Origin of the sequence: Arthrobacter sp. 131MFCol6.1 (assembly GCF_000374925.1) — a bacterium.
Lineage (GTDB): Bacteria > Actinomycetota > Actinomycetes > Actinomycetales > Micrococcaceae > Arthrobacter.
The window spans coordinates 114,026-170,353 of record NZ_KB895548.1 but is presented as its reverse complement, the minus strand read 5'-3'; the positions used below and the strand labels follow the sequence as shown (position 1 = coordinate 170,353).

Below are 56,328 nucleotides of genomic sequence, written 5' to 3'. Positions count from 1 at the left end.
CCCGCTGCTGCATGAGCTGTATGTCAGCTTCGGCAGCGTATTCCACAATGACCTGCTCCGCCAGCAGCGGCGGGGAGGCTTCAACGGCCTGCCGCAGGAGGGCCACGACGAACTCGTGGCCGCGATTTCCGACCGCGACGAGGCGGCCGCCGTCGAGAGCGTCACCCGGAACCTGAATTCCTGCGCGGAATGGCTCCAGGAGTAGCCCAAGGGATTCCCAAGGTGAACGGAAGATGCTCTGTCTCAGTGGCGGCCGCCACCCGCGCACCGGCCTCGCGGCCGGGCGGGTTCCCGCCATCATCGGCGTCAGCGCCGAGTCCAGACGGCCGGCCCCTGCGCCCAGCAGCAGGGGCCGGCTCGACTGGGACACCCGGTTCCGCGGACGCCCATTAGGGTCTTAGTGCCGTAGACCGGACCCCAGCCGCGGTCAACACTAAGAATGGCAGGACGCCGCACGAGGGTGCCCGCGACAAATGCAGTTGCGCCCTGGTCCCCGGGCCGGGGTGCCGGTCTCGTTGGATGAACGTCTCGCCGGTGTCGCAGCGTGTGGTTTACCTCAGCAAGTACGTCGCGAGGAGGTCGATGGTGGGCAAGAAGAAGAAAAAGACCAAGGGCTCCGACGCAGAGGACGAGCGCGCCGGGAAGAAGATGTCGCGCAAGGAGTACGAAGCGGAGATGGCCGTCCTGCAGGGTGAACTGGTCGCCATGCAGGAGTGGGTGAAGTCCACCGGAGCCAAGATCTGCATCGTCTTCGAAGGCCGCGACACGGCCGGCAAGGGCGGCACGATCAAGCGCATCGTCGAGCGGGTGAGCCCCCGGGTGTTCCGCGTGGTGGCGCTCCCCACACCGACCGAGCGGGAGAAGTCGCAGATGTACCTCCAGCGGTACATGTCGCACTTCCCGGCGGCGGGCGAGGTGGTCATCTTCGATCGCAGCTGGTACAACCGTGCGGGCGTGGAGCGGGTGATGGGTTTCTGCACCCCGGAGCAGACCCAGAGGTTCCTCGACATGACTCCGATGGTGGAGAAGGCGATGGTCGACTCCGGCATCATCCTGCTCAAGTACTGGCTCGAGGTCAGCGCGGACGAGCAGACCAGGCGGCTCGAGAGCCGCATGGACGATCCCCGCAAGACCTGGAAACTCTCTCCGATGGACCTGAAGTCCTACAAACGGTGGTACGACTACTCCCGGGCCCGGGACGCCATGTTCGAGGCGACCGACACCGCCTGGGCGCCGTGGTACGTCGCGCACAATGACATCAAGAAGCGCGGCCGGCTCAACGTCATCAGCCATATCCTCAGCCAGGTGCCCTACGAGCCGTACCCGGGGCTCGACGTCGAACTCCCCAAGCGCCAGAAGGCTGGCGATTACACCGAGCCGGCACTGGCCGTTCGGCACATCCCCACCCCGTTCTAGCACCGCACCCGGCGATGAGGAGGAAGTCATGAGCGACGATCCCGGAGCAGTAGCTGGGGTGGCCCCGGCGGAGGCGGACGCGAGCTGGTACGCGCTGGCGCCGGCGGAAGTGGCGGCCGAGCTGAAGGTGGATCCGGTTGGCGGGTTGAGCACGGGAGAGGCGCAGCAGCGGCTGCAGGAGTACGGCCCGAACGCCCTGGCCGCCGCAAAGCAGGAGCCGGTGTGGAAACGGTTCTTCAAGCACTATCAGGACTACATGCAGATCGTCCTTGTGGTCGCCGCCCTGGTCAGCTTGCTGATCGCGGAATACGGAACCGCTATTGGTCTGGCCCTGCTGACGCTGTTCAACGCGTGGCTGGGCTACCACCAGGAGGGCAAGGCCGAGGAAGCCGCCGCCTCCCTGGGGCAGATGATGAAGGCTATGGCCAAGGTGCGCCGCGACGGTGACGTTGTGGAGCTCCCCGCCGAGCAGATCGTCCCCGGCGACATCGTGGTGGTCGACGCCGGTGACCGCGTCCCCGCGGACGGCCGGATCATCCTGGCGGCAACCCTCCAGATCGAGGAGGGCGCCCTGACCGGGGAGAGCGTCGCCGTCGAGAAGGACACCGCGACCATCGGCCGGCACGACGTCGGCATCGGCGACCGCCTGAACATGGCGTTCATGAACACGAACGTGACGCGGGGCCATGGCGAAATCCTCGTCACCACCACCGGCATGGGGTCGGAGGTCGGCCACATCGCCCACATGCTGTCCGGACAGAAGGCGGAGAAGACTCCGCTGACCAAGCAGGTGGACCGGCTCACCATCTTCATCATTGTCGCGGCCCTCTTCGCGTTTATCGCCATCGTCGTAATGGGCCTGGCCTCGGGCGAGTCCTTCGCGGTGCTCTTCGGAATCGGTGTGGCGCTGGCCGTCGGCTCCATCCCGGACGCGCTGCCCGCCGTCGTCACCACCATCCTCTCCGTCGGGTCGGTCAATATGGCCAAAAAGAACGCCATCATGAAGGTTCTCCCTGCGGTCGAGACCCTGGGCTCCACGTCGGCCATCAATTCGGACAAGACCGGCACCCTGACCCTGAACCAGATGACGGTGCGCGAGATCACGACCGTGCAGCACCACTACACCGTCAGCGGTGAGGGCTACAGCTTCGACGGTCAGATTCAACGGACCACCGGCGACGCCGAGCGGGACCTGGACTACGTGATGTACTCCTGCGCCCTGTGCAACGACTCCGATATCAACGACGGCGAGGTGGTCGGGGACCCCACCGAGGCGGCACTGTACGTGCTCGCACAGAAGGGCGGCGTGGACGTCAGGGAATTCCGCCGGAACAACCCGCGTGTGGCGTCGGTACCGTTCGATTCCGATTACAAGTTCATGGCCACGTTCCACCGGATGCCGGGGGCCGATGGCAGGCCCGTGATCCGGGCCTACGTGAAGGGGGCACCCGACGTCCTCCTGAGCAGGTCCTCTTTCGGCCGGATGCCGGGCGGTCGCTCCGAGCGTCTCACCGACGAAATGCGGGGCAAGGTGCTTGCCGAGAACGATCGCATTGCCAGCCAGGGCAGGCGGGTGCTCGCCCTGGCGCAGCGCGAGTTCGACCCGGCGACGTTCCAGCCTTCGGGTGACCTGATGGCGCTGATGCAGGACCTGGAGATTTCGGCGCTGATCGGCGAGGTGGACCCGCCGCGCGCCGAGGCGGTGGCCGCCATCGCCAGGGCAAAGCACGCCGGCATCCGGGTCCGGATGATCACGGGCGACCACGCCGTCACGGCTGCGGCAATCGCCGAGGAACTGGGCATCAGGGGCCGCGCGGTGACCGGGGCCGAGTTCGCGGCCATGAGCGACGCGGAGGCCGACAGCCAGGTGGACGGGATCGGCGTGATTGCCCGTGTCGCCCCCGAACACAAGGTCAGGCTGGTCGAGGTGCTCAAGCGCAAGGGCAACATCGTCGCCATGACCGGCGACGGCGTGAACGACGCACCGGCCATTGCAGCTGCCGACATCGGGATCGCGATGGGGATCACCGGCACCGACGTCGCCAAGGGCGCGGCCAAAATGATCCTGGCTGACGACAACTTTGCCACCATCGTCGCGGCGGTCGAAGAGGGCCGGCTCGTGTACGACAACCTGCAGAAGTTCATCCGGATCCAGGTCGCCAACCTGTTCATGTTCATTCTGGCGTTCATCGGATCCTCGGCGTTCGCCATCGCAGGCACGGCCCTGCTCAGTCCGGCCCAGGTGCTGTGGATCCACATGGCGATCGTCGCCCCGATCGGGGCGGTGATGGGCCTGGATCTCGCGACGCCGGGCATCATGGACCGCAAGCCCCGGCCCTTCAATCAGCCGATCCTCGTCCGGTCGATGATGGTGCGCCTGTTCGTCGTCGGGCTTTTCATGGCGGCCGCGACGCTGATCCTCGTGCAGATCGGCAAGACCACCTACGGTTCCCTGGAGGTCGGCCAGACCATGGCCGTGGTGGGGCTGGGGCTGATGAACATCTTCGTGGCGCTCAATCTGCGTTACCCGACCGAGAGCGCCTTCGGGCCCGCCACGGTGTCCAACCCGAAGCTGCTTTGGGCGTTCGCGTGGGCCGTCCTCGGCTCGATGCTGATCACCCAGATGAGGGTGATGCAGGACCTGTTCGGCACCGAGCCGCTCACCGGCCAGCAGTGGCTGCTCTGCCTGGTGCCGGGCGTGGTGCTGCTGTTCCTCGGTGAACTGTTCAAGATCATCCTGCGGGCCCGGGAATCGAAGAACCGGGCCGCAGTCTCGGCTCCCCCTGTTCCGGCGTGAGTGCCCCGTTCCAGCGTGAGCGGACCTGCCACTGGAGGGGCCGGAACGCGATGTTCCGGCCCCTCCAGTGGCATTTACCGGGTTGTGCCGGGGCTAGCGGACCAGGCCCTTCAGGACGTTCTTGGGGCGCTGCATCTCGCCGTGCTTGGCGCCGAGAACAATCACCCAGCCGGCGAACACGGGGATGGCCCACTGAAGCATCTTCAGCTGCTGCTGCGCGGAACGGAGTTCCTCGGAGGCGCCAGGCTTGGGCTCGGTGGCACCCTTGGCGCCCTCGGCGGCCAGTTTTTCGACCTTGGCTCCCTGCAGGCCCGCGTACAGGGTCACAGCGGCGCCGGCGAGGGTGACGACGGACTTGTAGACGCTCAGCCGCGTGACGCCGTCCTGCTTGGCCATGCGGCCCTTGTTCTCCCACATGACGGCGAGGCCCGAAAGGAAATGCGCCCCAAACGCCGCCGTCTGGTACGGCGCCCACTTCTTCCAGCCCAGGCTTGAGAGGCGGGTACGTTCCGCCGGGTCCTTGGCAACAGCCGTTGCACCGTTGAGCCCAATGGCGCCCATCAGGGAACCGCCGAACCAGGCGGCTGCCGTCAGGTCGTGAATGGATCGGGCAACAAGATTACCTGCCATGTTGAGCTTCCTATCGTCTGTCTTCGAATCCGAATCGCAGGGGCAGCAAGGCTGCCGGTCCGCGGCATGTCCACGAGCGGGGCCATGACCCGGCCATGGTAAGCACACTTACCAAAAACGCGGTAGTCCACGCGGCTGCCGCTTCGCCGCGCGTAGAATCGGCGGGTAGACACACCACCGCAGGCACACCAGCACACCACCGGCACGCCGCCGGGGCACGACATTGGTCCACCGGACCAGATGAGGTTTGGCAGCATCAACGTGGCAGAAGAAAAGTCCGGGATCGAAGCCGCCATCGGCGACGCCGTCGACTCTGCGGAAGCGGCGTCGAACAGTAGCGTGCTCGACGTCGTCGCACGTTCGGGGTTCGCCGTCATGGCAGTGCTTCATATCGTGATCGGGGCCATCGCCGTCGCCCTGGTCCTGGGCGCGCCGGGCCAGGCCGAACCCACCGGCGCCATCGAACAACTCGCCGCCAACCCCTGGGGGCCGGCCGTGATGTGGGCGGCCTGCATCGCCTGCGCGGGCCTCGCGCTCTGGCAGCTGAGCGAGGCGACGCTCCGGGGCCGCCACCTGCCGCGCCGGGAACAGCTGGGCAAACTCATTTCCTCCGGCTTCCTTGCCATTGCGTACGGGAGCGTCGGGCTGAGCTTCGCGGGCTTCGGGCTCGGCCAGCGCGGCGATTCGGGCGACTCGACGCGGGATTTCAGCACCGCACTGGTCCAGTCACCGTTCGGGGTCCCGGCCCTGGTCGGCCTCGGGCTCACCATCATGGGAATCGGCGTGTATTTCATCGTCAAGGGCTTCGGGAAGAAGTTCAAGGAGGAACTGCAGCATTTCGAAGGGACCCGCCGCGGCAAGCTGATCAGCGTGCTCGGCGTCACCGGCCACGTGTCGAAAGGGCTGGCGCTGATCCTGACCGGGCTGCTCTTCGTCATCGCCGCGGCGACCAACAACCCCGGTTCCTCCACCGGCCTGGACGGCAGCCTCAAGGCGCTCAGGGACCACCCCTTCGGCCCATACCTGCTCCTGGCGATCGGGGCGGGGTTCATTGCCTACGGCGTGTTCGCGCTGGTCCGGGCGCGCTTCGGCCGGATGTAGCCGCGCCGGCCGAACCAAGCCGGCGCGATGCTACTAGCCCGCGGCCTTCCGCAGCGGCACCACGTCGCCTTCCTGGTACAGCAGGGCGCGGATCTCGGACTCGGCGGAATCCAGCCGCCTCGGGTCGATCGTCTCCCCCGCCGCGAAGTGGTCCAGCAGCCGTGGATCCACGTAGCTTTTCCGGGCGATCGACGGCGTGTTGCCCAGGACCGCGGCCGCGTCCTGCATGGCCTGGCTCACCGCGCTCTTCCGGGCCGAGACTTTCGCCTGCGGGCCGCTTAGAGCCAGGCTGACCGCTGCCGCCGCCGTCCCACGAAGGGTGCGGAAATCCTTCGCGGTGAAGTCCTCCCCTGTGCGCTCCTTGACGTACTCGTTGATGTCCGTGCTCGACACCGGATGCCAATTGCGGCCGTCCTTGTAGGCCAGCAGCCGGGCGTTGCCGCCGCGGCGCTTGAGCTGGCGCACGACGGCGGCGAGGTCGGCGTCGTCGATCCGTGACTCCCACGTCTTGCCGCTCTTGGCCGGGAAGCTGAGCCGGAGTTCGTTCTTGCGCACCTTGACGTGGGCGCAGAGCAGGGTGGCGAGGCCGTGGCTGCCGTTTTCGTTGGTGTAGCGCTCCGAGCCGACGCGCAGCGATCCGCTGTCGAGCATCCGAAAGGCGGCCGCCAGCACGCGTTCCCGGGTCAGGCCTTCCGAGCGCAGGTCCATGGTCACCAGGCGGCGTGCGGTCGGCAGGGTCTCGGCCAGCTGGAGCGAACGGTCGAACTTCAGCCGGTCCTTCCGTTCCCGCCAGCTCGGATGGTAGATGTACTGCCGCCGGCCCACCGCGTCGACGCCCGTGGCTTGGATGTGCCCGTTGTCGTACGGGGCGATCCAGACGTCGGTCCATGCCGGCGGGATCCCGATGCCCTCGAGCCGTTCCCGCACGGGGCCCGGCGGCAGAGTGGAGCCGTCCAGGTCCTTGTAACTGAACCCGGTCCCGGCGGGAACCCTGCGGTATCCGCGGCCGGACGCGTTGCTGTGGCGGAGCCTCACTGGCCCGATCCTGCGCCGGGGGTCTGCATGCGCTGCTCATTCATGACGGTAAGCCTACTGACTACCCGGCGGGATTGCTCCGTTAACACACAACGCGGGGTCATTTCGCGCCCGTCCCGGAGGGGATTATGGGCGCGAAGTGACCCCGCGTTGCAGTTGCGAGGCGGGCGTTTAGACCTCTGCGGCCACTCCGCCGCGGGAAATTTCCACCATGTCCTCGCGCGGGACCACCTTGATGCGCTCGCGCTGGACGGCGACGCCGTGCGACCCGCCGGCGGCGGTGGCCTTCTCACCCAGGGCGCGCTCGTGCTCGTCCAGGGCCAGCCAGCCTTCCCAGCTGGTGTACTCGACGCCGCGCCCCGCCAGGAGATCGACGATCGCCTCGGGGGCGGGCGACGCGGCCACCGGCAGGTTCTCGCGGTCCTCGAGCAGGTAGGTCACAGTTTCGAGGGCGTCACCCTTGGTGTGGCCGATCAGTCCCACCGGCCCGCGCTTGATCCAGCCGGTCGCGTAGAGCCCCGGCACGTGGCTGCCGGCGGCGTCCAGGACGCGGCCGCCGTCGTTCGGAACAACGCCCTTGCTGTGGTCGAACTCGACCTCGGGGAGGGCGGAGCCGAAGTAGCCGATGGCGCGGTACACGGCCTGGACCGGGTAGTCGACAAACTCGCCGGTGCCGCGGGCGTTGCCGGTACCGTCCAGTTCGGTGCGCTCGAACTTGATCCCGGCGACGCGGCCGGGGGTCCCGGCGTCGTCTGTTTTTTCTCCGTAGATCTCGACGGGGCTGTGCAGGAAGTGCAGGTGCAGCCGGCGGGACGCGGTGAGCTCGGAGAGGTCCTCGGGCTGTTCGGCGATCCAGTTGGTGAGCGTGCCCACCATGGTCTTGGTCTGGTTGTTGCTCTGGATCTGCCGGTCCGATTCGGCGTCGAACTCGAAGTCCTCGGCGTAGAGGATGATGTCCACGTCCTTGGAGTGGGAGAGTTCGCGCAGTTCCAGGGGCGTGAACTTAACCTGGGCCGGCCCGCGCCGGCCGAACACGTGCACGTCCGTGACGGGCGAGGACTTCAGGCCGGCGTAGACGTTGTCCGGGATTTCGGAGACCAGGAGGTCGTCGGCGTGCTTGGAGAGCATGCGGGCCACGTCGAGGGCCACGTTGCCGTTGCCGATCACGGCGATTTCCTTGGCCTCCAGCGGCCAGTCGCGGGACACATCGGGGTGGCCGTCGTACCAGGACACGAAGTCGGCGCCGCCGTACGAGCCCTCGAGCTCGATGCCGGGGATGTTGAGGTCCGCATCCTTGATGGCGCCGGTGGCGAAGATGATGGCGTCGTAGTGGGTGCGGAGGTCATCGATGGACAAGTCCGTGCCGTAGTCCACGTTGCCGAAGAACCGGATGTCGCCGCGGTCCAGGACCTTGTGCAGGGCGTTGACGATGCCCTTGATGCGGGGGTGGTCGGGGGCCACGCCGTAGCGGATCAGGCCGTAGGGTGCCGGGTAGCGGTCGAAGAGGTCGATGCTGACGGTGAGCTCGCCGCTCTTGACGGCCTCGCTCTTGGTCAGGATGTCCGCGGCGTAGACGCCGGCGGGACCGGAGCCGACGACGGCGACGCGCAGCGGGCGGGCGGCGGTTCCTACGGGGGTGCTAGTTGACACGGCTGTGTTCCTTTGTTCTTCTGCATCCGTTGCTCCACAAACGCCCTTTTGGGGCTTGATAACGGCAGTTATGGAGCAATCGACGGGTTTAGGGGGTCAGTACGCGGGTCTTGGTGGTGCGGGGAGCGTTCGGGGAGGTGGTGCTGTAGTCCGCGGTCTTGAAGTGCGACGGCGCGAACGGGCTGACGCGGACCACGTCGCCGATCACGATCACGGCGGGGTTCGCTACGCCTGCGGCCTCCGCCTGGTCCGCGATGGTCCCGAGGGTTCCGATGGTCACCCGCTGGTTTGGCAGGTATCCATTCTCTACGATGCCAACAGGCGTCTGAAGAGGCAAACCGGCGCGGGCCAGGGAGGCTGCGGAATCGCGCAGCTGGCCCACACCCATGAGCAGGATCACAGTGTGGTCGGCACGGGCCGGAACTTCTGCGAGTTCCTCGTGGCCGGTGACCACACTGAAGCCTTTGGCGAGCCCGCGGTGCGTGACCGGGATGCCGGCGGCGGCTGGTACGGAAATGGCCGACGTGACGCCGGAAACCACTTCAACCTCGACGCCGTGCTGCCGGCAGAATTCGGCTTCCTCGCCGCCGCGGCCCAGCACATAGGGGTCGCCGCCCTTGAGCCGGACCACGCGGTGGCCCTGCAGGGCTTCCTCGACCAGGATCCGGTTGATCTCGGACTGCGGCACCGGATGGTGGCCGGGGGTCTTGCCGACCTCCACCACGCGGACGTCGGGGGCCAGTTCGGCCAGGAGTTCACGCGGGCCGAGCCGGTCCGCCACCACGACGTCGGCCTGGCCAAGGAGCCGGCGGCCGCGGACGGTGATGAGTCCGGTGTCGCCGGGGCCGCCGCCCACGAGGGCCACGGATCCGGGAGTTGCCCCCGTCCCGGAAAGACGGTGCCGGCGCAGCGGCAGGTCTCCGGTGGCCAGGGCGGTGGCGACGGCGTCCCGCAGGGCCATGGCGCGGCGGGGGTCTCCACCGGCGTTGACGGCGATCTTGACGTCGTCCACCACGGCGACGGCGGGCGTCCAGGCGGCGGACGCTTCGTGGTCGGAGGCGTTGACGCACCAGATGCGCTGCGCCTCGGCGTCCGCAGAGACCCGGGCGTCCACGGCGGCGTCGCCGGTGGCGGTCTGGACAAACCAGACGCCGTCGACGTCGGCGGGGCGGTACGGGCGGGGCTCCCAGTTCAGGAGGCCGGCGTCGGCGAGTTCAGTCAGCGCCGGGCAGGCGACCGGTGCCACGACGGTGACGCGGGCTCCGGCGTCGAGCAGGCCCTTGGTGCGCCGGGCGGCCACCGGTCCGGCGCCGACCACCAGCACGGGACGGCCGAGGAGACGCAGCGCCGTGGGGTAAATGTCCTGAATTGCCATGCATCGACGATAGGGCGGCGTCACATAGCGGAACAACGGTGCGGCAACACCAGTTCACGCAAGGTAACGCCGCGTCACATAATTGCGGTCTCGTGTGGGCTCATCCGGGCTTAACTGGGCAGGCTGGGAGCGGTCCGGGGGCACTTTGACGTCCGGAGCAGTCATCTCGGGCCAGAATGACGGCGTGTTTGTGTCAATGTGCCCCCGCCCCGCAGGGGCGCGGGCCACGGCCTACTTCACGGCGATGAGCTCGATGAGTTTGATGTCCGGATCCTTGGCGAGCAGGGCGGGACCGTGTTCGCCGAGTGCGGCGGGGATGGCGCCGCCCAGGTGGGCCTGCCGGTCCTCCTCGGTATCGAAGGTGTCGAAGATGCCGAAGGTGTTCTCGTTGACCCGGAAGGCATACCAGGTGCGCGTTCCGGGCTCGTTCAGCACGATCTCCCGCCCTCCGTTCAGGAAGTCCCAGACGTCCTGTTCCTTCCCCGCTTTGGCTTCGACCAGGGCCAGCACGCCAAATTTTGCTGCCACAGCGACCTCCTAGGAATCGGGCTTTGCATCAGCCGTGGAAGGGGCCGCAACCCGGCCTCTAGGCGCGAGTGTAGGCCCGTGCCCGGGCCCGGGCAAGGAGTCATCGCAAAAGCAACGCGGGGTCACTTACGGCCGATAAACCCAACGGATATCGGCCGTAAGTGACCCCGCGTTGCTTTGGTGGGGCTGGGTGGTGGGTCTAGCGGGTGCTGCCGACCAGGAGGCCCCGGCGGCGGAGCAACCGCTTTTCAATCGGGGCGAACACGAGCAGTTCGATCAGGATTCCGACGGCGAGGATCAGCAGGATCGCGGACATGACGATGGTCATGTCGGACAGGACGCGGCCCTGGTCCAGCATGGAGCCCAGACCGAAGCCGATGGTGCCGCCGACGGCGATGATTTCCGCCGCCATGAGCGAGCGCCACGAGAACGCCCAGCCCTGCTTGAGGCCACCGAGGTACCCGGGCAGGGCCGCCGGCAGGATGATCTGCAGGGCCAGCTGGAGCCGGGACGCACCCAGGACCTTTCCGACGCTGCGGTACTGCGGCGGAATCTGGTCCACACCGGAGATCAGGCCGTTGATGATCGAGGGAATGGCACCCATGAACACCACGAAATACACGGTGGCGTCCGTGATCCCAAACCAGAGAATGGCGGCCGGCACCCAGGCCACCGACGGCAGCACCTGCAGCCCGGAGATCAGCGGCCCGAACGCGCGGCGCAGCGGTGCCACCTGGGCCAGCACGAGACCCACCGGCGTCGCGATCACCACGCTGATCAAGAAGCCCACGACGCCGCGCTGCAGCGAGGTCCAGACGGCCTCTTGAAGCTTGCCCTCGCTCCACAAGGTTCCGACCTGGCCGACGACATCCAGGGGGCCGGGCACGACGTCGCGCCGCTTGAAGCCGAGGGAGACGTACAACTGCCACAGGATAATCAGCACCGCGAGCGCAGCCACCGGCAGCAGGATCCGGCTCCAGTCGATGCGGACCTTGCGGATGGAGTCTGACTGCAGGGAATCGAGGCCCGCTTCGAGCTCGCGAAGATCTTCCTTGCCGGTGGAGGACCGGGTCAGCGCGGCATGGACTTTGCGGGTCTCGGCCGGGGCTTCCGCCACGGGTAGCTGGTTACTTGGCATGGCGGCGGATCTCCTCGCGTAGCCGGGCGGTGATTTCGCCGGTGAGCTGGCCGGCCAGTCCGGCGTCGGTGCGGTGCTCTTCGCTGACGTGCCATTCCCGCACCACGCGGCCGGGCCGGGATGACAGCAGCAGCACGCGCTGGCCAAGCCGGACGGCCTCGCGGACGTTGTGGGTGACGAAGACGATGGTCCGGCCGGTTTCCTTCCAGATGCGTTCCAGCTCGTCATGGAGCAGGTCCCGCGTGATGGCGTCCAGGGCCGCGAAGGGCTCGTCCATGAGGAGCAGCTGGCGGTCCTGGGCCAGCGACCGGGCCAGGGACACGCGCTGGCGCATCCCGCCGGAGAGTTCGTGGGGCCGTTTGTCGCCCGCGCCGCCCAGGTGCACCAGGTCCAGCAACTCCCCCGCCCTGACCCGGCGATCAGCTTTCCCGACGCCGCGGAGCTTCAGGGCCAGCTCGATGTTTTCCCGCGCGGTCAGCCAGGGAAACAGTGCCGCGTCCTGGAACATGAAGGCGGCGCCGTCGCTGGGCACTTCCAGGGCCCCCGACGTCGGGGCCTCCAGTCCCGCCATGATGTTGAGCAGGGTGGACTTGCCGCAGCCGGAGGCACCGAGCAGGGCGACGAACTCGCCCTGCCCGATGGTGGCGTTGACGTCGTCCAGCACCGGGGCGCCGGCGCCGAAGCGCTTGCCCAGGTGTTCCAGTACGACTGGCATGGTCTGGTCCTTACTGTTGTGGCGGGTGGTTGGAGGCCGGGGAGCTACTCTTTGCCGAGCCCTTCGGCGGAGATCTTCTTGCCGGCGGCACTCTCGCTCAGAACACTGTTGAGCGCCGTGAGGTCGAAGATTCCGTTGATGTCGGCCTGCTTGGTGGTGCCGGCGTCGATGCCGTCCTGGAGCAGTTTCTTGTACGTCCCTGCGAGCGGGTCGGTGGTGAAGACGATGTTCTTCAGGGACCTGTCGATGACGTCGGCCGGCAGCGCCTTGCCGGCGGCTGCCTTGAGTCCGTCATTGAGGACGGTGGCTTTCTCGGCGGCGGGCGCCGCGTTGAGCCAGTCCACGGATTCGACATGTCCCTTCAGCAGCGCCTGCACGGTGGCAGGGTGCTCGGCCGCGAACGTCTTGTTGACGATCAGGACGGTGGTGACGAACTCGCCCTTCTCCCACAGGTCCTTCTCGTCGACCAGGACCTTCGCGCCGGCCTGGAGCACCAGGCGGGAGGCCCAGGGCTCGGGCAACCACGCGCCGTCGAGCTTGCCGTCCTGGAACAGCTTGAGGGTCTGCGCGTTCTCGGTCGGGTTGATTGAGACGTCGCCGCTGCCGTCCGTGGAGGTCTTGAACCCCTGCTTGCCGAGCCAGGCGCGGAGGGCCACGTCCTGGGTGCCGCCGAGCTGCGGCGACGCGAGCGTTTTGCCCTTGAGGTCGGCGGCCGAGTTGATGCCGGGCTTGACCACCAGCTGCGCTCCGCCGGACGTTGCGCCGGCAATGATGCTGATGGATTGGCCGTTGCTCTTGACGTAGGAGTTGATGGCGGGGTTGGGCCCGATGTAGGTGGCGTCGATGGCGCCGGCGTTGAGGGCCTCGATCGCGGCCGGGCCGGCGTTGAACACCTGTGTACTGAGCCTGGTCGCCCCGAGGTCCTTGGCGATGAACCCCTTATTGACGCCCACCAGGGCCGGGGCGTGGGTGATGTTGCCAAAGTAGCCGAGCTTGAGCTCGGTGGCCGGGCCGGCGTCCGCCGCGGCCGCTGCCGGGGCGGTTTCCGGGCTGCGGGACAGCGAGGATGCCACGGCGGCGCCGGCGCCGATCAGGAGCACGAGCCCCGCGACGAGGGCGATCTCCAGGGTGCGCTTGCGTTTGGGTTTGCCGGTCTCGCCGGCGACGATCCGGGTGGTGCCGGGCTGCGTGCCGGGCCCGGGGTTTTCGGGGGTGTGTGACATGGGTGAAGTCCTGTTCTGGGGTGTGTGCGGAAGGGCCGGGCGGATGGTCAGCGCCGGCGACATCGCCCCTGGAAGTCCCTGCGGGGGAGGCCGGGGAACCGTTCCTGTGTCTTCATTCATTCACCATAGGGAGTGTCATATTAGGGGTTCAACGGCCCGGAAACCGGGGGTCACGCGGGTTCACGCAGCGTCACATTCGGCCCCAAAAGAGGGCAGCTTGTTTCCCGGACCACCGCCAATGGCGGCCGACCGGGAAACAAGCTGCGCCCGTGTGACACGTGGCCTAGATCGAGTAGCGCTCGTCCTCGTGGTCGCCGGGGTGGTCGTTGACCAGGCCTGCGGCGAGGGTGTTGCCGTCGAGCGGGTCGATCACGAGGAACGCCCCGGTGCGGCGGTGGTGCAGGTAGTTCTCCAGCGGAAGCGGGGCGGCGAGCCGAAGCTGGGCGTGGCCGATGTCGTTCAGCTCCAGGGTGGTGGTCGGCTCCAGGCCGAAGCTGGCGAGGTCCAGCTTGCCCGTCACGTTCCGGACCAGCGCCTGGACGGTGCGGGTGCCGTGCTTGACCAGGACCTTGGCGCCCTCCCGGAGCGGTTTGGGCGAGAGCCAGCACACCGCGGCGTAGAGGTCTGCCGATGCTTCGCGCACGGTCCCGGCGGCCGCGATGGTGTCGCCGCGGGCGACGTCGAATTCATCCGCCAGGCGAAGGGCCACGGACTGCGGTGCTGCCGCCTCGGCGAGCTCGCGGCCAGCGAAGTCGATCCCGGTGACTGTGGTGGTGCGCGGCTCCTGGCCCGGGGTCAGGATGCTGACCTGGTCCCCCACCTTGACCGAGCCTTCGGTGATCTGGCCGGCGTAGGCACGGTAGTCGCGGTACGCCTCCGGATCGAGGCCGCCGGCGATGGCATCCGGAGCCAGCGCGCCCTGCGGCCGGACCACCAGCTGGACCGGGAAACGGAAGCTCTCGAGGTGGCTTTCGAGTTCGTCCGCGGCCGGCAGCGTCTCGAGGACTTCCAGCAGCGCCGGGCCCTCGTACCAGGGCGTGCGGTCCGAGGCATCGACCACGTTGTCGCCGTCGAGCGCGGACACGGGGATGACCCGGAGATCCGCCACGCCATCGGAACCGAGCCCGAGTTCGCGCCCGACCTGCTGGACATCCGCCTCGATCTCGCGGAACACGTCCTCGCTGAAGTCCACGAGGTCGATCTTGTTCACGGCGACGATCACGTGCGCCACCCGCAGCAGCTGCAGCACGGACAGGTGCCGGCGGGTCTGCTCCAGGACACCCTTGCGGGCATCGATGAGCACGACGACGGCGTCCGCGGTGGACGCGCCAGTTACCGTGTTTTTGGTGTACTGCACGTGGCCGGGGCAGTCCGCGAGGATGAAGCTGCGGCGGTCCGTGGCGAAGTAGCGGTAGGCGACGTCGATGGTGATGCCCTGCTCGCGTTCCGCGCGCAGGCCGTCGGTCAGCAGGGCGAGGTCGATCGCTTTTGTGCCGGTGGCCCCTTCGCCGCCGAAGCCGCGGTCCGCGGAGGTGCGGGCGACGGCGTCGAGCTGGTCGGCGAGGATCGCCTTCGAGTCGTGCAGGAGCCGGCCCACCAGGGTGGACTTGCCGTCGTCGACGGAGCCTGCGGTGGCGAAGCGGAACAGCGTGGTGGGCAGCGCCGCGGAGACCAGGTCCGGGCCCGGGCCCGGGAGAAACGTTTCCGTGCTCATTAGAAATAGCCGTCCTTCTTGCGGTCTTCCATGGCGGCCTCGGAGATGCGGTCATCGGCCCGGGTGGCGCCACGTTCGGTGATGGTGGAGGCGGCAACCTCAATGACGACGTCGCGCACCGTGGCGGCGTCCGATTCCACGGCGCCGGTGCAGGACATGTCGCCGACGGTCCGGTAGCGGACGGTCTTGGTGATGACTTCCTCGTGTTCGCGCGGCTGGGAGACTTCGCCGACGGCGCGCCACATGCCGTCGCGGGCAAAGACTTCGCGGCGGTGGGCGTAGTACAGTCCCGGCAGCTCGATGTTCTCGCGCTCGATGTAGCGCCACACATCCAGTTCGGTCCAGTTGCTGATCGGGAACGCGCGGACGTGCTGGCCCACGGTGTGCCGGCCGTTATAAAGGTTCCACAGCTCGGGCCGCTGGTTGCGGGGGTCCCACTGGCCGAACTCGTCGCGCAGGCTCAGGATCCGTTCCTTGGCCCGGGCCTTGTCCTCGTCCCGGCGGCCGCCGCCGAAGACGGCGTCGAACTTGTTGCGCTGGATCGCATCCAGCAGCGGCACGGTCTGCAGCGGGTTCCTGGTGCCGTCGGCACGCTCTGCCAGCTCACCGGAGTCGATGAAGTCCTGGACGGAGCCGACGACGAGCTTCAGGCCCAGCCGCTCCACGGTGCGGTCGCGGAAGTCGATGACCTCAGGAAAGTTGTGCCCGGTGTCCACATGCAGCACCGGGAACGGCACTTTACCCGGCCAGAAGGCCTTCGTGGCCAGGTGCAGCATCACCACGGAATCCTTACCGCCGGAGAACAAGAGGGCAGGCCTCTCGAACTCGGCGACGACCTCGCGGATGATGTGGATGGCCTCGGACTCAAGGGTGTCCAGGCTGGAGAGTCGTGTGGAAACGGGAGCGTCGGTCACCTGCGTGGGCTCCTCAGTCAGGAAAGTGCTCATACGTGTAGTCCGCATTCTGTCTTGTCGGTTCCTGCCCAGCGTCCGGCGCGGGGGTCGTCGCCGGGCGCCACCTTGCGGGTGCAAGGCTGGCAGCCAATGGACGGGTAGCCCTGTGAAAGCAGCGGGTTGACGGGAAGAAGATTGTCGTCGGAGTACTGCACCAGCTGGTCGAAAGACCACGCCGCCACCGGGTTGACCTTGACCAGGCCGTTGGCCTCGTCCCAGGTGACCAGCGGCGTGTTGGTGCGGGTGGGGGCCTCGTCGCGGCGGACCCCGGTGAACCAGAGCTCGTAGCCGGCCAGGGTGCGGCGCAGCGGCGCCACCTTACGCAGGGCGCAGCACTGAGCGGGGTCGCGGGCGAAGAGGTCCTTGCCCAGGAGCCGGTCCTGCTGCTCCACGGTGTTCTCCGGCAGCACGTCCACGACGTTGACGCGCAGGTTGGCTGCCACCTCGTCGCGTGTCGAGTGCGTCTCCGGGAAGTGGTAGCCGGTCTCCAGGAACAGGACGTCGACGCCGGGAAGCTGGTCCGCGACCAGCGCCGGGAGGACCGCATCCGCCATGGAGCAGGCGACGGCGACCGTCGGCAGCTCGAAATTGCGGGCCACCCAGGCAATGACGTCGCGGGCCGGGGCGTCCCAGCCGAGCTCGGCGGCACCGGCCTCGGCGAGGGCCTTGAGCTCGTCGTGGGTGCGGAGGACTGCGGTCACTGAAGGTCACCTTCCTCCGCGGCGAAGGCCCACTCGGCGAAGCTTTGGCCCTCGGAGCGGTCGGCGACGAACTTGCGGACCACGCGTTCAACGTAGTCGGGCAGTTCCCCGGCCGTGACCTTGAGGCCCCGGACGGTGCGGCCCAGGCCTGCCTCCTCGCGGCTGTCGGACGCGAGCCCGCCGCCGAGGTGGACCTGGAAGCCCGGGGTGGGGTCGCCGTCGGGCGTTGGCAGCATCATGCCCTTGAGGCCGATGTCCGCCGTCTGGATCCGGGCGCAGGAGTTGGGGCAGCCGTTGATGTGCAGGGACAGCGCCTGGGGCAGCTGCTTGCTCTCGGCGAGGTCGGCCAGACGGCGCTCCAGTTCGGCAACCGCCGTCGCCGCGGTCACCTTCGTTTCCACGATGGCGAGCTTGCAGAACTCGATGCCGGTGCAGGCGATGGTGCCGCGCCGGAACACGGACGGGCGGGCGGACAGGCCCAGCGCGTCGAGCTCGGCCACGAGCGGGTCCACCTCGTCCTTGGGCACGTCGAGGACCACGAGCTTCTGGTGCGGGGTGGTGCGCAGGCGCTGCGAGCCGCGGGCCTCCAGGGTGTCCGCGAGCTTGACCAGCTGGCTGCCGGAGAGGCGGCCGGCCAGCGGGGTGGCGCCGATGAAGAACTTGCCGTCCTTTTGTTCGTGCACGCCGATGTGGTCGCCGGGCGTGGAGGGCTTCGGAGCGGCCGGGCCGTCGGCGAGCTTGTAGCCGAGGTATTCGTCCTCGAGGACCTGGCGGAACTTCACCGGTCCCCAGTCGGCCAGCAGGAACTTCAGGCGGGCCTTGGTGCGCATGCGCCGGTAGCCGTAGTCGCGGAAGATGCTGGTGACGCCGAGCCACACGTCGGCGGCCTGGTCCGGCCGGACGAAGGCGCCGAGGCGCTTGCCCAGCATGGGGTTGGTGGAGAGCGCGCCGCCCACCCAGAGGTCGTAGCCGATGCCGAGTTCGGGGTGGACCAGGCCAACCAGGGCGACGTCGTTGATCTCGTGCACCACGTCCTGGCTGGGGTGGCCGGTGATGGCGGTCTTGAATTTGCGCGGCAGGTTGGCCAGTTCCGGGTCGCCGATGAATCGCTCGGCGAGTTCCTGGATCAGCGGCGTGGGGTCGATGATCTCGTCCTTGGCGATGCCCGCCACCGGGGAGCCGAGGATCACGCGGGGCACGTCGCCGCAGGCTTCCGTGGTGGACAGCCCCACGCCCTCGAGTCGGCGCCAGATCTCGGGCATGTCTTCGACCCGGATCCAGTGCAGCTGGATGTTCTGGCGGTCCGTGAGGTCGGCCGAGTCGCGGGCGAAGTCCACGGAGATCTGGCCGATGACGCGCAGCTGCTCGGTGGTGAGCGCACCGCCGTCGATCCTGACCCGGAGCATGAAGTATTTGTCTTCGAGCTCGTGCGGCTCAAGCGTGGCAGTCTTGCCGCCGTCGATCCCGGGTTTGCGCTGGGTATAGAGCCCCCACCAGCGGAAGCGGCCGTGCAGGTCGGTGCCGTCGATCGAGTCGAAGCCGTGCTTGGAGTAGACGGACTCGATACGCTCGCGGACGTTGAGGCCGTTGTCTTCCTGTTTCCAGGTCTCGTTGGCGTTCAGCGGGGCGGTGCCGTCCACTTTCCACTGCCCGTGCGGCTTTGCGGCCGGGCGGGAAGGGCGCTTGGTGCGGCCGGAGGCAGCCTCGTCCGTGGACGCTCCGGCTAGAGCTGTATCAGTCATGCATCGACTGTAGGGGCGGCCGTAATCCCGTCACAAAGGGTCAGAAACGGGGAGTCACCTAGGGCAACATTTCGTCACGAACCGCCGGAAACCCTTGAAGTCGCCCACCGGCTGTGCATCTGCGCGGACTGTCAGGGCAGGGGTTGCGATGACCCGGCCAGCGCCGCGTCGAAGCGTTCCAGGGCAATTTCGGCGAGGACGGGCGAGGGCAGCAGGGGCGCCGTCACAAGGTCCGCGCCGGCCTTGGCCAGTTGGTCGTGGAAGAATCCGGGCGCCAGAAGATACGAGGCGATGACCACCCGTCCGCCAAGGTCCACCGCTCCTGCCGACTCCCCCGCACCGGCACCGCCGGCGGCTTCCTCGCGGAGCATGGCGACTGCGTCGGGAACCGAGGGTTTGGCGGAGGCGCCGTAGGCGGCCACGACCCGGTTGGAACGCAGGGCGCGGAGCTGTTCCGTGAGTTCCTCGACACTCTGTGCGGCTCTGGGATCGGAGGAACCGGCGGCGGCGAGGACCACGGCGTCGTTGTCCGTTACCCCGGCCTCGCGCAACCGCTGGTCCAGCAGCGCTGCGAGCCGCGGATCCGGCCCGAGCGGCGCCGCGGCCAGGGAGTTGGGCCGGCTCTTCACGGCGCGGGCGATGTCCACCTTGACGTGGTACCCGACGCTGAGCAGCAGCGGAACCACGACGGCGGTCTCCCCCGCCGGGAGCCCCGCCACGACGGCCGGCAGGTCCGGGTCCTGCACGTCGACGTAGGCCTCGCGGACATCCAGCCCGGGACGGAGCCCGGCGATGCCGTCCCGGAGCGCGTTGACCTCCGCTGCCCCCTGCGGGCTCGACGTGCCGTGGGCGCAGGCGATCAGGATGGGGGTATTCATAGCCGTTAGCGTAACCTTGGAGCCGCCCTATCCGCCCCCTTGCAATCGACCGGGACGCTTCATGACCTTCTCCTTCAGCCTTGTCCTGGTCTGGCTTGACCTCGCCGGCGTGTTCTTCTTTGCGGTCTCCGGCTCGCTGCTCGCGGCGCGGAAGCAGTTCGACATCATCGGCTCGTTGCTCCTGGCCTCGGTGGTGAGCCTGGGCGGCGGCGTCATCCGCGACATCATCATCAACGCAGGCCCGCCCGCCGCGTTCACCAACCCGGCGTATCTGGCGCCGCCCCTGTTTGCCACGGTGTTGGTGTATTTCCTGTTCTCCAGCGTCCAGCGCTTCACGTCGCTGCTGGTCCTGTTCGACGCCGGCGGGCTGGCCCTGTTCTGCATTACCGGCACACTGAAGGCCCTGGCCGCGGGGATGAATCCTGTGGCCGCCGTCCTGCTGGGTGTCACGACGGCGGTGGGTGGCGGCCTGCTGCGGGACATCACCGCCAACGAAGTGCCTCAGCTCTTCGACCCCAAGGATCTGTACGCGCTGCCGGCGTTCGCCGGGTCGGCGTCGACCGTGCTCCTGTCCCTCACGGGGACCTTCACCGCAGTGACCGCGTGCGCCGTCGCCGGGATTGTCTTCGCCTTCCGGGTCACGGCCTGGCGGCGCCACTGGTACGTTCCGCTGGCGGTGCGCGGCTGGCACCGTCTGGGCCTGGACACCGCGGAAAACGACCGCTGAGGATTAGCTAGGATAAGACCATGACTGACATGTTCCTCGAGAAATTCCGCGCGCTTGTCCCGAAGTATCTCGAAGACGAATGGCAGGAAGAAGATGGCCTCCCGGCCGAGGAGCTCGATGCCGCCCTCGCTGAACACCAATTCCAGGTCCCGCTGGTCCTGCGCGAGTTCTACCTGGCCGTCGGCGGCTGCGAGGACATCATGGAGGCCTACCACTACTTCTGGGACCCCGAAGAGCTCGAAGTAGATGACGAGGGTTTCCTCATGTTCCTCGAGGACGAGGAAGAGCAGTTCACCTGGGGCTTCCGCGTCGGGGACCTCAGCATCCCGGATCCCATCGTGTACCGCCGCAACAACGCCCGCGGCCAGTGGAAGAGCGAGGAAGGGACCTTCTCCGAATTCGTCTTCGACATGTTCGAATGGGCCTTCAACGACGAGGACGAAGACTAGGCCTTCAAGGCTTCCCCCCTGGCCGGGCCCGGCGGTCTGGGGGCACTTTGACACTGACACGCCGTAATCCGGCCCGGGGATCCCCGGCTCAGGCGCCAATGTAGCCCCGGACGGCCGCCGCGACCTGCCCGTCACGGCCTGAAAGCCCCACTGCGCCACAACTCCAGCACCGCCAGCACCTCCGCAACCATCCGCTCCGGGTGATGGACGACGTCGTCGTAACCGAACCTGAGCACCAGGTAGCCGCCGATGAGGCTTGCGTTGTTCCGCCGCCGGTCCTTCTTGACTTGCAGCGGCTCCAGGTGCGAGGCACCATCAGTCTCCACGACGATGCAGTCCTCGACGAGGAAGTCCACCTCCCCTACCCCGGGAATCTCCACATGTCGGCGCACGTGCAGCCCGGCCCTTTGGAAAGCGGTGTTGGCGAGGACTTCCAGCAGCGAATCGGCCCGGGCAATGACGAGGGCCAGCACCGACCTGGCGCGGCCGTTGCGGTTGCCCCCGAGTTTGCTGCGGAGGAAGGCCAGGCTGATGTCCCCGCGGCCCACAGCAAACTGGACCATGACAAGGGCCTCCAATGCAGGCAGACAATGGAGTGCATGGATCAGGACGTCCGCGAGTCCGGCCATGGGCAGCCACGGGTGCCGGACGTGCCTGCAGTTGCCGTGGGCCACGGTGCCCGGCGGTGCCGCCCGGTGCCCAAGAGACAAATGCATGGACTGGGCCGGCGCCAAAGTCCACAAGGCGTAGCCCGGAGCGGCCGAGAGGCACGTCAGCAACCCCTTCAGTTCGCGCGCCGCCCGGTAGACGCCGGAATCCTGCGGAAGCCCATATTGCCCGCGGCGGATCCTCACCACGGTGCCCTGGGCCACGGCCTTGGCAAGTCGGTGGCGGCTGAATCCAGCTCGGCCAAGGTCCGCCGTGGTGGCCGTCCCTCCCCGTGAAGCAAGATAAGTGGCAACGTCCATTCTGCCAATGTGCCCTGTCGGGGATCTTTAGGGCCCGGCCCGGTTGTGCCATGTGGAAAACCTCGGACCGGACACCCCGTGCCGCTGCGGGGCACTTTGACGCCAACACGCCGAGAAAACAGCCTGGAACCAGTCCGCACACGGCAAAGTGGCCCCGCACAGCCGAAAGATACGCCGGCGGCCCCAGGTTGCCCCGGGCTCCGCCAAGCTGCCGACGAAACCTGTGACAAATCAAATTACAAAACCTCTGGACAGTATTACAAAGTTGTCATATGCTCTTTCTTGGGTTCACCAAATGCCTCCGGTGGATCTGATGCGAACGGAGAAATGGCCCCGGTTCGGCACAACGGAAGACTCGAACGTTGTGAGGAACCGGGGCCATTCCGTTTAAGCCGGAGGCCCGGCTACGCGGCGGGCCGGGCTTAGCCAGAGGCCCGGCTCAGCGGCCGGTCTGGCTATAAGCCGGAGGCCGGGGACCTAGCTGCTGCGGTCCACTACGGCGTGGGCAAAGCTGGTCAGCGAGGCCTTCACGACGCCTTCGGGCAGCGGGGCAAGGGCGGCAATGGCCTCATCGGCCCAGGCGCGTGCCACCACCCAGGACTGTGCGGTGACGGGGTGTTCCCGGAGTCCGGCCACTGCGGCGGCCAGGGCCTCATCCGAGCTGAGGTCGCCGTCGATCAACGTCAGCAGTTCGACGGCAGCCTGATCGCCGTCGCGGGCCGCGTTGCGCAGCAGCAGCACGGGCAGGGTGGGGACGCCTTCGCGCAGGTCGGTCCCCGGCGACTTGCCGGACTTGACCTTGATCCCGGTGACGTCGATGACGTCGTCGGCGAGCTGGAAGGCCACGCCCACCTTCTCGCCGTACTCAACCAGGATGGGCTCGTAGGCTTCGTCGGCGCCGGAGAAGATCGCGCCAAGCTGCCCGGAGGCGGCCACGAGCGAGCCGGTCTTGTCCGCGATGACGGAGAGGTAGTGCGCCAAGGGGTCCTCGTCCGGGCGCGGTCCCACGGTCTCGTGCAGCTGGCCCAGGCAGAGCCGTTCAAAGGTGCGGGCCTGGATGCCAAGCGCCCGGGACCCAAGCTCCGAGACCAGGATGGAGGCGCGCGCAAAGATGAGGTCGCCGGTCAGGACCGCGACGGAGTTGCCCCAAACCTCGTGGGCCGTCGGCGCCCCCCGGCGGAACGGCGCGGAGTCCATGACGTCGTCGTGGTAGAGGGTGGCGAGGTGCGTCAGTTCGACGACGACGGCGGCCTGCACCACTGCGGGCAGGGAGGCATCGCCGAGGTGGGCGCACAGCAGGGTCAGCAGCGGCCGGATGCGCTTACCGCCGGCTTCCACGAGGTGACGCGACGTTGCGTCAGCCAGGGGATCGGAGTTGGCGATGGCTTCGCGCAGCTTCTTCTCGACGCGCGCCAGGTTGGTGGTGAGCGCGGGGCCCAGCTCGGGGTCGCCCGCAATGGCCGAGAAGCCTGCCGGCAGTTGGAGGCCGGTGGCGATCGCGGTGGTGTTGAGGCTGGGTTCAGCGCTCGGCAGGCCGTGTCCGGCGTGCGTCCAGCTTTGGTCTGCAGAGTTGGTCACGGGTTAACCCTAACTTTTTGTTGCGGAAACCGCGGAGTTGGTGCCGGAGCGCGGAACACTGTCCGTGGTGGGTGCGGCCTTGTTGGACGTTGCCTGATTGGACGTGGCTGGAACCAGGGACTCCAGGACCCGGATGACCCGGTCCTCAAAGCCCTTGGCGGCAGGATCGGTGAGGTTGGCCAGCATCCGCACCACGAAACGCATGAGCACGGGGACAGGCATGCCGGTCCGGAGGGCCAGTTTCATGACGGCCGGCTTGCCGATCAGGGCGGCGAACGCCCGGCCCAGCGTGAAGTGTGAGCCCCACTGCTGCCGCACGTAGTCGGCGTACCGGGCAAGGTGCGCGTCGGCGGCCCTGGCAGCCTCCGTCCCGGACCCCCAGCCGGCGGACGCGGACCGGGCAGCGGCGTCGGCGATGAATTCGGCCGCGAAGCGTGCGGACTCCATGGCGTAGGAGATGCCCTCGCCGTTGAAGGGGGAGACCATGCCGCCGGCGTCGCCGAGGAGCAGCAGGCCCGGAGAATAGTGCGGGGTGCGGTTGAAGCCCATGGGCAGCGCGGCGCCGCGGATCTCGCCCACCTGGTTCTCCGGGGTGAAGCCCCAGTCGGTGGGCATGCCGGCGGTCCATTCGCGCAGCACCTGCTTGTAGTCCAGCTTGCCGAAGTCCTTCGAGGAGTTCAGGATGCCCAGGCCCACGTTGGAGGTGCCGTCGCCGACGCCGAACACCCAGCCGTAGCCGGGCAGGAGTTTGCCGTCGCGGCCGGGAAGCTCGAGCCAGCCTTCCATCCAGTCGTCCTCGTGCCGCGGCGAGGTGAAGTAGGTCCGCACGGCCACGCCGAGCGGGCGGTCGTCGCGCTTGCCGATGCCCAGTGAGACGGCGGTGCGCGTCGAGTTCCCGTCCGCGGCGAGGACGACGTCGGCACTGAAGTCGCGCGTCTCGCCGGTCTTGCGCCCGGAGTTGTCCAGCAGCGCGGCGCGCACGCCGGTCACCCGGCCGTCCTCGGACCGGAGGGCCTCGGTGACGCTGTGGCGTTCGAGCACGACGGCGCCCGCGGACTGGGCATGGCGGGCGAGCTGTTCGTCGAAGCCGAGCCGGGTCCGGATCAGCCCGTACTGCGGGAAGTCGGCAACCTCCGGCCAGGGCAGTTCGATCGTGCGGCCGCCGGCGATCAGGCGCAGGCCCTTGTTCCGCCGCCAGCCGTCGGTTTCGGGATGGGCGAGTCCCAGCTTCTGGATCTCACGGACCGCGCGCGGGGTGAGTCCGTCGCCGCAGACCTTCTCGCGCGGAAAGCTGGTTTTCTCCAGCACCGTGACGTCAATGCCGGCTTTGGCAAGGTAGTAGGCGGCGGTGGATCCGGCCGGGCCCGCCCCGACGATCAGTACATTCACAGCAGGGATCGGCTATCGGCCGGGCCGGGTGATGTTGCGGCGCAACTTGGCGACGGGTCCGGTATGGGCGGCCAGCGCCGCAGCGCCGGCGGCAGGGCCGGTTGAGGGGTCTGCCGGTTTCTGGGCCCGGTGCACGGCGACGATGCCGCCGCTGAGGTTGCGGTAGGTGACGGTTTCCCAGCCAGCCTCCTGCAGCCAGGCCGCGAGGTGGTCCTGGTCCGGCCAGGCCCGGATGGACTCGGCGAGGTAGACGTAGGCGTCGGGGTTGGAGGAGACCTTGACGGCGATGGCCGGCAGGGCCCGCATGAGGTATTCGGTGTACATGGTGCGCCACAGGGGCACCACCGGCTGGGAAAACTCCGCGATGACCAGCCGGCCGCCGGGCTTGGTGACCCGAAGCATCTCGGCCAGGGCCTTCTTCGGCTCGTTGACGTTGCGCAGGCCAAAGGAGATCGTGCTGGCGTCGAAGGTGTTGTCGGCGAATGGCAGGCGGGTGGCATCCCCGGCGATGAAGTCGATGTCCGGGCGGCGGCGCTTGCCCACCTTGAGCATGCCGAGGGAGAAATCGCAGGCGATGACGTTGATGCCTGCGTCGGCGTACGGCTCGCTGGACGTGCCCGTGCCCGCGGCGAGGTCCAGGACGCGCTGGCCGGCCGATACGCCCATGGCCTCGACCACCACTTTGCGCCAACGCCGCGTCTGCCCCAAGGACAGGACGTCGTTGACGACGTCGTATTTGGGGGCGACGTCGTCAAACATCGTGGCTACTTCGTCCGGACGCTTATCCAAGGATGCTCGGTTCACCCTGACATTGTCTCAAATGATCGGCGCTCCCACGAACGGACCGTCAATTGACGCGGCTTTCACCTGCGGCAACGGCCGCGGCACCCTCGTCCGGGCCCTGCCGACTCGTGTATATCCACCCAACGGGCGATCACGGGCTAGTGTTATGCCATCATGACGAGCACGTTCCGCACCTTGACAGTTCCCCTCGATGCCGAAACTTTCCCCGGGGGCCTGCCGTCGTTTCTGGTCCGGGATGATGTCCTCTGCTGGACCCGCCGCGAGGCCGGGCTCGTGGGCTTCGGCGAGATCGCCCGATTCACCGCCACCGGCCCCGAGCGGTTCCTGGAGGCGGACATCTGGTGGCGCCACCAGGTCCTGGAGGCAGAGATCGAGGACCGTGTGGGCTGCCCCGGCACCGGCCCCGTTGCCTTCGGATCCTTCGCCTTCTCCAAGGCTTCCGCCCATGAATCCCGGCTGCTGGTCCCGGAAATCGCTGTGGGGCTCCGCGACGGCCAGGCCTGGCTGACCCAGCTCACGTTCGACGACGGCGAACTCACCGAAGCCGGCGCCCGCGCCGCCCTGGACCGCTGGCTTGGCAGCACGAGCACCAACCCCGGCTCAAATCCCGGCGCCAGCGCCAACCCCGGCACAAGTCCCGGGGCCCGAGTGACCGTGGTGGACGACCCGGTGCCTGCGGCCGCGCAGGCGGGTGGCGCCGTCGTACGTCCTTTGCCTTTGGCCGCAGGGGCCACGTTGCACACCGGCTCGCTCAGCGAGGAAGACTGGATGGCCGCCGTTGCCGCCGGCGTCGCAGAGATCCGGACCGGCGCCCTGGAGAAGCTGGTACTGGCCCGCGACGTCGTGGCCACCGTCCCCACCGGCGTCAAGGCCGCCCAGGTGCTCCGCGAGCTGTCCGCCCGGTACCGCGAATGCTGGACGTACGGTGTGGACGGGCTGGTGGGGGCTACGCCGGAGATGCTGATCCAGGTGGAGGGCCGCACCGCACAGGCCCGGGTCCTGGCCGGCACCCTGGACCGCCGCGACGCCGACGGCATGGACGGCTCCCCGCTGGAATTCGCCGAGCGCGTCCTCGCCGGCTCCGAGAAGCAGCGGCACGAACACGACATCGCGATCCAGTCCCTGACCACGCAACTGGCCCCGTTTTCCGAGGCCATGAACGCGCACAGCGAGCCCTTCATCCTCGAACTGCCCAATGTGTGGCATCTGGCGTCGGACGTCAAGGCCGAACTGGCCGAGGTGGAAGGCCACGTCCCCACCTGCCTGGCCCTGATCAATGCACTGCATCCGACTGCGGCCGTGTGCGGCACTCCCACCACTGTGGCCGGGGCGCTCATCCGCAAGCTCGAGCATCTGGACCGCGGCCCGTACGCCGGGCCGGTCGGCTGGCTCGACGCGGCCGGCAACGGCGAGTGGGGCATCGCCCTGCGCGGCGCCGTCATCGAATCCCCGCACACGGTCCGGCTCTACGCGGGCTGTGGCGTGGTGGACGGCTCGGTTCCCGAGACCGAGCTCGCCGAGACGTGGGCGAAGTTCCGCCCCATGCTGGAGTCGCTCGGCATCAGCAGCTAGCCCGTGGTGCTGGCGGCACCGGCCCTGGCGAATTGGACACACCGATCTGGCACCGCGCGAGCCGTCGAACGGGCAGGAATCCGGGATCACAGACAGAGCGGGCATTGAAGATATTGCATTTGGGTCTGGTTTAGTTATCCAATAGTGAAACTTAGTTTTCTGTGACGTACATCTCTTGTTCGGCGATACACTATAAATCGGCCTCGTTATGCATCCCTCCGGCAACAAAAGGTAAGAAAATGCAGATCTCCCCTTCGCTCCTGAGCAACCCCGCACTGAAGGTCGCCACGGTGCTCGCCGTGAGCGCATTGGCCCTCACGGCCTGCACGAACGCCTCCGAGACCGGGACCGGCGGCGCGGCAACCGCTTCGGGCAGTGCCGCGGCCAGCTTTGACCCCAGCACGATCCAGAAGGACGATGCCCTGGCGGCCGCGTTGCCCGAGTCGATCAAGGCCAAAGGCACTCTGACCGTGGGCTCGGATACCTCCTACGCCCCCGCGGAATTCCTCGGCACCGACGGCCAGACCCCCGTGGGCTACGACGTCGACATCGCCAAGGCGATCGGCGCCGCGCTCGGCCTGAAGGTCCAGGTCCAGACGGCTGAATTCACCGGCATCCTTCCGGCCCTCGGCCCGAAGTACGACCTCGGCATCTCTTCCTTCACGATCAACCCGGAACGGCTTGCCGCGGTGAACATGGTCAGCTACTACCAGGCAGGTACCGGCTGGGCCGTGCAGAAGGGCAACCCGAAGAAGATCTCCCTCGATGACCTGTGCGGCAAGTCCATTGGTGTGCAGACCGGCACCATCCAGGAAGATCCGGACCTCTCGGACCGCAATAAGAAGTGCATCGCCGAGGGCAAGCAGCCCATCAACATCGTGACGCTCAAGACCCAGACGGACATCACCACCCGACTGGTCAACGGCAGCATCGATGCCATGGCCGCCGACTCCCCCATCATCGGATACGCACTGACCCAGACCAACGGCCAGATCGAGAAGCTCGGCGAGGTCTACGATTCTGCTCCCCAGGGCATCGCCGTCGCCAAGTCGGACATGGCGCTGGCCGACGTCGTCCAGAAGACCATGACCAAGCTGATGGAAGACGGCTCCTACAAGAAGATCCTTGAGGGCTGGGGCGTCACCGACGGTGCCATCACCAAGTCCGAGGTCAACCCGGCGGCGGCGTCTTGAGCCTTCCAACAACCGGACCCGCAACAGGGGCAGAGATGGACAGCCAGCAGGACACTGAAGCAGCTCCGGTACTGAACAATGCGGTGCCGGTGCGGCACCCCGGCCGCTGGATCAGCGCCGCCATCATCATCGCCGTCCTTATCGGCTTCCTGCAGAGCCTGTTCACTAACCCCAACTTCCGCTGGGATGTCGTCGGCACCTACATCCTGGACACCAAGGTGGTCCAGGGCGTTGTCTGGACCCTGGTCCTGACCTTTGCCTCTATGGTCCTGGCTATTGTTCTGGCCATCCTGCTGGCCTTCATGCGGCAGTCCGATAACCCGGTGTTCCGCTGGTCCAGCTGGACCTGGGTCTGGTTCTTCCGCGGCACCCCGATCTACACCCAGCTGCTCTTCTGGGGACTCGCGACTGTTCTCTATCCGACGATCGTCCTAGGAATCCCGTTTGGTCCTGACCTAGTCACCTGGGTGACCTCGGACCCCACCCACGGCCTGATCCCGGCCATCCTGGGCCTGGGTCTGAATGAGTCCGCGTACCTCGCCGAGATCTTCCGGGCCGGCCTGAAGTCCGTGGACCAGGGCCAGAGTGAGGCCGCCGAGGCCCTCGGCATGACAAAGGGCAAGATCATGCGGCGTATCATCCTGCCGCAGGCTATGCGCGTCATCGTGCCGCCCACCGGCAACGAGACCATCGGCATGCTGAAGACCACGTCGCTGGTCCTGGCGGTGCCGTTCACGCTGGACCTGACCTTCGCGACGAACGCCCTGGCCAACCGGATTTACCTTCCCATTCCGCTGCTGATTGTCGCTGCTTTCTGGTACCTCGTCATCACCAGCATCCTGATGGTGGGCCAGCACTTCATTGAGGCGCACTACGGCAAGGGCGTGGACAACCGGGTTCCGGCAGCGATCAACCCCGCTGCCGCCAAGGCGTCCGCGGCCGTGGCCCCCAGTGCCAAGGCCGAGCCGGACCTCAAGATGGACTTCCCCGAGGAGGAGGCGAAATGACGATCACCACTGAGCAGCCGTTGGTCAAGATCGAGGGCCTTCACAAGTACTACGGAACACACCACGTGCTGCGTGGCATCGACCTGACCGTCAACCAGGGCGAGGTGTCCGTTGTGATCGGCCCGTCCGGTTCGGGCAAGTCCACCATGCTGCGCTGCGTGAACCTGCTGGAGACCATCAGTGCCGGGCGTATTTCGGTTGGCGGCGACCTCATCGGCTACCGCGAGGTCAAGGGCAGGCTCCATGACCTGAAGACCAAGGAAATCGCCGCCCAGCGCCGCGAGATCGGCATGGTCTTCCAGCGCTTCAACCTGTTCCCGCACAAGACCGCGCTGCAGAACGTCATGGAAGCCCCGGTCCAGGTCAAGGGCCAGTCAAAGGCCGTCGCGCGCAAACGCGCCCTGGAGCTGCTGGACCGGGTGGGTCTCGGCGACCGCGCCGGACACTACCCCTCGCAGCTCTCCGGCGGCCAGCAGCAGCGCGTGGCTATTGCCCGGGCCCTGGCCATGGACCCCGAACTCATGCTGTTCGATGAGCCCACGTCCGCGCTCGACCCGGAACTCGTGGGCGATGTCCTGAACGTGATGAAGGACCTCGCCAAGTCGGGCATGACCATGATTGTGGTGACCCACGAGATCGGCTTTGCCCGGGAGGTCGGTGACCGCCTGACCTTCATGGACGGCGGCGTCGTTGTGGAGTCGGGCGACCCGCGGGAGGTTCTGGCCAATCCCCAGCACCCCCGCACCAAGGAGTTCCTGAGCCGGGTGCTGTAGTTCCGGTATTCCGCATCGAATAAGGGCAGCCGCTACGTGGATCCACGTGGCGGCTGTCCTTTTTCGGTGCGGAAACGTGCGCTACGTCTGCGGGAGGCCCTCCACGGCCGTGGCCACCGCGGCCCGGATGGCGCGGTGCAGTTCCCCGAGCCGGTGCCGGTCCGTGCGCACCTCGATGATGCTGCGGCCCTCCAGCGGGCCGGACAGCGCCTCGGCGAGTTCCGCCGTCGTGCCGACCTGGCGGTGCGGGACACCGTATGCCGCGGCCAGGGCGGCGAGGTCCACGCGCTGCGGGGTGGCGAAGAGACGTTCGACGGCGTCGCCGTAGCGCCCCGCCGCGGCGACTGTGCCGTGTTCCAGGAGCCCGAAGATGGCACCGCCGGCGTCATTGAGCACCACGATCCGCAGCTGCGGTTCGGCCTCGCCGGCCCCGAGCAGCAGTCCCCCGGCGTCGTGCAGGAACGTCACGTCCCCCATGAACACGGTGGTTTCCTGGCCCCCGCCAAGGGCGACCCCGGTGGCGGTGGAGGTGGTGCCGTCGATCCCGGCCAGCCCCCGGTTGGCGAACATGGTGGCCTGGGGTTCCGCGGGCGGCGCCCCGGCGAGGTCGACGTCGCGGATCCCGTTCGAGGAGCCCAGGACCAGCTGCCCGCGGGCGTGTTTCCAGACCTCGGCGCCCACCGACGGGCCGGTCGCGGCCGGGGCTGCGGCCAGGATCAGGTCCACGGCGTGCTGCGCGGCGGCTCCTGCCAGCAGCCAGGCATCGAGCCAGGCGGCAGTTCCGCGGCCGGCGAAGTCCGCCAGGTCCGCCAGGGTTTCCAGCGGCAGTTCGGTGCGGCGGCCGGGTTCGTACCAGGCCACCGGAACGGGCTGGTACAGGGCCGACGGGACATCGGCCCGCTCCAGCAGCGCGCTCACCGGCCGGGAGAGCGTCGGCCGGCCGAAGAGGACCACGCGTTCGATCGGCTGTGCCGCGTCCGCGCCGAAGTGCTCGATCAGCAGCCGGTAAGGGCCCACCGCGTTGGGGCCGAAGCGGGCGTTGGAAGACGGTTCGGCCAGCAGCGGCAGGCCGTGCGCGCGGGCGAAAGCCTCGGCGACCGGGCCGGCGTCGTGCCCGGCCAGCACCACGGTGCGCCGCTCCGGCAGCGCCGTCGATGCGGCCGGAAAGTCCAGGGCCAGGGGGTTCCGGGCGGCCCGGTAGATGCCGCGTCCGGCCGCCGCGGGCAGCCCGTCGCCCACGGCCGGGACCAGCGGGTCGCGGAAGGCAAGGTTGAGCTGCACCGGCCCGGGCGGGGCGTCCTCGAAGGCTCCGGTGGCGGCGCTGAGGGCCGTTTCGACGGCGCGCTGCGGATCGCTGCCCGCGGGCACGTCGACGGCGAAGCGGACGTGGTCGCCAAAGAGGTCCAGCTGCAAGGTGGTCTGGTTGGCGCCGGTTCCCCGCAGTTCCTCGGGCCGGTCGGCGGAGATCACCACGAGCGGCACCGCGGCGTGGTTGGCCTCCATGACGGCCGGGAGGAGGTTGCCGACGGCGGTCCCGGACGTGGTCAGGACTGCGGCGGGGGCACCGGCGGACAGGGCGAGGCCCAGGGCTGTGAAACCGGCGGACCGCTCGTCGATCCGGACCAGCAGCTCCACCCGTCCGGCGGCTTCGGCCTCGGCCAGGGCGTAGGCCATGGGCGCCGAGCGCGATCCCGGCGACACCACCACCTGGCGCACACCGGCGGCGAGCAGCGTGTCGACGGCGACGCGCGCGGCCTCCACCGCGGTCAGGCGGCCGGGGGCGGGCGAGGCGGCAGCGGAATCCGCCGGACTCACATGTTCTCCGGCGTTTCGATGCCCAGCAGCTCCAGGCCGCCGGAGAGGCGGCGCAGCGCCAGCGCACACAGGGCCAGCCGCGAGTCACGGACCGATTCCTCGGCCTTGAGCACCGGGCACTGGTCGTAGAACGTGGTGAAAAGCTGCGCGAGCTCAAAGAGGTAGCCGCAGAGCCGGTGCGGCTCCAGCGCGTCCCGCACCTTGTTCAGCGTCGCGTCGAACTCCAGCAGGTGCAGGGCCAGCGCGCGTTCTGCGGGTTCGACGACGGCGATCGCCGTGGCGGGTCCGCCGGATGCTTCGGCTGCCGGAGTGCCGGCCGCCGGCGTGCCGCCGGCGCCGGTGATCTGTTCCAGTACCCCGGCTTTGCGCAGGATGGAGCGGATCCGGGCCGCAGCGTACTGCACATAGGGTCCGGTGTTGCCGCTGAGGGCGAGCATGCGGTCGAAGTCGAAGACGTACTCGGTGTCGTGGCCGGTGGAGAGGTCGGCGTACTTGACGGCGCCGATGCCCACCTGGCGGGCGGTCACCGCGCGCTCCGCCTCGCTGAGCTCGGGCCGGCTCGCGTCAATGACGGCGCGGGCCCGGTCCACGGCCTCTTCGAGCAGGGCCATGAGCTTCACCGGGGCACCGGAGCGGGATTTGAGGATTTTCCCGTCCTCGCCGAGCACGTTGCCGATCTGCACATGCACGGCCTCGACCGTCTCCGGAAGCCAGCCGGCGTCCCGGGCCGTGGCCATGACCATGCGCAGGTGGACGTTCTGCGGGGCGCCCACGACGTAGAGGATCCGGTTGGCCTCCAGGTCGCGGACCCGGTAGCGGATGGTGGCGAGGTCCGTGGTGCCGTAGCCGTAGCCGCCGTCGGACTTGCGGATAATCAGCGGCAGCGGCTGCCCGTCGCGGCCGGTAAAGCCTGCCGGGAAGGTGCACAGGGCGCCGTCGCTGATCCGGGCGAGGCCGCGTTCCTCGAGTTCCTGGCACAGCTGTGCCAGATGCGCGTCGTAGGAGCTTTCGCCGGCGATGTGGTCATCGGTAAGGCTGATGCCGAGGGTGGAGTAGATGGCGTTGAAGTAGCGCTTGGACTGCGCGACCAGCCGCTGCCAGACGGCGAAGGTCTCCTGGTCGCCGCCCTGCAGGGCCACGACGCGGAGCCGGGCCCGGGTGGCGAAGCCGTCCTCGTCGGTGGCGGAGGCATCAAACTTGGCCCGGGCGGCCTGGTAGAAGGCGCTGGGGTCCTCCACCAGCAGCGCCGCCTCCGGGGAGTCCTCGCCGATCTCCAGCCAGTGTTCGATCAGCATCCCGAACGGGGTGCCCCAGTCACCGATGTGGTTCTGCCGGATCACGGTGTCGCCGAGGGCTTCGAGCACCTTGACGAGGCTGTCCCCCACCACGGTGGTGCGCAGGTGGCCGACGTGCATTTCCTTGGCGACGTTCGGGGAGGAATAGTCGACGACGACGCGCTGCGGTGTCGCGGCGGGCGTGACGGCCGTGGCCGGGGACGCGGCCTGGACCGACTCTGCATTGAGCAGTTCCTCGATCCAGGTACCGTCAAAGCTCAGGTTGATGAAGCCGGGCCCGGAGATTTCCACACTGGTGCAAATGCCGTCGAGGTTCAGGGCTTCCACGATCTTGGCGGCGGCGTCCCGCGGCGGCAGGCCGGCCTTCTTGGCCAGGGCCATGGCGGCGTTGATCTGGATGTCCGCGAACTGGGAGGGCCTGACCACCGGGTCCGTCTGCCGGAACTCTTCGCCAAACGCGGTGGCAATTGCAGCCTGGACTCTGGGGACAACCAATTCGGCCGGATTATTCACAGTCCCAAATTATCAGTAGGATCCCTCCCCCGATGCTCGCCCGTCCTCCGAAGCAACGCCCTCAGATGCAACGCGGGGTCATTTCCGGCCCATGCCGGGCGCCGACACGGGCGGGAAATGACCACGCGTTGCTTTGACCGGAGGGACTAGGCGTCGGTGCGGAACACCTGGACCACGGACGGACGCGGAGCGCGCACCTGGCCGGGCTTCGGCGTCGCCCCGGCCGCGACGTAGTCCGGGAAGTACGAGTGCTGGTCGGCGAACGTGCCTTCCTCGCCCGGGTGCTGAACGGAGACGAAGACGGTGCGCTCATCGTCGTGGATGACCGGGCCGCAGGTTTCGGCGTCGCGCGGGACGGCGAGGAACTGCTCCACCTTCCCGCGTTCGGCACCGTCCAGGGTCACCTTGAAGAGCCCGTCGGCGTAGCCGATGCTGGAGGGCGCTCCGTCGGTGGAGATCCAGAGGTTACCCACGGAATCGAAGGCCACGTTGTCCGGGCAGGAGATCGGTGAGACCTGGCTCGCGGGGAACCCGGCGAAATAGGTGGCGGAGTTCTTGGCCGGATCGCCGCAGACCATCAGCAGGTTCCAGCCAAACGTTGTGGAGCTCTGGTCTCCGGTCTCGGTGATTTCGACGATGTGGCCGTCCCGGTTGAGGGTGCGGGGGTTGACCTCGGTGGCCCCTTCCTTGCCGGGTTTGCCGCGGTCCGCGTTGTTGGTGCAGACCACATAGACCTTGCCGGTGTGCAGGCTGGGCTGGACGTCCTCGCAGCGGTCCATTTTGGTGGGGCCCACCTTGTCGGCGGCGAGGCGGGTGTACACGAGCACTTCTTCCACGGACATCCCGGGCACCTTGGACTGTCCGCCCACCACGAGGGGCAGCCAAACACCGGCGCCGTCGAAGGCGCCGTCGGCCGGAAGCTTGCCCGCGCCGTCGAACCCGTCGGCCGGGGAATTGCCGGTGAACTTCGCGACGTACAGGTCGCCTTCCGAGAGCAGCGTGAGGTTGTTCTTGCGGTCCTCCGCCGTCTTTCCGGGCCGGTACGTGCCGGCCGAGACGAACTTGTACAGGTAGTCGAAGCGCTCGTCGTCGCCCATGTAGGCCACCACGTGGCCGGACTTGGCGACGATCACGTTGGCGCCCTCATGCTTGAAGCGGCCCATTGCGGAGTGCTTGCGGGGCGTGGAGGTGGGGTCGAAGGGGTCCACTTCCACGATCCAGCCGAAGCGGTTGGCCTCGTTCTGGTATCCGGGGTTGCGGGTGTCGAAGCGCGGGTCATCCAGTTCCCACTGGCGGGCGGTGGGCTTGCTGGTCAGGCCGTAGCGCTTGTCGGCGTCAGAGGTCCCGGGAGCGACGAAGTAGCCGTTGAAGTTTTCCTCGCCGGACAGGATGGTGCCCCACGGGGTGGTGCCGCCGGAGCAGTTGCCCAGGGTGCCCTGGATGGCCCGGCCGGAGGGATCGGCGGCGGTCTTCAGGAGGGCGGATCCGGCGGCCGGACCGTCGAGCTCGTAGGTGGTGTCGGTCAGGAAGCGGCGGTTCAGACCGGCGCCCCGGACGTAGCTCCAGGGCTTGTTCTTGTTCGTGCGTTCCAGCTCCACCACCGTCAGGCCGTGGGCTGCACGGCCGATCGCGCGGGCCTCGGCGGCATCGAATCCGACCGGCAGCATGATGTTCTCGTTGGTGTATTCGTGGTTGGTGAAGAGCACGGCCCGGCGGTCCTTGGATCCTTCAATCGGCAGGATGTCGGTGTAGTCGTTGTTGTAGCCGAACTGGCGGGCCTGCGCCGCGGCGCTCTGGTGCCCGATGTCGAAGGCCGGCGAGTCCTTGAACAGCGGGTCGCCCCAGCGGATGACCGGCTGCCAGGTGAACCCGGCGGGGACGGTCAGCTTGTCCACGCTGGCGTCGACGGGTGCGATGGCGGTGAACTGCAGCTTGGATTTCCCAAACCCGTCCTTGGCCGCGGCGGCGAGGCCCGGGCCGCCGTCGGCGACGGCGGTTCCGGCGGATGTCACCGCGTTGCCGAAGGCGACGGCGAGCGCGCCGGCGGCGCCGAAGCCCAGCGCGGCGCGGCGGGACATCGTGGCGGAGGCGATGTCACGGAAGTAGCTGTTGGTGCTGGTGTTGCAGACCTCGCCTGAGCAGGCGTTGTCGCACTTCAGCGCGCAGGTGACGGGGCTTCGCTTGCCTTTGGTGTGGCCAAGCATGGGGAGCAGGGAAAACGTGCGTCCGGAGGAGACAGACATGGAGAGACCTTCCATGGGGTGAGTTGCGGTCGCGCCCACCCTTCCAGCCGCTGGCTACCGAGAGGCGTCTCCCAGATGAAGTCCCGGTGAATGCTCACCGTACCGCCGAACCCATCGGTTGCTCCGTAAGCGCCGTTTTCGAGGTCCTAAAGGGCCGTTACGGAGCAGTCGATGCGGCCAGCACCGCGTACACCCGCCGCAGCCGGTCCAGCCACCAGTCCCGGCGTTCCGGCGAGGCGGCGTGTTCGGCCAGCAGCTCGGGCGCCGGGCGGACGTCACGCAGGGCGATCGCGCCGTCGTCGGGAACTAGCGGATCGTGAGTGACATCGGCGGCGAGCAGGGACACCGTGCCCAGCCCGCAGGCGTACGGCAGCTCGGGCAGGGCGGCGGCCAGGGCCAGCCCGGCCCGGATCCCCACCGATGTGTCCAGCGCCGAACTCACGACGGCGGGCAGCCCGGCCTGCGCCACGATCCGCAGGGCGCGCCGCACTCCCCCGAGCGGGGCCACCTTGACCACGATCAGGTCCGCGGCGCCGGCCCGCGCCACTTTGAGGGGGTCGTCCTCCTTGCGCACGCTCTCATCCGCGGCGATCAGCACGGGGACGCCCGCGGCCCGGAGCTGCCGCCTGACCTCGGCGAGGCCCGCGATCTCCGGCACGGGCTGTTCGGCATATTCGAGCCCGACGGCGGCGAGCCGCGTCAGTGCCGAGACGGCCTCCGGCACGTCCCAGCCGCCGTTCGCGTCCACCCGGATCGCTGCGTCCGGCAGCGCCGCCCGGACGGCCGCCACCCGGGCGGCGTCGTCGTCAAGGCTCTGGCCGCGCTCCGCGACCTTGACTTTGACCGCGTCCACCCGCCCGAAGCGGGCCAGGACCTCCGGCACCTTGTGCGCCGGCACGGCAGGGACCGTAGCGTTGACCGGGATGCTATCCCGCAACGGCGCCGGGAACCCGGCCCAGCCGGCCTCGATCGCGGCTGTAAGCCAACGGGAGGCCTCGGCGTCGCCATATTCGGGAAAGGGACAGAATTCGCCCCAGCCCAGCGGCCCGCGGAGCAGCAGGGCCTCCCGCTGCAGGATGCCCCGGAATTTCACGCGCATCGGCAGGCTTACAACATGGGCGCCGGCCAGGAGTTCGTCGAGGCCGGGCAGGGGCGCGGCGGGACGTGCCGGGGGGTCCATGGGGAGGGCAGGCATGGAGCCACTGTACTGGGAATGCACTGCGAGGAATGCACTGCGAAGCTATGCCTGGACACCGGCCTGGGACGCGCAGCGCGGGGATGGAGTTCCGGGAGCCGGGCGTGGGTCCTTGATTGGGCCGGCGTCGACTGGGGGTGAGTCCCTGGTCCAGGAAACTCGTCTCCGCCGGCCCCGCTCAAGGAGCGTCGTGCCGGGGACAAGCCGCGCCGGCACACACGACTCTACAAATCCCGGTCCGACGGCGCACGAGTAGTGGGTACTCGTTTTTTGGCAGGTACGACCGTTCCAGCCACGCGCCGGGCCCTTCAGCTGGCGCGCAGGGTTCTGTGGGACTCTTAATGGCATGACTTTTCGGCAGGAACGCACTTCCTGGGACCCGTCTGCCCGAGTCCAGAAAACCCAGGTCCAGGAGATACCGGTCCACGAAACACAGGCCGCGGAAACACAAGTCCTCCCGGCCCGTCCGCCCGAAACTCCGGGGCGCAGCGCTCGGACCCGCGCCACACCGGATCCGCAGGCTCAGCGGTCCCCCGGCAAGGCCACCGCCGCCTTGTTCGTGCTGGCCACGGTTGCCTGCATCGCTGCGCTGGCCGCCACCTACGTCTTCTTTGTCCGTACCACCACGGGCCAGTTCATTGACGAATCGGCCCTCGTGGAAGCCGTGGCGCTCAGCGGTACCGCGGGCAAGGCCGCCACCAAGCTGTTGGACTGGCTGCCGGCGCTCTCTGTGGTGATCGCATCGGTTGTGGTCGTGTTCGTCACCATCCTGCGGCGCCGCTGGTCTGCGGCGGTGATTGCGATTGCGGCGTGTATGGGCGCCAATCTGGCCACCCAGATCCTGAAGGACTGGCTTCCGGTCCGGCCGTACCGCGGCGTCGAGACGCTGGAGCTGAATTCGTTGCCTTCGGGCCACACCACCATGGCGGCCTCGGCCGCCGCTGCCGTGTTCCTCATGGTCTCGCCGCGCTGGCGGCCGCTGGCCGGCTATCTGGGCGGCAGCTTCGCCGTCGCCACGGGCGTGTCCACGCTGATCAACCAGTGGCACCGGCCCGCCGATGTGGTGGCGGCCTTCCTGGTGGTCGGGGCCTTCATGGTCCCGGCCGGCTGGCTGATCATTCGCAGGGGCCCGGGCTGGAATGTCTGGAACGGCTACAACGAGCACTGGGCCTCAGCCAGGGTGTGGGTGGCGCTTCCCGTCCTCACCGGTCTTGCCGCGGCCGGGGTGGCGGCCGTCGCGTTGCTGAGCATCGGCCCGGGTGGACAGGAGGTCAGCACCATCAGCTACTTCTGGGCCGGCACGGCGCTGATCGTCATTGCCGGTTACCTCGCCACGGTGGCCGGTGTGTGGTTGTTCGGCCTGGCCGCCCGGCAGCCGGACCCACGACGGCCGGACAGGCCCCCGCGCCAGTAACGCTAGCGCGGCGCACGTAGGCCCGGGCAGCACAGCGTGCCCGGGCCTACGTGATCCTGCGATGGCTACCTGAGACGTGCGCAGATGTCCACGGCTTTGCCCCCGCTGGAGTCCACGGAGAGCACGTTCACAGTGCTCGGCGAGTCAATGGTGAGCTTCAACTGTCCGGTGTACTGGAAGGCCCCGGCCCCGGGCGCATCTGTCGGAAAGAATATAAACCCAAAATGGCCTGCGGCGCTGAACGTCCAGGTTTTTCCGTCCGGGTTTTGGGTGAATCTCGCCACGGTTCCGGCCGTGTTGACCCTGTACGTCTTCCCGTTGCTCATGTTGGTATAGGTGAGGATGACTCCCTTGCCAACCTGAAAGAAGTTGCCGTTCTTGAAGTCAATCCGCGTAATCTTTCCGCCGGTACCGGAGACGCCAAGATCAAAGCCGCACGCCAGATCGGCCGAAACAACAAAATCCGGCGGGTTGGGCGGACGGGTGACAGTTGCACCCGCGGGCGAAGCAGCAAGTAGCAGGGCTGCTGTTGCAGCCAGGGGCGCGAACCAGCGGGACGGTTTTCGGAACATGAGCATCTCCTCATTTTTTTGCGTCGAAACGCATCACCCATCCGGGCGGAGACCATGCGCTGCAAATAATCACGGGCGGACCCTGACAACGGCACTCGTGCCGCCCCACGTAGGGCCGGCATGGAATGCACCGGCGCACTGGCCCGACCCTACTAAGCCCGCTTAGCATGCACCCGAGTAGTCGCTACCTGCTTGTCGTTCTGGGCCCGGCAGCGCTCAGTAGTTCCGGCGGTGCCTGAGCCGCGGAATGGTCACAGCGAACACGGCCGCGGCGGCCAAGCCGATCACACCGGTCGCGGCCACGCCGGCCCCCAGGGACGCGACGGCGGTGACGGCGGAAAGCAGCACGGGCCCGCCGGTCGCGCCGGCGTCGGCCATGAAGCGCCAGATGCCCAGGAACTGGCCGCGGCCGTTGTCCGGCGAAAAATCGGCCCCGAGCGTCATGTTCAGGCCCGAGCTGATCCCGTTGCCGAAGCCGATCAGGAGCGCCGCAAGCATGAGCGAGACGAAGCCCGTGCTGAGCGGAATCAGCACCATGGCCGTCCCCATGATCAGCGTGGACGGCACGGCCACCCATTGCCGGCCCTTGCGGTCCATCAGCTTTCCGGCCGGATAGAACACCAGCATGTCGATCGCCCCGGAGATCCCGTAAATCAGGGAGGTCTGGGTGGGGTCCAGGCCCAGGTGATCGGCCCACAGCGGGATGACCACCTGGCGCGAGGCGCGCAGCCCGCTCAGCAGCAGGACCCCGATCCCCACGCTCAGGAAGACGCCGGCGTGGGACACCGCGATCCCGCGCAAGGTGGGCTGTTGCGCCGGAACGCCGCCGGCCGGCACCGGCTTCGCCTCGAGGTCGGGGATGGTGACGGACACGGCTGCCGCGGCGGCCATCGCGACGACGCCGGCCCAGTAGGCCCCGCTGATGCCGGCAAACTGCATCACGGCGGCGCCAACGAACGGGCCGATGAAGATCCCGATCCGGTTGACGCCGCCGAGGGTGGACAAGGCCCGGGCCCGGAGCATGACCGGCACGGCCTCGGTCAGGTATTTCTGCCGGGCCAGGCTGAATACGCTGGCGGCCATGCCGACCACCACCATCGCCGCCGCCAGCACCCAGAGGCCGCCGGAAAACAGCGGAGCGATTGCCGCCGCGGCGAGGGCGAACGCGCTGGCGGCCGCGGCCCCCACGATCGCCCAGCGTTCCCCGAATTTCAGGGTGATCAGCGACGCCGGAAGGTTGAAGAACCACGATCCGAGGCCGATCAGCGTAACAATCAGCGCGGCACCGGGCACGGAGGCGCCAAGATCGCGGGCGGACAGGGCGACCACGGGGAGGATCGCGCCCTCGCCCAGGCTGAACATGAGTGCCGGCCCGAACGCGGGAACGGCGATGCTGCGGAGGCTGAAGGGCGCGAGGCGTGTGGTGGTCATCCCCTTCATCCTAGGCATCCACCGCGGCCGTCCCTGCCCTACGCGTCGAAGTGGGTGCGGACTTCCTCGCTGGTGAGGTGCCGGAGCACGTCCGCGGCGACTTCCCGGAGCTTTTGGTTCCGGTTGCTGGAGACCTTGGTGAGGATGGCCATGGCCTGGTCCTGGGAGCAGCGGTTCTGGGCCATGATCACACCGCAGGCGAGATCGATGGAAGTGCGGTGTTCCATGGCCGACTGGAGATCTTCGGCCCGGGACTGGAAGGTTCCGAGCCGCACGGCCAGCCGGAGGGCGCGGCCGGCGAGGTCGGCGAATCCGGCCGCCTCCGCAATGATGTCGTCCGTGAACAGCCCGGTGTCCGCCCCGAAGAAGTTCAGGGCCGCGGCGGCGTCGTCGCCGATTTCCAGCGGAACGCCCAGCGTGCTGCGGCACCCGTTGGCGGCAAGTTGCCGCTGGTAGTCGGGCCAGCGGGGATCGGCGTCGACATCCGCCAGCAGGACCACGGACCTGGTCCGCAGCGCCTCGATGCAGGGGCCGTCACCGAGGGTCTGTTCGATGCGGTCCAGGGTGACTGCCCGCGGGCTGCTTCCCGCGACCGTCATGGTCCGCTTACGGCGCTGCAAGGTCACGCCGCACTCAATCTCGGCGCCGGTCGTACGGCTCAGTGTGGCGGCCGAGAACTCCGCAAGGCGGCCCAGGAAGTCCTCGACGTTGTCGGTTCCCAGAAGCAGGTCCTGGAGGTGGCGGGCGGCGTCGACCCCGAGTGAGTTGTTGGCCATGCTCAAATGTACCGCGGAGGTCGGCACGGGTCGCGCTTAGACGTATCCGTCGACGATTGCCGCGGCGATCTCCCGGTACGCGCGCCGCGTTTCGGGGCGCAGCACATCAAGGGTGACGAGGTCGCCGTCGGCCACCCCGCGGTCGTGCGGAACCGCGATCAGCTGGCGGCAGATGCCGGACAGGTGTTCCTCGATGGCGTCCTTGTCCACCCGGGTGGACACCTCGTCCTTGTCGGTGATGACCACGACGGCGTTGCGGGCCAGGTCTTCGTAGCCGTGGCTGGCCAGCCAGTGAAGCGTGCTGCGGGCCCGCTTGGCTCCGCTGACGGCATAGCCGGCCGCGATGATCAGGTTGTCCGCCGACTGCAGGATGCCGCTCATGGCATTGTGCGTCACGCCCGTGCCGCAGTCGATCAGCGCCACTGAGTAGTAGGCGGAGATGAGCTTGCGAATCCGCAGGTATTCCTCGGCCGTCAGCGAATCCGATACCTCGGGGTCCTGTTCGCCGGCAATGAGGTGCAGCCTGCCGGCGTGGTGCATGTAGCGGGCCAGGGCCGTGAGGGAATCGACTGACTCGATGTTCTTGAGCAGGTCCGTGATGGTGCGCGGGCTCTGCTGCTGGTAGATCCCTTCGCCGAGGGCGCGCTCGACGAGGTCGCCGGAATCGGGGTTGGCGTCGATGGCGCACGGAGGATCGCCCCGGAACTCGGCCAGGGTCAGTCCGACGCCGACCGTAGTGGAGGTCTTCCCGATGCCGCCTTTGAGGCTCAGGACGGCCGTGTTGTAGCTGCCCTGGAGCTGGCGGGAGATGCGCCGGGCCAGCTCGTCTTCCTCACGCTGCCTGGCACTCGGGCCCAGGTTCAGCCCGCCGCCGGTCAGGTTGTAGAGGGCGCCGCGGAACCCGCCGACGGGCCGGGGCTTCTGCTCGCGGACAAAGAGACCCGGGGAGCTGATGAAGTCGGGCAGCGGGGCGTCGGCCAGGGCCGCGGCCCTGCTGGCCGAACGCGTGGAACGGGTGGGCTGGGCGGGCACGGCAGGAGCGGCCTCGGGGGCAGGCGGCTTCAGCACGGGATCCTTGGACGGTTTGGCAGGCTGCGGGCGGGCTGGCGCATCGGCGGCAGCGGCGGCCTCCGCCCAGGAACTGCTGGGGGCTGAAGGGCGCTGTTCGGCCTGGTTGCTCGAAATGATGGGCATGGTTCCTGTCCAGGCGTCAGAGTCGTCGCCGCGGCGGCGGTCTCTCCGGCGCGGAAGTTGGGCCTGCTCTTCAGCTGCTTCAGCTTCAGCGAGGGCGTTGGCGGTCTTGTTTTCGACCGGTTCTGGCATGTTCGTTCCCCCCAGGGATCACAGCGCAGACCGCTGCAGTGCTCGATTGACATCGTTCAAGGAACAAGTCTAGGGGCAGTAATGAGCACGCTTACCATCACCGCCATTTATCTGGACTTAGCGGTGGGCCCGCGTGTCCTGCAGGCGCTTGATGAACCAGCGCGACTGTTCGGGGCCGTAGGGCAGGATCGGGATGGCCTTGGTTGCATCGTCCGGGGTTTCCCGGGTGGCCTGGATCGCCTGCCGGACCGCGGTGCTCATGGTGTTGGCCATGGTCTTGACGAACTGGTCCGAGCACGGTTCGCCGTGGCCGGGAATCAGGAATTCGTAGCGGTGCCGCAGCGCGGAGAGGTGCCGGAGGGCGTCGGCCCAGTCTTCCGGGAATGAGTCCTCGAAGGATGGGTGGGAACCCTGTTCAACGAGGTCGCCGGCGAAGAGGGTGCTTGCCGTGCCGACCAAGAGGTCGCCGTCGGTGTGGCCGCGGCCCAGATAGAACAGGGTGGCGGTCTGTCCGCCAAGATCCACGAGGACCGGCTGGTCCTTCACGATGGCGTTCGGAACCACCAGCTCAGCGTCGGAGCCCTGACCGGCCGCCATTTCGGGTTCCGCGGAGGCCACAAGGCGGCGCTGCTCGTCGCCGTTCTCCTCGATTTCCGCGGCGCAGTTCTCGTGCGCCCAGAATTCCGTGACGCCGTCACTGGCGAAGACGGCGTTGCCGAAGAAGTGGTCGTAGTGGGCGTGTGTGTTGACGACGACGAGCGGCAGCCCGGTCTTTTCCCGCACGGCGGCCAGGATCTCGCGGCCCTGCCGGGGGCCGCCGCCGGTGTCGATCACCATGGCGCGCTCGGTGCCGACCACCAGACCCGTGTTGAGCAGGGAACCTTGGGTTGTCAGTACGTAGTTGTCCGGACCGACTTCGAGCCATCGTGACATTGAATCTCCGTATTTCCGACGCTTTTCCGGCTTTGTTGGTCCGGCGTTGTTGGTGCTGTGCAGGCCTCGATTCTACCCGCGCTGGCTGGCATTTCCCGTCAGGGCATGCCCGTCCCGTCCCTGCGGCGGGTATGCCCGGACCCCTCGTCGTGGCCTGCGCGGCGGTGTAGCCTGTGGGCTACTTCCCTTGATTGAGCCAGGTGCTCCACCGAACGAATGGGGGTGGCTCCCGTTGAAATCCGGCACGTCCCTGGAGCGGATGGTGTTCTTCAGCGATGCCGTCTTCGCGATCGCCCTGACGCTCCTGGCCCTGGACCTGAAACTGCCCGAGGGCATTCCCGCGGAGCAGGTGGACGACGCCTTGGTTGCTGCCCTGCCGCAGCTGCTGGCGTACGCCTTGTCCTTTGTCATCATCGCCAAGACGTGGATGTCCCACCACTCCGACTTTGCCCTCATCCGCCGTTTCAATGCGAACCTGGCCTGGCTGAACCTGGCCCTCTTGTTCTTCATCGCCATGCTGCCCGGTCCGACGGCGGTCCTCAGTGACTACGGGGACGATCCCACCCCGTGGCCGAGCGTCCTTTACGCCGCCAACATTGCCGCGGTCTATCTGATGCTGGCGGCCATCTGGGGCTATGCGAAGCACGCGGGGCTCATGGACCGCGAGATGGCCGCGCACGTCCACCGCCGCATCTTTTATGCGCGGATTGCCGTGGCGCTGGTCTTCCTGCTCTCCATCCCGGCGGCGTTCGTCCTCAACGCCTACACGCCATTCGTGTGGCTGCTGCTCCTGCCGGCGTCGTGGCTGGCGCGGTGGCTTTCGGCCCGGCCAGAGAGGACGGGGACCGCACCAGACTGACTGTGCGGTCCCCGTCCCCTCACCCGGGGTGCGGATCCCGGGTTACGCCTTACATGTCCGCGAGCGCCGACCCCGGGTTCTCGATCGCGTCCGCGACGTAGCGCAGGAAGCCGCCGGCCGCGCCGCCGTCGCACACCCGGTGGTCGAACGTGAGCGTCAGCTCGGTGACCTTGCGGACCGCGAGCTCGCCGTTGACCACCCAGGGCTTGTCGATGATCCGCCCGACGCCGAGGATCCCCACCTCGGGGTGGTTGATGATCGCGGCGGAACCGTCAACCCCGAACACGCCGTAGTTGTTCAACGTGAACGTGCCGCTGCCCAGTTCCGCCGGGGTCGCTTTACCCTCGCGCACGACGGCGGTGAGGCGGCGGATCTCGGCGTCCAGTTCGCGGGCGCTGAGCTTGTCCGCGTTCCGCACCGACGGCACCATCAGTCCGCGGTCGGTCTGCGCCGCGAACCCGAGGTTGACGCCGTCGAAGGCCACAATCTCCTGCATCGCGCCGCCCGCGGCATCCTCGGTGGTCACGATCCGGGTGTTCAGCTCCGGGAATTTCTTGAGCCCGGCAGTAACAAACCGCGCGATGAAGGCCAGCAGCCCGGGGGTGCTGTGCGGGTCCGCCTTCTTCAGCGCGGCACGCATCTCCACCAGCGCAGTGGCGTCCACGTCTACCCACACGGTGGCTTCCGGGATCTCGGAGCGGCTGCGCGTCATGTTCGCCGCGACCGCCTTGCGCACGCCCCGGACCGCTGTGCGTCCGGAAATGCCCAGCCCGGTACGCGCGTCGGTGTCTCCGGATGCCGCGGCAGGCGCAGCAGGCTCTGCAGGCTCTGCAGCAGCCGGGCGCTCAACCACCGGCGACGGCTTGATGACGGCCTCGACATCGCGCCGCATGATGAGCCCGCTGGCCCCCGACCCTTGGAGTTCCCCCAAATCAACCCCATGATCGCGCGCCATCCGGCGAACCAGCGGAGAAATAACGGCCCCCAGTTTCCCGGGAACCCGGGTGCGCATCAGCACCAGGTCATCGGCAGCCTTCTCGGCAGCAGAGACCCCGCTGACAGCCTCAGCCATCGCGGCCCGCTTAGGAGCCCGAGTCCGCCGGGCAACCCCATGCCCGCCCGGAGTCCCATACCCGATCAGGACATTGCCGGACCCGGCCTTCTCCTCCTCGCGGTAAGCCTCAGCCGCAACAGAAGCCGGCGAGGACGCAGAGGTCTCGGACGGCGCGGATGATGCCGCCCCGGGAGTGGCATCGGGCCTGTCGGAGCCGGACGGCATGCTGCTTGCAGCAATGCCGTCCGGCGAAGGGGCGGGGGCGGCATCGCCTGTGGCGGCGCCACCAGCCCCACCGGGAACGGAAGAAGCAGCAGCACCAACAGGCATCACAGAGATCAGCGGCTTACCGACGTCGAGCGTCTGGCCGGGCTCGCCGTGCAGCACGGCCACGGTGCCGGCGTACGGCGAGGGCACCTCCACCATGGACTTGGCCGTCTCGACCTCGGCGATCGGCTGGTCCACGCGGATCTCGTCGCCCACGGACACGAGCCAGTTCACGAGTTCGGCTTCGGTGAGGCCTTCGCCCAGATCCGGCAGGAGGAATACTTTCGGTTCGCTCATGGTCAGTCTTCCCACTGGAGGTCGTCAACGGCGTCGAGGATGCGGTCCACGCCGGGCAGGTAGTAGTGCTCGAGCTTCGGCGCCGGGTACGGCACGTCGAAACCGGTAACTCGGCGGATCGGCGCGGCCAGGTGGTGGAAGCAGCGTTCCTGGACCCGGGCGACGATTTCCGAGGCCACGGACGCGAAGCCGTGGGCCTCGGCGATGACCACGGCGCGGCCGGTCTTGCGGACCGAGGCGCAGACGGTCTCGTCGTCGAACGGCACGATCGAGCGGACGTCGATCACTTCCAGCGAGCGGCCTTCCTCGGCGGCGGCGGCCGCGGCGGCGAGCGCCGTCGGGACGGACGGGCCGTAGGCGATCAGGGTGGCGTCGGTGCCGGGGCGGGCGACGGCGGCGCGGCCCTCGGAGGACGTGCCGCGCTCGGTGTTCGCGGCGTGCTCGGCGCGCAGCGCATCCAGGTCCACCTGGTCTTTGGACCAGTACAGCTTCTTGGGCTCCATGAACATGACGGGGTCGTCGGAGTCGATGGCTTCGCGGAGCATCCGGTAGCCGTCGGCCACGGTGGCCGGCGTGAAGACCTTCAGGCCGGCGGTGTGCGCGTAGTAGGCCTCGGACGAGTCGCAGTGGTGCTCCACTCCCCCGATGCCGCCGGCGTACGGAACCCGGATGACCATGGGCAGCTTCACGGCGCCCTTGGTGCGGTTGTGCATCTTGGCGACGTGGCTCACGATCTGTTCGAAGGCCGGGTACGCGAACGCGTCGAACTGCATCTCGATGACCGGGCGCATGCCGTTCATCGCCATGCCGACCGCCATGCCGACGATGCCGGATTCGGCCAGCGGGGTGTCGAAGCAGCGGCTCGTGCCGAAGGTCTTCGTGAGCCCGTCCGTGATGCGGAAGACGCCGCCGAGCATGCCGACGTCCTCGCCGAAGACCAGGACCGAGGGATCCGCGTGCATGGCGTCCGCCATCGCGGTGTTCAGGGCCTTGGCCAGGGTGATGGTCTGCGGGCCGGCCTGCTCGGCCGCAACTGCAGCCTTGGCGGCGGCGCGCGCGGTCGCGGCGCTGACGTTGCCGTTCGCTTCGGAGGATGTGGTGATGGTGGGGCTCATTTCCCGGCCCCCTTCGAAGCAGATGCGGTTGCGGTGGACGCGGCGTCGCGGGCCAGTTCGTCGGCGAGCATGGCGGACTGTTCCTTCAGCTGTGGTGTGGGGGTGGAGAAGACGTACTTGAAGAGATCCTGCGGTTCCACCGGGACCTCTTCGCTGAGGCCCTCGCGCAGCTGAGTGGCCACAGCTTCTGCCTTTTCGGCGATCCTGGCCGCGCGGTCGTCGTCCAGCAGGCCGCGGTCCGTCAGGTAGGTCTGCATCCGGCTCAGCGGGTCCTTCGCCACCCATTCGGCGACTTCGCTGTCCTGCCGGTAGCGGGTGGCGTCATCGGCGTTGGTGTGCGCCTGCATTCGGTAGGTGTGTGCCTCCACCAGCAGCGGGCCGGAACCTTCCCGGGCGAGCTTGACGGCCCGGCCGAGGACGGCGAGCAGGGCCACGATGTCGTTGCCGTCCACGCGTTCGCCGGCCATGCCGTAGCCCACGGCCTTGTGGGCGAGCGAGGGCGCAACGGACTGGTGCGCCAGCGGCACTGAGATCGCGTACTGGTTGTTCTGGACGAAGAAGACCACGGGCAGGTGGAAGACGGCGGCGAAGTTCAGGGCCTCGTGGAAATCGCCTTCGCTCGTGGCGCCGTCGCCGCACATGGCCAGGACCACGGTGTCCTCGCCGCGCAGTTTGGCGGCGTGGGCAACGCCGACGCCGTGCAGCAGCTGGGTGGTCAGCGGGGTGCACTGGATGCCGACCTTGTTCTTGGCGGGGTCGTAGCCGCCGTGCCAGTCGCCTCGGAAGAGCGTCATCGTCTGGACCGGATCCACGCCGCGGGCCATGACGGCCACAGAGTCGCGGTAGGTGGGGAACAGCCAGTCACCCTCGGCAAGGCACAGTGCGGCGGCAACCTGGCACGCCTCCTGGCCGTGGCTCGAGGGGTAGACGGCCATGCGGCCCTGCCGGACCAGCGCGGAGTTCTGGTCATTGACGCGGCGGCCGACGACGAGCTGCTCGTAGGCGGCCATCAGTTCGGCTTCGCTGGGCAGGCTGTACTCGTGCCCCGGCTGGGTGCCCTGCTCCGTGTGGGGATTCAGGGTTCCGTCCGGGCCCACCATCTGGATCTGGTGGCGGGCGGGCAGCATGTAGTCCTCAACGGTGATGCCGAACTTGCTCACGGCCTCACCGGCTGGATCTTGTTGCGCGGCCTGCTGCGCAGCTGGCTGCGCAGCGTGGTCTGCGGAGATCGTCATTGGTCCGTCCTTCTGTAGCCACTAATCTTTCCCAGTATGCCGCCAGCCGATGATTCGTATCCACCTCTCCCGGTAATCGTGGAGATGTCCACGAATTTGCCCTAATCTGGAAGACAAATCGTAAGTGTGAGCTGGATTACCGGCGGGGGTTGTAGACGAATGGCAGAGCTCGAATCAGAGCAGGTGGCGGTGCCGCTGGACGATGTGGACCGGAACATCATCGCGGAGCTGACCCGGGACGGCCGGATGTCGGTGACACAGGTGGCCGAGAACGTTCATATTTCCCGCGCCCACGCCTACACCCGGATCGCCCGGCTCACAGGCGAGGGCGTCCTGACCAAGTTCACGGCCCTGGTGGATCCCATCAAGGCCGGCCTGAAGTCCTCTGCCTACGTCACGCTGAAGGTGCGCCAGCATTCCTGGCGCGAGCTGCGCGAACTCCTGCGCGCCATCCCCGAGGTCCACCACATCGCGCTGGTGGGCGGGGACTTCGATGTCATCCTGCTGGTGCGCGCCGTGGACAACATCGACCTGCGCCGGGTGATCTTCGACCAGCTGCAGTCCATGCCCGGGGTGCTGGACACCCAGACGTTCCTGGTGTTCGAGGATGTGGACACCCGCTAGCTGACGAACGCCTTCATCCAGGCCCGGAGCTCTTCGCCGAACTCCACCCGGTCGGCAGCGATCGAGATGACCGCCTTGAGGTAGCTCAGTTTGTCTCCGGTGTCATACCGGCGGCCCCGGAAGACCACCCCGTAGACGCCTCCGCCCTCGCAGTCGGACACGGCAAGGGTCTGCAGCGCGTCGGTGAGCTGGATCTCACCGCCGCGGCCGGGCGGGGTGTCCTCCAGGACATCGAAAATCTCGGGGTGCAGGATGTACCGGCCGATCACGGCCAGGTTGGACGGGGCCTCGGCTGCTGAAGGCTTCTCCACGAGCCGGTTGACCCGCACATGGTCCTGGCCCGGCACCGCCGAAACGTCGGCGCAGCCGTAGGCACTAATTTCCGCCGGATCCACCTCGATCAGGGCCACGACGGAGCCGCCCGTCCGGGCCTGGACCTCCATCATGGCGGTCAGCAGCTCGTCCCGCTCGTCGATCAGGTCATCGCCCAGCAGGACGGCGAACGGTTCGTACCCGACATGCTGGCGGGCGCAGAGGACCGCATGGCCGAGGCCTTTGGGGTCCCCCTGGCGCACGTAGTGCAGCGGGCCCAGGCGGGAAGCGTGACGGACGGCCTCCAGCCTGTCGAAATCGCCCTTGAGTTCGAGGGCGTGCTCCAGCGAGGGCTCGCGGTCAAAGTGGTCCTCCAGCGCCCGCTTCTGGCGCCCGGTCACCATGAGCAGATCCGTCAGCCCGGCCCGGACGGCTTCTTCCACCACGTACTGGATGGCCGGCTGGTCGACCACGGGCAGCATTTCCTTGGGCATCGCCTTAGTTGCCGGCAGGAACCGCGTTCCCAGTCCCGCCGCAGGTATGACAGCCTTGTTTACAGATTTCCCCAGAGTCATAACCGAACATTACAAGCGGGTTCCGGAAATGAAAATGCTTCGAAGAAAAGACGAGTACCCCGAAAGCACGTTTCCGGGACGCCCGGCCGGGCCGGCCCTCAGCCCTTGAAAACCGGGCTGCGCTTCTCCTGGAAGGCGCGGAAACCCTCGGCGTAGTCCTCGCTCTTGCACAGCCGTGCCTGTTCTGCGTTTTCCTCTTCCATGGCCTCCCACAGCCCCAGCCGCTGGTCCCGGATGTGCGCGACGAGCTGCTTGCTGGCCCGGAACGCACCCGTGGCGCCGGTGGCAACGTTGGCCACGATGGCGCGGGTATTCTCCAGCAGTTCCGCCGCGGGCATGGCCCGGCTGAACAGGCCCTGCGCCACGGCGTCGGCGCCGCTCATGAGCTCGGCGGTGTAGATCAGGTCCAGGGTCCGGTGCATGCCCAGGCGCTCGGTGAAATACCAGTGCCCGCCCGAGTCTAGGGTGGCACCGAGCTTGGCGAACGGTGAGCCGACCTTGGCGTTCTCTGCCACGTAGACCACGTCTGTGGCCAGCAGCAGCCCCAGCCCCACGCCGAGGCAGGCGCCCTGGGCAGCGGCGAAAGTGGGCGCGGGAAAGGCGCTCATTTTCTTCAGCAACGGCTGGACGAGCCCGCCCAGGTAGGCCTGCGCGTCGTCGCTCTCCGGGGTCACGCCGGCGATGTCACGGCCGGCGCAGAAGGCCCGGCCCTCGCCGCGGAGCAGCAGCGCCCGGACTTCACCGCGCGCGGCGGCGTCAGCGGCGTCGTCGTACGCCCGGGACAAATCCGCGAGCGCCTGCTCGTCGAGGGAGTTCAGCTTGTGCGGGGCGTCGAGGACGACCTCGGCGACGCCGTCGGCGATGGAAAGGGAAATCATGGGGCTCCTTGGATTCGAAAAAACCTGGATTCGGAAAACCTCGAAAAACCTTAGACGTCGAAGTCGACCGTGACTTCCGGGGTGGTGGGGTGGGACTGGCAGGTCAAGACGTAGCCCTTGTCGAGCTCATCCTGCTCCAGGGCGTAGTTCTCGTCCATGGTGACGTTGCCGCTGACCACCTTCGCCCGGCAGGTGCCGCAGACGCCGCCGGCACAGGCGAACGGCACATCGGGGCGGACCCGGAGGGCGGCGTTGAGGAGGGACTCACGGGCATGGGTGGGGCTGGCCACTTCGCCCTGCAGCCCGTCCAGCTTGAACGTGATCTTGTAGGTTTCCTTGGATTCGTCCGTGACCACGGGCCGGCCAATGTTGCCCTCGGGGCGCTCCGGCTTGCCCGAGGTGAACAGTTCGAAGCGGACGTGCTCCGGGGCGACGCCGCGCGCGGCGAGCGTGTCCCGGCAGAGCTGAACGAGTTCGAAGGGGCCGCAAAGGAACCATTCGTCAACGTCGTCGGCGTGGATCGCGGTGCCCAGCAGGGCCTGCAGCTTCTCGGCGTCGATCCTGCCGCTGAGCAGTGGCGCGATCCGCTGTTCACGCGAAAGGACGTGGTGCAGAGCCAGCCGGGCCGGGTATCTGTCCTTCAGGTCCGCGAGTTCTTCCAGGAACATCACGTCCATGGCGGCCTTGTTGGCGTAGATGAGGTCGAAGCGGGTCTCCGGGTGGGCCGCCAGCAGGGTGCGGGCGATGGCGATCACCGGGGTGATGCCGGAGCCGGCGGCGATCGCCACGAAGGAGCCGGGCTCACCCGCCAGTTCCGTTGCCATGTCCTGCGGATGGTTCATCGAGTTCATGACGTTCTGTTCCACAGATTTGCCGTCGCGGCCGTGCTTGGAGACAAAGGCACCCATGGGGCTCATGACGTCCAGGACGTCGCCGGCCTTGAGCTCGGCATTGGCCCACGTGGAGAACAGGCCCCCGAGGTCTTTCTTGATGGCGACGCGGATTTCGCTGCTGCCGTCCGCGAAACTGCGCGGTTCGGCGCAGATCGAGTAGCTGCGGCGGATCTCGTGCGGCTGGCCGTCGGCGTCGGGCAGCGTGGTGCGCAGCGCGACGTACTGGCCCGGCAGGTAGTCGAACTGCCCGGCGAGCTCGGCCGGGACCCCGAACGTCACCTCGATGGCGTCGTCGGTGAGCCGGCGGACCTCGTCCACCGTCAGCGTGTGGAAGGACGCACGACGGCGGCCGGTGGCTGCGGCCGACTCCGCGGCGGTCTGGCGGACAACCTTCATGGAGGCACCTGTTCCTTACAAGACTTTGAAGTAGTCGAACGGTTCCTTGCAGTCCTGGCACACGTAGAGGGCCTTGCAGGAAGTGGAACCGAAGCGGGTGAGTTCTTTGGTGTTGAGGGATGAGCACTGGGGGCACTTGACGGCGAGCGCGAGCCGGACCGGGCCGGCGTGCCGGACTGCTTTTCCGTCAACAGCTGTGTGGCCGGACGGCGGGGCTATTCCGTACTGCTCCAGCTTGGCCTTGCCTTCCGCACTCATCCAGTCAGTGGTCCAGGCCGGCGAGAGGACCAGTTCGACCCGGACGCTCGGGTACCCCGCGCGGTGGAAAGCCGCGGTGAGGTCATCCCGGATGGCGTCCATGGCGGGGCAGCCGGAGTACGTCGGGGTGATGGTGACCCGGACGGCGGGAACCATCCCGCCGTCGTCAGTGCTTGGTTCCGTCGAGACCTGGACATCGCGAAGGATGCCGAGGTCCGCGATGGTGAGGACCGGGATTTCGGGGTCGCACACTGTGGCAGCCACCGCCCAGGCCTTTTCCTTGGCGGTGTTGCCCTTGGCGGCGTTGCGGCGCTCGGCGGTTTCCGGATCAGAGACAAACATTTCCATGGTGTCTACCAGCTGGCCCCGGGGTGCTCGCGGGCGAGCACCTGCATCTCGGCGAGGATGTAGCCGAGGTGTTCGGAGTGCAGGCCGCGGCGGCCCCCGCCCGGTGTTGGCTGGACGTTGGGGACCTCGAGCTCCGCTTCGGCCAGGACCTCGCCGGTGAGCCGGTCGAAGTCCTCGCGCAGGCTCGACGGCTGGGGCGCGGCGCCGGCTTCGCTGAGGCGTCCGGTGAGTTCGTCGTCGTGGAACAGCTCATCAACGAAGGGCCAGACGACTTTGAACGCGTGGATCATCCGCTGGCGCGATTCGTCCGTGCCGAGGGCCAGGCGCAGCACCCACTGGGCGCTGTGGTCCCGGTGGTAGTCCACTTCCTTGACCGCCTTGGCGGCGATGCCGGCCAGGGTGGAGTCGGTGGAGGACATCAGCCGGCGGTAGAGCTCGAACTGGTAGTAGCTGACCACGAACTGCCGGGCAATGGTGACGGCGAAGTCCCCGTTCGGCTGCTCGAAGAGCGCCGCGGAGCGGAACTCATGCTCGCTGCGGAAGTAGGCGAGATCGTCTTCGCTGCGCCCGTCCAGCCCGCCGGCGTAGCTGAGGAAGGACCGGGCATGGCCCAGTTCGTCCAGGGCGATGTTGCCGAGGGCGACGTCCTCTTCGAGCTCCGGGGCGCGGGAGATCCAGTGGCCCAGCCGCTGGGCCAGGATCAGGGCGTCGTCACCCAGGCGCAGCGCGAACTCGGCAGCGTCCTCGCTCGGCTTCGCGGAGCCGCGGCTGACGGCGAGGGCAATGTCCTCCGGACGGAGGGCGTTGCCGGGCGTGATGCGGGTGGCGCTGGCCGTGGCCTCGCCGCTACCGCTGGCTCCGGTGACGCCGACGTTGATGTCGCCATGGCCGGCCGTTTCTTCTGCCGGCAGGGCAGTTTCGGGAGTGGTGCTCACAGGTGCTTCACGCCCTCACTCTTGGTGTAGTACGTCGCGTGGCGGTAGTCCTTGCCCTGGGGGGATTCAAAGAAGGAGCCCTTGGAATCGGGGTCGCTGGAGGCGATGGCGTCGGCCGGAACCACCCAGATGGACACCCCTTCGTTGCGGCGGGTGTAGAGGTCCCGGGCGTTGCGCAGGGCCATGGCCGCGTCGGGCGCGTGCAGCGATCCTGCATGGACGTGGGACAGGCCGCGGCTGGAGCGGACAAACACTTCCCAGATGGGCCAGACGTTTCCTGCTTGGGGTTCGGTGGGGGCCACGGCGACAGGGGTCCCCGGCCGAGCTTGCGAGGTTGGGGTGTCGTTGGGGATCATGCTGCGGATACCTTTTCTGCTTGCTTCTTTGCCTGCTTTTCCGCGTAGGCGGCGGCGGCTTCGCGCACCCAGGCGCCGTTCTGGTGTGCCTCGCGGCGCCGTTCCAGGCGCTGGGCGTTGCAGGGGCCGCGGCCGGCCAGGACTTCATGGAATTCAGCCCAGTCCAGCGGCCCGTGCTCCCACTTCTTGGTTTCCTCGTTGAACCGGATGTCCTTGTCCGGAAGCGTCAGGCCGAGGACCTTGACCTGCTCCATCATCATGCCGACAAACCGGTTGCGGAGCTCGTCATTGCTGAATCGCTTGATGTTCCAGGCCATGGACTGCTTGGAGTTGGGCGAATCGTCGTCCGGCGGGCCGAACATCATCAGGGCGGGGGCGTACCAGCGGTTTACCGCTTCCTGCGCCATCTGCTTCTGCTCCGGGGTGCCGTTGGAGAGTTCCAGCAGGATCTCAAAGCCCTGGCGCTGGTGGAAGGACTCTTCCTTGCAGACCCGCACCATGGCCCGGCCGTAGGGACCGAAGGAGGCGCGGCAGAGCGGCACCTGGTTGGCGATCGCGGCGCCGTCGACCATCCAGCCGATGGCACCCATGTCGGCCCAGGTGCGGGCGGGGTAGTTGAAGATGGAGGAGTACTTGGCCTTGCCGTCCATCAGGTCCTGCATCATCTGATCGCGCGGCTGGCCGAGGGTTTCGGCAGCGGAATACAGATAGAGTCCGTGGCCGGCCTCGTCCTGGACCTTGGCCATGAGGATGGCCTTACGCTTCAGGCTCGGGGCGCGGGAGATCCAGTTGGCTTCGGGCTGCATGCCAATGATCTCCGAGTGCGCGTGCTGCGAGATCTGGCGCAGGAGCGTTTTGCGGTAGGCCGGGGGCATCCAGTCACGCGGCTCGATCCGGGAATCTTCCGCCATGACCTTGTCGAAGTATGCCTGGCCCTCGGCGTCGCGCCGGGCCGCGTCCTCGGGGCTCGGTTCATGCCGTGCCGGCGATGGCTCGGCGGGCACTGACTGCAGGGTCTGCGATGCCATGGTTGCTCCTAATGATTTCCGATAAATAATTACCGACCGTTCGTTCAGGATATGCGGAAGGCCGGAGATGCGTCAAGGACAGGAATCCGTGCAACGCTGGTTGTATGGATCTGGAGGTGTCGGCCGCGCTCACCATTCCCGCGTCGGAACTCCGCTGGCGGTTCTCGCGGTCATCCGGGCCCGGCGGCCAGCACGTCAACACCTCGGACAGCCGCGTCGAACTCTCGTGGAACGTCGCGGCCTCGACGGCGCTTTCGGATGGCCAACGGCTGATGCTGGCCACGCGCCTTGAACGGCGCCTCATCGCCGGCGTTATCACCGTGACCGCCGCCGAGCAGCGCTCTCAGCTGCGCAACCGCGAGATCGCCCTGGCCAAGCTCGCCGGCCTCGTGGCAGAGGGTCTTGCCCCCGAGGCTGCCCGGCGGCGGGCGACCAAACCCACCCGCGGCTCGAACCGTCGACGCCTCGCCGCCAAGGAACAGCGGGCGGCAACGAAACAGCAACGACGGCGGCCGTCCGCCGAATAGCGCCGTCCAGGCATCCTTTCAGCGGGGAATCGCACGCCGGTGCCCGGGGGAGGATAAGCTCGAACATCACGTTGCCGCTAAGCATCACGAACCGGAAAAGGAAGCCTTGGAGTCGTCCTCACCCATTCGGATCCTGACCATCTGCACAGGGAACATCTGCCGTTCCCCCGTCGCAGAGCGCCTGCTCCGGGCAGGACTTGACCGGATGAAACCCGGCGCCTTCCAGGTGGAGAGTGCCGGCACGCGGGCCATGGTGGGCGAGCCCGTCCAGCCCAGCTCAGCGGACATCATCCGGGCCTATGGCGGAACACCGGAAGGCTTTGCCGCCCGGCAGTTGACGCCGAAGATCCTGCGCGACACCGATCTGGTCCTGACCATGGCCGCACATCACCGCGGCGAAGCGCTGCAGCTGGATGCCTCCGCGCTCCGGCGCACGTTTACCGTCCGTGAGTTCGCGCGCATGCTGAGCGTCCTGGAACAGCGGGGCAGCACGCAGCGGGATGGCACGGCGGATCCGGCCGTGGACCTGGGAAGTTTTTGGCGCGAGTTGCCCTCCCGGGCCGCTGCGGTCCGGCACTTGACGCTTGCCCAGGACGCTTCAGAGGACGACGTCGTGGATCCCTACGGACGCGGCGAAGGAATGTACCGACAGATGGAGTACGAGCTCGCGCCCGCGCTCTTCACCATCCTGCGTTTCGCGCGCACCGCAGCTGAGCGGCACAACGGCTGACTGGCAACGGCCGAGCGGCCGTAAGAGCCGGGCACTCCCGGAGGAGTTTCGTTCGACGGGCCGGAGCTATGCCGC

General features: G+C 67.9%; 52 protein-coding genes (2 of these 52 only partly in view). 15 read left to right on the top strand and 37 right to left on the bottom strand.

The genetic code is table 11. The features are described 5' to 3' along the window. From C566_RS0114970 to C566_RS0114960, 3 genes are all read left to right on the top strand, one after another. Positions 1-205 carry the final stretch of a FadR/GntR family transcriptional regulator gene (locus C566_RS0114970; RefSeq protein WP_018775167.1) on the top strand. It extends 476 nt beyond the left edge of the window, so the window shows 205 of its 681 coding nt (coding positions 477-681); its start codon lies off the left edge, out of view; its stop codon occupies positions 203-205. A gap of 314 nt (positions 206-519) precedes the next feature. Next, positions 520-1,416, top strand: a complete 897-nt coding sequence (gene ppk2 / locus C566_RS0114965) for a polyphosphate kinase 2 (protein ID WP_231386382.1) — start codon at positions 520-522, stop codon at positions 1,414-1,416. A 28-nt stretch (positions 1,417-1,444) separates the two neighbouring features. Beyond that, a complete protein-coding gene (locus tag C566_RS0114960; RefSeq protein WP_043467043.1) occupies positions 1,445-4,213 on the top strand; it encodes a cation-translocating P-type ATPase in 2,769 nt (922 codons plus the stop codon). Between the two features lie 93 nt (positions 4,214-4,306). Here C566_RS0114960 and C566_RS0114955 read toward each other — a convergent pair whose 3' ends face one another. Next, positions 4,307-4,843, bottom strand: a complete 537-nt coding sequence (locus C566_RS0114955; protein ID WP_018775164.1) for a hypothetical protein — start codon at positions 4,841-4,843, stop codon at positions 4,307-4,309. A 240-nt stretch (positions 4,844-5,083) separates the two neighbouring features. Here C566_RS0114955 and C566_RS0114950 point away from each other — a divergent pair, with 240 nt between their 5' ends. Further along, entirely contained in the window at positions 5,084-5,944 is an 861-nt protein-coding gene (locus C566_RS0114950; RefSeq protein ID WP_018775163.1) for a DUF1206 domain-containing protein, read from the top strand. A gap of 33 nt (positions 5,945-5,977) precedes the next feature. Here C566_RS0114950 and C566_RS0114945 read toward each other — a convergent pair whose 3' ends face one another. From C566_RS0114945 to C566_RS21585, 12 genes are all read right to left on the bottom strand, one after another. Next, entirely contained in the window at positions 5,978-6,979 is a 1,002-nt protein-coding gene (locus C566_RS0114945; RefSeq protein ID WP_018775162.1) for a DNA topoisomerase IB, read from the bottom strand. 171 nt (positions 6,980-7,150) lie between these two features. Then, positions 7,151-8,629, bottom strand: a complete 1,479-nt coding sequence (locus C566_RS0114940) for an FAD-dependent oxidoreductase (protein ID WP_018775161.1) — start codon at positions 8,627-8,629, stop codon at positions 7,151-7,153. A gap of 88 nt (positions 8,630-8,717) precedes the next feature. After that, a complete protein-coding gene (gene cobA / locus C566_RS0114935; RefSeq protein ID WP_018775160.1) occupies positions 8,718-10,004 on the bottom strand; it encodes a uroporphyrinogen-III C-methyltransferase in 1,287 nt (428 codons plus the stop codon). Between the two features lie 231 nt (positions 10,005-10,235). Then, the gene (locus C566_RS0114930) at positions 10,236-10,532 is read right to left on the bottom strand and encodes a putative quinol monooxygenase (protein WP_018775159.1); all 297 of its coding nucleotides are present in this window, start codon (positions 10,530-10,532) and stop codon (positions 10,236-10,238) included. A gap of 199 nt (positions 10,533-10,731) precedes the next feature. Then, positions 10,732-11,670, bottom strand: coding sequence for an ABC transporter permease (locus tag C566_RS0114925; RefSeq protein ID WP_026266728.1), 939 nt, complete (start codon positions 11,668-11,670; stop codon positions 10,732-10,734). After that, positions 11,660-12,385: an ABC transporter ATP-binding protein gene (locus C566_RS0114920; protein WP_018775157.1), complete on the bottom strand. Its 726-nt coding sequence runs from the start codon at positions 12,383-12,385 to the stop codon at positions 11,660-11,662. The genes C566_RS0114925 and C566_RS0114920 overlap by 11 nt, the downstream gene beginning before the upstream one ends. A gap of 44 nt (positions 12,386-12,429) precedes the next feature. Further along, the gene (locus C566_RS0114915; protein ID WP_018775156.1) at positions 12,430-13,608 is read right to left on the bottom strand and encodes an ABC transporter substrate-binding protein; all 1,179 of its coding nucleotides are present in this window, start codon (positions 13,606-13,608) and stop codon (positions 12,430-12,432) included. A gap of 283 nt (positions 13,609-13,891) precedes the next feature. Then, positions 13,892-15,322 (bottom strand): sulfate adenylyltransferase subunit 1, encoded by a 1,431-nt coding sequence (locus C566_RS0114910; protein ID WP_018775155.1) that lies wholly within the window; start codon positions 15,320-15,322, stop codon positions 13,892-13,894. Beyond that, positions 15,322-16,269, bottom strand: a complete 948-nt coding sequence (gene cysD / locus C566_RS0114905; protein ID WP_018775154.1) for a sulfate adenylyltransferase subunit CysD — start codon at positions 16,267-16,269, stop codon at positions 15,322-15,324. The genes C566_RS0114910 and cysD overlap by 1 nt, the downstream gene beginning before the upstream one ends. After that, the gene (locus tag C566_RS0114900; protein ID WP_018775153.1) at positions 16,266-16,976 is read right to left on the bottom strand and encodes a phosphoadenylyl-sulfate reductase; all 711 of its coding nucleotides are present in this window, start codon (positions 16,974-16,976) and stop codon (positions 16,266-16,268) included. Before C566_RS0114900 ends, cysD begins: the two co-directional genes overlap by 4 nt. Then, on the bottom strand, positions 16,973-18,718 hold the full coding sequence (locus C566_RS0114895) for a nitrite/sulfite reductase (protein ID WP_026266727.1): 1,746 nt from the start codon (positions 18,716-18,718) through the stop codon (positions 16,973-16,975). The genes C566_RS0114900 and C566_RS0114895 overlap by 4 nt, the downstream gene beginning before the upstream one ends. Before the next feature lie 131 nt (positions 18,719-18,849). Next, positions 18,850-19,596 carry a sirohydrochlorin chelatase gene (locus tag C566_RS21585; RefSeq protein WP_018775151.1) on the bottom strand — a complete coding sequence of 249 codons (747 nt, stop codon included), beginning with the start codon at positions 19,594-19,596 and terminating at the stop codon, positions 18,850-18,852. 61 nt (positions 19,597-19,657) lie between these two features. On the opposite strand from C566_RS21585, the gene C566_RS0114885 reads away from it, so the two are divergent. Beyond that, entirely contained in the window at positions 19,658-20,323 is a 666-nt protein-coding gene (locus tag C566_RS0114885) for a trimeric intracellular cation channel family protein (protein ID WP_018775150.1), read from the top strand. Between the two features lie 20 nt (positions 20,324-20,343). Further along, positions 20,344-20,772: a hypothetical protein gene (locus C566_RS0114880; protein ID WP_018775149.1), complete on the top strand. Its 429-nt coding sequence runs from the start codon at positions 20,344-20,346 to the stop codon at positions 20,770-20,772. Positions 20,773-20,903: 131 nt separating this feature from the next. On the opposite strand, the gene C566_RS0114875 is transcribed toward C566_RS0114880, so the two are convergent. The 4 genes from C566_RS0114875 to C566_RS0114860 all read right to left on the bottom strand — a co-directional run bounded on the left by C566_RS0114875 (position 20,904) and on the right by C566_RS0114860 (position 25,511). Further along, positions 20,904-21,740: a type IV toxin-antitoxin system AbiEi family antitoxin domain-containing protein gene (locus tag C566_RS0114875; RefSeq protein ID WP_026266726.1), complete on the bottom strand. Its 837-nt coding sequence runs from the start codon at positions 21,738-21,740 to the stop codon at positions 20,904-20,906. A 477-nt stretch (positions 21,741-22,217) separates the two neighbouring features. Beyond that, positions 22,218-23,318 carry a polyprenyl synthetase family protein gene (locus C566_RS0114870; protein WP_018775147.1) on the bottom strand — a complete coding sequence of 367 codons (1,101 nt, stop codon included), beginning with the start codon at positions 23,316-23,318 and terminating at the stop codon, positions 22,218-22,220. A gap of 9 nt (positions 23,319-23,327) precedes the next feature. Continuing rightward, positions 23,328-24,707, bottom strand: a complete 1,380-nt coding sequence (locus tag C566_RS0114865; protein ID WP_018775146.1) for a geranylgeranyl reductase family protein — start codon at positions 24,705-24,707, stop codon at positions 23,328-23,330. Between the two features lie 12 nt (positions 24,708-24,719). Further along, on the bottom strand, positions 24,720-25,511 hold the full coding sequence (locus C566_RS0114860; RefSeq protein WP_081627345.1) for a demethylmenaquinone methyltransferase: 792 nt from the start codon (positions 25,509-25,511) through the stop codon (positions 24,720-24,722). Between the two features lie 153 nt (positions 25,512-25,664). On the opposite strand from C566_RS0114860, the gene C566_RS0114855 reads away from it, so the two are divergent. The 4 genes from C566_RS0114855 to C566_RS0114840 all read left to right on the top strand — a co-directional run bounded on the left by C566_RS0114855 (position 25,665) and on the right by C566_RS0114840 (position 30,056). Next, on the top strand, positions 25,665-27,083 hold the full coding sequence (locus tag C566_RS0114855; RefSeq protein ID WP_018775144.1) for an isochorismate synthase: 1,419 nt from the start codon (positions 25,665-25,667) through the stop codon (positions 27,081-27,083). Between the two features lie 239 nt (positions 27,084-27,322). Further along, positions 27,323-28,276: an ABC transporter substrate-binding protein gene (locus C566_RS0114850; RefSeq protein WP_018775143.1), complete on the top strand. Its 954-nt coding sequence runs from the start codon at positions 27,323-27,325 to the stop codon at positions 28,274-28,276. 35 nt (positions 28,277-28,311) lie between these two features. Next, positions 28,312-29,283, top strand: coding sequence for an amino acid ABC transporter permease (locus C566_RS0114845; RefSeq protein WP_018775142.1), 972 nt, complete (start codon positions 28,312-28,314; stop codon positions 29,281-29,283). Next, positions 29,280-30,056 carry an amino acid ABC transporter ATP-binding protein gene (locus C566_RS0114840; RefSeq protein WP_018775141.1) on the top strand — a complete coding sequence of 259 codons (777 nt, stop codon included), beginning with the start codon at positions 29,280-29,282 and terminating at the stop codon, positions 30,054-30,056. Before C566_RS0114845 ends, C566_RS0114840 begins: the two co-directional genes overlap by 4 nt. Positions 30,057-30,137: 81 nt before the next feature. On the opposite strand, the gene menD is transcribed toward C566_RS0114840, so the two are convergent. From menD to C566_RS0114820, 4 genes are all read right to left on the bottom strand, one after another. Further along, positions 30,138-31,871, bottom strand: coding sequence for a 2-succinyl-5-enolpyruvyl-6-hydroxy-3-cyclohexene-1-carboxylic-acid synthase (gene menD, locus C566_RS0114835; RefSeq protein ID WP_018775140.1), 1,734 nt, complete (start codon positions 31,869-31,871; stop codon positions 30,138-30,140). Beyond that, entirely contained in the window at positions 31,868-33,679 is a 1,812-nt protein-coding gene (gene argS, locus C566_RS0114830; RefSeq protein WP_026266723.1) for an arginine--tRNA ligase, read from the bottom strand. Before argS ends, menD begins: the two co-directional genes overlap by 4 nt. Before the next feature lie 146 nt (positions 33,680-33,825). Next, on the bottom strand, positions 33,826-35,922 hold the full coding sequence (locus tag C566_RS0114825) for a PhoX family protein (RefSeq protein WP_018775138.1): 2,097 nt from the start codon (positions 35,920-35,922) through the stop codon (positions 33,826-33,828). Positions 35,923-36,079: 157 nt separating this feature from the next. Next, positions 36,080-37,117 carry an o-succinylbenzoate synthase gene (locus tag C566_RS0114820; protein ID WP_231386381.1) on the bottom strand — a complete coding sequence of 346 codons (1,038 nt, stop codon included), beginning with the start codon at positions 37,115-37,117 and terminating at the stop codon, positions 36,080-36,082. 346 nt (positions 37,118-37,463) lie between these two features. Here C566_RS0114820 and C566_RS0114815 point away from each other — a divergent pair, with 346 nt between their 5' ends. Beyond that, positions 37,464-38,531: a phosphatase PAP2 family protein gene (locus C566_RS0114815; RefSeq protein WP_018775136.1), complete on the top strand. Its 1,068-nt coding sequence runs from the start codon at positions 37,464-37,466 to the stop codon at positions 38,529-38,531. 65 nt (positions 38,532-38,596) lie between these two features. Here C566_RS0114815 and C566_RS0114810 read toward each other — a convergent pair whose 3' ends face one another. The 5 genes from C566_RS0114810 to C566_RS0114790 all read right to left on the bottom strand — a co-directional run bounded on the left by C566_RS0114810 (position 38,597) and on the right by C566_RS0114790 (position 43,566). Continuing rightward, complete coding sequence (locus tag C566_RS0114810) at positions 38,597-39,103, bottom strand: hypothetical protein (protein ID WP_018775135.1); 507 nt, start codon at positions 39,101-39,103, stop codon at positions 38,597-38,599. 216 nt (positions 39,104-39,319) lie between these two features. Beyond that, on the bottom strand, positions 39,320-40,534 hold the full coding sequence (locus C566_RS0114805; RefSeq protein ID WP_018775134.1) for an MFS transporter: 1,215 nt from the start codon (positions 40,532-40,534) through the stop codon (positions 39,320-39,322). 38 nt (positions 40,535-40,572) lie between these two features. Continuing rightward, positions 40,573-41,310, bottom strand: a complete 738-nt coding sequence (locus C566_RS0114800; protein WP_018775133.1) for a GAF and ANTAR domain-containing protein — start codon at positions 41,308-41,310, stop codon at positions 40,573-40,575. A 36-nt stretch (positions 41,311-41,346) separates the two neighbouring features. Further along, positions 41,347-42,633, bottom strand: a complete 1,287-nt coding sequence (locus C566_RS0114795) for a MinD/ParA family ATP-binding protein (RefSeq protein ID WP_018775132.1) — start codon at positions 42,631-42,633, stop codon at positions 41,347-41,349. A gap of 117 nt (positions 42,634-42,750) precedes the next feature. Then, the gene (locus tag C566_RS0114790; protein WP_018775131.1) at positions 42,751-43,566 is read right to left on the bottom strand and encodes an MBL fold metallo-hydrolase; all 816 of its coding nucleotides are present in this window, start codon (positions 43,564-43,566) and stop codon (positions 42,751-42,753) included. A 232-nt stretch (positions 43,567-43,798) separates the two neighbouring features. Between C566_RS0114790 and C566_RS0114785 the strand changes: the two genes are divergently transcribed. Continuing rightward, on the top strand, positions 43,799-44,425 hold the full coding sequence (locus C566_RS0114785; RefSeq protein WP_018775130.1) for a TMEM175 family protein: 627 nt from the start codon (positions 43,799-43,801) through the stop codon (positions 44,423-44,425). Positions 44,426-44,474: 49 nt separating this feature from the next. Here the strand turns inward: C566_RS0114785 and C566_RS0114780 are convergent, their stop codons facing one another. Genes C566_RS0114780 through pdhA form a run of 3 tightly spaced genes read right to left on the bottom strand, consistent with a single transcriptional unit; the run spans position 44,475 to position 48,393 of the window. Continuing rightward, positions 44,475-46,043, bottom strand: a complete 1,569-nt coding sequence (locus tag C566_RS0114780) for a dihydrolipoamide acetyltransferase family protein (RefSeq protein WP_018775129.1) — start codon at positions 46,041-46,043, stop codon at positions 44,475-44,477. Between the two features lie 2 nt (positions 46,044-46,045). Beyond that, positions 46,046-47,158, bottom strand: a complete 1,113-nt coding sequence (locus tag C566_RS0114775) for an alpha-ketoacid dehydrogenase subunit beta (protein WP_018775128.1) — start codon at positions 47,156-47,158, stop codon at positions 46,046-46,048. After that, positions 47,155-48,393 (bottom strand): pyruvate dehydrogenase (acetyl-transferring) E1 component subunit alpha, encoded by a 1,239-nt coding sequence (gene pdhA / locus C566_RS0114770; RefSeq protein WP_018775127.1) that lies wholly within the window; start codon positions 48,391-48,393, stop codon positions 47,155-47,157. Before pdhA ends, C566_RS0114775 begins: the two co-directional genes overlap by 4 nt. A 159-nt stretch (positions 48,394-48,552) precedes the next feature. Here pdhA and C566_RS0114765 point away from each other — a divergent pair, with 159 nt between their 5' ends. After that, positions 48,553-49,017, top strand: a complete 465-nt coding sequence (locus tag C566_RS0114765; protein WP_018775126.1) for an Lrp/AsnC family transcriptional regulator — start codon at positions 48,553-48,555, stop codon at positions 49,015-49,017. Here the strand turns inward: C566_RS0114765 and galU are convergent. The 7 genes from galU to paaA form a co-directional block, all read right to left on the bottom strand. Then, a complete protein-coding gene (gene galU / locus C566_RS0114760) occupies positions 49,014-49,904 on the bottom strand; it encodes a UTP--glucose-1-phosphate uridylyltransferase GalU (protein ID WP_026266722.1) in 891 nt (296 codons plus the stop codon). The two genes, C566_RS0114765 and galU, sit on opposite strands and share 4 nt — an antisense overlap. A 98-nt stretch (positions 49,905-50,002) precedes the next feature. After that, complete coding sequence (locus tag C566_RS0114755; RefSeq protein ID WP_018775124.1) at positions 50,003-50,782, bottom strand: enoyl-CoA hydratase/isomerase family protein; 780 nt, start codon at positions 50,780-50,782, stop codon at positions 50,003-50,005. Positions 50,783-50,832: 50 nt separating this feature from the next. Beyond that, a complete protein-coding gene (gene paaE / locus C566_RS0114750; RefSeq protein ID WP_018775123.1) occupies positions 50,833-52,071 on the bottom strand; it encodes a 1,2-phenylacetyl-CoA epoxidase subunit PaaE in 1,239 nt (412 codons plus the stop codon). 15 nt (positions 52,072-52,086) lie between these two features. Continuing rightward, positions 52,087-52,671, bottom strand: coding sequence for a 1,2-phenylacetyl-CoA epoxidase subunit PaaD (gene paaD / locus C566_RS0114745; protein WP_018775122.1), 585 nt, complete (start codon positions 52,669-52,671; stop codon positions 52,087-52,089). Positions 52,672-52,682: 11 nt separating this feature from the next. Then, complete coding sequence (gene paaC / locus C566_RS0114740) at positions 52,683-53,612, bottom strand: 1,2-phenylacetyl-CoA epoxidase subunit PaaC (RefSeq protein WP_018775121.1); 930 nt, start codon at positions 53,610-53,612, stop codon at positions 52,683-52,685. Continuing rightward, positions 53,609-53,968, bottom strand: a complete 360-nt coding sequence (gene paaB, locus C566_RS0114735) for a 1,2-phenylacetyl-CoA epoxidase subunit PaaB (protein WP_018775120.1) — start codon at positions 53,966-53,968, stop codon at positions 53,609-53,611. Before paaB ends, paaC begins: the two co-directional genes overlap by 4 nt. Further along, entirely contained in the window at positions 53,965-54,996 is a 1,032-nt protein-coding gene (gene paaA / locus C566_RS0114730) for a 1,2-phenylacetyl-CoA epoxidase subunit PaaA (RefSeq protein ID WP_018775119.1), read from the bottom strand. Before paaA ends, paaB begins: the two co-directional genes overlap by 4 nt. A 104-nt stretch (positions 54,997-55,100) precedes the next feature. Between paaA and arfB the strand changes: the two genes are divergently transcribed. Together arfB and C566_RS0114720 are read left to right on the top strand one after the other, a co-directional pair. Further along, positions 55,101-55,523, top strand: coding sequence for an alternative ribosome rescue aminoacyl-tRNA hydrolase ArfB (gene arfB, locus C566_RS0114725; RefSeq protein ID WP_018775118.1), 423 nt, complete (start codon positions 55,101-55,103; stop codon positions 55,521-55,523). Positions 55,524-55,629: 106 nt separating this feature from the next. Then, complete coding sequence (locus C566_RS0114720; RefSeq protein WP_018775117.1) at positions 55,630-56,253, top strand: arsenate reductase/protein-tyrosine-phosphatase family protein; 624 nt, start codon at positions 55,630-55,632, stop codon at positions 56,251-56,253. Between the two features lie 66 nt (positions 56,254-56,319). Here C566_RS0114720 and C566_RS0114715 read toward each other — a convergent pair whose 3' ends face one another. Continuing rightward, positions 56,320-56,328: the final stretch of a hypothetical protein gene (locus C566_RS0114715; RefSeq protein WP_018775116.1), read on the bottom strand. Its footprint extends 243 nt past the window's final position; 9 of the gene's 252 nt are visible here — the last part of the coding sequence; the start codon falls outside the window, past its right edge; its stop codon occupies positions 56,320-56,322.

Coding starts and splice junctions, on each gene's coding strand:
- C566_RS0114820 (WP_231386381.1), bottom strand. CDS start 37,117: ATGCCTGCCCTCCCCATGGACCCCCCGGCACGTCCCGCCGCGCCCCTG.
- C566_RS0114950 (WP_018775163.1), top strand. CDS start 5,084: ATGAGGTTTGGCAGCATCAACGTGGCAGAAGAAAAGTCCGGGATCGAA.
- C566_RS0114855 (WP_018775144.1), top strand. CDS start 25,665: ATGACGAGCACGTTCCGCACCTTGACAGTTCCCCTCGATGCCGAAACT.
- paaB (WP_018775120.1), bottom strand. CDS start 53,968: ATGATCCCCAACGACACCCCAACCTCGCAAGCTCGGCCGGGGACCCCT.
- C566_RS0114885 (WP_018775150.1), top strand. CDS start 19,658: ATGACCTTCTCCTTCAGCCTTGTCCTGGTCTGGCTTGACCTCGCCGGC.
- C566_RS21585 (WP_018775151.1), bottom strand. CDS start 19,596: ATGAATACCCCCATCCTGATCGCCTGCGCCCACGGCACGTCGAGCCCG.
- paaD (WP_018775122.1), bottom strand. CDS start 52,671: ATGTTTGTCTCTGATCCGGAAACCGCCGAGCGCCGCAACGCCGCCAAG.
- C566_RS0114780 (WP_018775129.1), bottom strand. CDS start 46,043: ATGAGCGAACCGAAAGTATTCCTCCTGCCGGATCTGGGCGAAGGCCTC.
- C566_RS0114825 (WP_018775138.1), bottom strand. CDS start 35,922: ATGTCTGTCTCCTCCGGACGCACGTTTTCCCTGCTCCCCATGCTTGGC.
- arfB (WP_018775118.1), top strand. CDS start 55,101: ATGGATCTGGAGGTGTCGGCCGCGCTCACCATTCCCGCGTCGGAACTC.
- C566_RS0114875 (WP_026266726.1), bottom strand. CDS start 21,740: ATGGACGTTGCCACTTATCTTGCTTCACGGGGAGGGACGGCCACCACG.
- cobA (WP_018775160.1), bottom strand. CDS start 10,004: ATGGCAATTCAGGACATTTACCCCACGGCGCTGCGTCTCCTCGGCCGT.
- galU (WP_026266722.1), bottom strand. CDS start 49,904: ATGACTCTGGGGAAATCTGTAAACAAGGCTGTCATACCTGCGGCGGGA.
- C566_RS0114840 (WP_018775141.1), top strand. CDS start 29,280: ATGACGATCACCACTGAGCAGCCGTTGGTCAAGATCGAGGGCCTTCAC.
- paaE (WP_018775123.1), bottom strand. CDS start 52,071: ATGAAGGTTGTCCGCCAGACCGCCGCGGAGTCGGCCGCAGCCACCGGC.
- C566_RS0114765 (WP_018775126.1), top strand. CDS start 48,553: ATGGCAGAGCTCGAATCAGAGCAGGTGGCGGTGCCGCTGGACGATGTG.
- C566_RS0114845 (WP_018775142.1), top strand. CDS start 28,312: ATGGACAGCCAGCAGGACACTGAAGCAGCTCCGGTACTGAACAATGCG.
- C566_RS0114805 (WP_018775134.1), bottom strand. CDS start 40,534: ATGACCACCACACGCCTCGCGCCCTTCAGCCTCCGCAGCATCGCCGTT.
- C566_RS0114960 (WP_043467043.1), top strand. CDS start 1,445: ATGAGCGACGATCCCGGAGCAGTAGCTGGGGTGGCCCCGGCGGAGGCG.
- C566_RS0114795 (WP_018775132.1), bottom strand. CDS start 42,633: ATGCCAGAACCGGTCGAAAACAAGACCGCCAACGCCCTCGCTGAAGCT.
- paaA (WP_018775119.1), bottom strand. CDS start 54,996: ATGGCATCGCAGACCCTGCAGTCAGTGCCCGCCGAGCCATCGCCGGCA.
- C566_RS0114800 (WP_018775133.1), bottom strand. CDS start 41,310: ATGGCCAACAACTCACTCGGGGTCGACGCCGCCCGCCACCTCCAGGAC.
- C566_RS0114755 (WP_018775124.1), bottom strand. CDS start 50,782: ATGATTTCCCTTTCCATCGCCGACGGCGTCGCCGAGGTCGTCCTCGAC.
- cysD (WP_018775154.1), bottom strand. CDS start 16,269: ATGAGCACTTTCCTGACTGAGGAGCCCACGCAGGTGACCGACGCTCCC.
- C566_RS0114850 (WP_018775143.1), top strand. CDS start 27,323: ATGCAGATCTCCCCTTCGCTCCTGAGCAACCCCGCACTGAAGGTCGCC.
- C566_RS0114790 (WP_018775131.1), bottom strand. CDS start 43,566: ATGTCACGATGGCTCGAAGTCGGTCCGGACAACTACGTACTGACAACC.
- C566_RS0114920 (WP_018775157.1), bottom strand. CDS start 12,385: ATGCCAGTCGTACTGGAACACCTGGGCAAGCGCTTCGGCGCCGGCGCC.
- C566_RS0114895 (WP_026266727.1), bottom strand. CDS start 18,718: ATGACTGATACAGCTCTAGCCGGAGCGTCCACGGACGAGGCTGCCTCC.
- C566_RS0114815 (WP_018775136.1), top strand. CDS start 37,464: ATGACTTTTCGGCAGGAACGCACTTCCTGGGACCCGTCTGCCCGAGTC.
- C566_RS0114910 (WP_018775155.1), bottom strand. CDS start 15,322: ATGAGCACGGAAACGTTTCTCCCGGGCCCGGGCCCGGACCTGGTCTCC.
- C566_RS0114775 (WP_018775128.1), bottom strand. CDS start 47,158: ATGAGCCCCACCATCACCACATCCTCCGAAGCGAACGGCAACGTCAGC.
- ppk2 (WP_231386382.1), top strand. CDS start 520: ATGAACGTCTCGCCGGTGTCGCAGCGTGTGGTTTACCTCAGCAAGTAC.
- C566_RS0114955 (WP_018775164.1), bottom strand. CDS start 4,843: ATGGCAGGTAATCTTGTTGCCCGATCCATTCACGACCTGACGGCAGCC.
- pdhA (WP_018775127.1), bottom strand. CDS start 48,393: ATGACGATCTCCGCAGACCACGCTGCGCAGCCAGCTGCGCAGCAGGCC.
- C566_RS0114915 (WP_018775156.1), bottom strand. CDS start 13,608: ATGTCACACACCCCCGAAAACCCCGGGCCCGGCACGCAGCCCGGCACC.
- C566_RS0114810 (WP_018775135.1), bottom strand. CDS start 39,103: ATGTTCCGAAAACCGTCCCGCTGGTTCGCGCCCCTGGCTGCAACAGCA.
- C566_RS0114925 (WP_026266728.1), bottom strand. CDS start 11,670: ATGCCAAGTAACCAGCTACCCGTGGCGGAAGCCCCGGCCGAGACCCGC.
- C566_RS0114880 (WP_018775149.1), top strand. CDS start 20,344: ATGACTGACATGTTCCTCGAGAAATTCCGCGCGCTTGTCCCGAAGTAT.